Annotated in this window: 57 protein-coding genes and 5 tRNA genes (1 of these 62 running past the window's edge); 26 read left to right on the plus strand and 36 right to left on the minus strand. The window is 60.6% G+C overall.

Features of this window, described 5'->3' with window-relative positions; all coding sequences use genetic code 11:
* Positions 1–109: 109 nt before the first annotated feature.
* From DYL61_RS05665 to DYL61_RS05680, 4 genes are all read right to left on the minus strand, one after another.
* Positions 110–415, minus strand: a complete 306-nt coding sequence (locus tag DYL61_RS05665; RefSeq protein WP_105697428.1) for a DUF6388 family protein — start codon at positions 413–415, stop codon at positions 110–112.
* 165 nt (positions 416–580) lie between these two features.
* Positions 581–653: transfer RNA gene (locus DYL61_RS05670), tRNA-Thr, on the minus strand.
* A 48-nt stretch (positions 654–701) separates the two neighbouring features.
* A complete protein-coding gene (locus DYL61_RS05675) occupies positions 702–2102 on the minus strand; it encodes an O-antigen ligase family protein (RefSeq protein WP_135307555.1) in 1401 nt (466 codons plus the stop codon).
* Between the two features lie 35 nt (positions 2103–2137).
* Positions 2138–2554, minus strand: a complete 417-nt coding sequence (locus DYL61_RS05680; RefSeq protein WP_135307654.1) for a pilin — start codon at positions 2552–2554, stop codon at positions 2138–2140.
* 202 nt (positions 2555–2756) lie between these two features.
* On the opposite strand from DYL61_RS05680, the gene DYL61_RS05685 reads away from it, so the two are divergent.
* The 4 genes from DYL61_RS05685 to yacG are packed head-to-tail and all read left to right on the plus strand — an operon-like array spanning position 2757 to position 5645.
* Positions 2757–3965, plus strand: coding sequence for a type II secretion system F family protein (locus tag DYL61_RS05685; RefSeq protein WP_135307556.1), 1209 nt, complete (start codon positions 2757–2759; stop codon positions 3963–3965).
* Positions 3962–4828, plus strand: a complete 867-nt coding sequence (locus DYL61_RS05690; RefSeq protein WP_135307557.1) for a prepilin peptidase — start codon at positions 3962–3964, stop codon at positions 4826–4828. Before DYL61_RS05685 ends, DYL61_RS05690 begins: the two co-directional genes overlap by 4 nt.
* Entirely contained in the window at positions 4825–5448 is a 624-nt protein-coding gene (coaE, locus tag DYL61_RS05695) for a dephospho-CoA kinase (protein WP_105697432.1), read from the plus strand. The genes DYL61_RS05690 and coaE overlap by 4 nt, the downstream gene beginning before the upstream one ends.
* The gene (yacG, locus tag DYL61_RS05700; protein ID WP_004372356.1) at positions 5445–5645 is read left to right on the plus strand and encodes a DNA gyrase inhibitor YacG; all 201 of its coding nucleotides are present in this window, start codon (positions 5445–5447) and stop codon (positions 5643–5645) included. Before coaE ends, yacG begins: the two co-directional genes overlap by 4 nt.
* Here yacG and DYL61_RS05705 read toward each other — a convergent pair.
* Both DYL61_RS05705 and DYL61_RS05710 read right to left on the minus strand, forming a co-directional pair.
* Positions 5642–5857 carry a hypothetical protein gene (locus DYL61_RS05705; RefSeq protein ID WP_025856597.1) on the minus strand — a complete coding sequence of 72 codons (216 nt, stop codon included), beginning with the start codon at positions 5855–5857 and terminating at the stop codon, positions 5642–5644. The two genes, yacG and DYL61_RS05705, sit on opposite strands and share 4 nt — an antisense overlap.
* A gap of 66 nt (positions 5858–5923) precedes the next feature.
* Positions 5924–6613: an energy-coupling factor ABC transporter permease gene (locus DYL61_RS05710; protein ID WP_135307558.1), complete on the minus strand. Its 690-nt coding sequence runs from the start codon at positions 6611–6613 to the stop codon at positions 5924–5926.
* 102 nt (positions 6614–6715) lie between these two features.
* Between DYL61_RS05710 and DYL61_RS05715 the strand changes: the two genes are divergently transcribed.
* The 3 genes from DYL61_RS05715 to DYL61_RS05725 are packed head-to-tail and all read left to right on the plus strand — an operon-like array spanning position 6716 to position 8932.
* Complete coding sequence (locus DYL61_RS05715) at positions 6716–7345, plus strand: DUF1780 domain-containing protein (RefSeq protein ID WP_105697434.1); 630 nt, start codon at positions 6716–6718, stop codon at positions 7343–7345.
* A gap of 54 nt (positions 7346–7399) precedes the next feature.
* The gene (locus tag DYL61_RS05720) at positions 7400–7573 is read left to right on the plus strand and encodes a DUF3094 family protein (RefSeq protein ID WP_064450648.1); all 174 of its coding nucleotides are present in this window, start codon (positions 7400–7402) and stop codon (positions 7571–7573) included.
* A gap of 60 nt (positions 7574–7633) precedes the next feature.
* Positions 7634–8932, plus strand: coding sequence for an NAD(P)/FAD-dependent oxidoreductase (locus DYL61_RS05725; RefSeq protein ID WP_135307559.1), 1299 nt, complete (start codon positions 7634–7636; stop codon positions 8930–8932).
* A gap of 194 nt (positions 8933–9126) precedes the next feature.
* On the opposite strand, the gene DYL61_RS05730 is transcribed toward DYL61_RS05725, so the two are convergent.
* The 7 genes from DYL61_RS05730 to rluD form a co-directional block, all read right to left on the minus strand.
* Positions 9127–9203: transfer RNA gene (locus DYL61_RS05730), tRNA-Pro, on the minus strand.
* A 94-nt stretch (positions 9204–9297) separates the two neighbouring features.
* Positions 9298–9373 (minus strand) — tRNA-Lys (locus tag DYL61_RS05735).
* A 5-nt stretch (positions 9374–9378) separates the two neighbouring features.
* Positions 9379–9455: transfer RNA gene (locus DYL61_RS05740), tRNA-Pro, on the minus strand.
* 9 nt (positions 9456–9464) lie between these two features.
* Positions 9465–9540: transfer RNA gene (locus DYL61_RS05745), tRNA-Asn, on the minus strand.
* A 304-nt stretch (positions 9541–9844) separates the two neighbouring features.
* On the minus strand, positions 9845–12409 hold the full coding sequence (gene clpB / locus DYL61_RS05750) for an ATP-dependent chaperone ClpB (RefSeq protein WP_135307560.1): 2565 nt from the start codon (positions 12407–12409) through the stop codon (positions 9845–9847).
* Between the two features lie 130 nt (positions 12410–12539).
* A complete protein-coding gene (pgeF, locus tag DYL61_RS05755; protein WP_135307561.1) occupies positions 12540–13265 on the minus strand; it encodes a peptidoglycan editing factor PgeF in 726 nt (241 codons plus the stop codon).
* Positions 13262–14224, minus strand: coding sequence for a 23S rRNA pseudouridine(1911/1915/1917) synthase RluD (gene rluD / locus DYL61_RS05760; RefSeq protein ID WP_105697438.1), 963 nt, complete (start codon positions 14222–14224; stop codon positions 13262–13264). Before rluD ends, pgeF begins: the two co-directional genes overlap by 4 nt.
* Positions 14225–14373: 149 nt before the next feature.
* On the opposite strand from rluD, the gene DYL61_RS05765 reads away from it, so the two are divergent.
* The gene (locus DYL61_RS05765) at positions 14374–15399 is read left to right on the plus strand and encodes an outer membrane protein assembly factor BamD (RefSeq protein WP_135307562.1); all 1026 of its coding nucleotides are present in this window, start codon (positions 14374–14376) and stop codon (positions 15397–15399) included.
* 128 nt (positions 15400–15527) lie between these two features.
* Positions 15528–15761 (plus strand): PP0621 family protein, encoded by a 234-nt coding sequence (locus tag DYL61_RS05770; RefSeq protein WP_105697440.1) that lies wholly within the window; start codon positions 15528–15530, stop codon positions 15759–15761.
* On the opposite strand, the gene thiO is transcribed toward DYL61_RS05770, so the two are convergent.
* From thiO to pilV, 5 genes are all read right to left on the minus strand, one after another.
* Positions 15748–16857, minus strand: a complete 1110-nt coding sequence (gene thiO, locus DYL61_RS05775; RefSeq protein WP_135307563.1) for a glycine oxidase ThiO — start codon at positions 16855–16857, stop codon at positions 15748–15750. The two genes, DYL61_RS05770 and thiO, sit on opposite strands and share 14 nt — an antisense overlap.
* A gap of 62 nt (positions 16858–16919) precedes the next feature.
* Positions 16920–17321, minus strand: coding sequence for a type IV pilin protein (locus DYL61_RS05780; protein ID WP_135307564.1), 402 nt, complete (start codon positions 17319–17321; stop codon positions 16920–16922).
* A 12-nt stretch (positions 17322–17333) separates the two neighbouring features.
* Positions 17334–17825, minus strand: coding sequence for a pilus assembly PilX family protein (locus tag DYL61_RS05785; RefSeq protein ID WP_135307565.1), 492 nt, complete (start codon positions 17823–17825; stop codon positions 17334–17336).
* 46 nt (positions 17826–17871) lie between these two features.
* On the minus strand, positions 17872–18576 hold the full coding sequence (locus DYL61_RS05790; RefSeq protein ID WP_135307566.1) for a PilW family protein: 705 nt from the start codon (positions 18574–18576) through the stop codon (positions 17872–17874).
* A complete protein-coding gene (gene pilV / locus DYL61_RS05795; RefSeq protein WP_135307567.1) occupies positions 18573–19031 on the minus strand; it encodes a type IV pilus modification protein PilV in 459 nt (152 codons plus the stop codon). Before pilV ends, DYL61_RS05790 begins: the two co-directional genes overlap by 4 nt.
* A gap of 194 nt (positions 19032–19225) precedes the next feature.
* Between pilV and DYL61_RS05800 the strand changes: the two genes are divergently transcribed.
* The gene (locus tag DYL61_RS05800; RefSeq protein ID WP_135307568.1) at positions 19226–19807 is read left to right on the plus strand and encodes a GspH/FimT family pseudopilin; all 582 of its coding nucleotides are present in this window, start codon (positions 19226–19228) and stop codon (positions 19805–19807) included.
* Here the strand turns inward: DYL61_RS05800 and ispH are convergent.
* The 6 genes from ispH to murJ all read right to left on the minus strand — a co-directional run bounded on the left by ispH (position 19761) and on the right by murJ (position 27291).
* The gene (gene ispH, locus DYL61_RS05805; protein ID WP_135307569.1) at positions 19761–20708 is read right to left on the minus strand and encodes a 4-hydroxy-3-methylbut-2-enyl diphosphate reductase; all 948 of its coding nucleotides are present in this window, start codon (positions 20706–20708) and stop codon (positions 19761–19763) included. The genes DYL61_RS05800 and ispH overlap by 47 nt on opposite strands.
* A gap of 193 nt (positions 20709–20901) precedes the next feature.
* Positions 20902–21339, minus strand: coding sequence for an FKBP-type peptidyl-prolyl cis-trans isomerase (locus DYL61_RS05810; RefSeq protein ID WP_193559428.1), 438 nt, complete (start codon positions 21337–21339; stop codon positions 20902–20904).
* A 7-nt stretch (positions 21340–21346) separates the two neighbouring features.
* On the minus strand, positions 21347–21856 hold the full coding sequence (gene lspA / locus DYL61_RS05815) for a signal peptidase II (RefSeq protein ID WP_135307571.1): 510 nt from the start codon (positions 21854–21856) through the stop codon (positions 21347–21349).
* Positions 21849–24680, minus strand: coding sequence for an isoleucine--tRNA ligase (ileS, locus tag DYL61_RS05820; RefSeq protein ID WP_135307572.1), 2832 nt, complete (start codon positions 24678–24680; stop codon positions 21849–21851). The genes lspA and ileS overlap by 8 nt, the downstream gene beginning before the upstream one ends.
* 14 nt (positions 24681–24694) lie before the next feature.
* Positions 24695–25633 (minus strand): bifunctional riboflavin kinase/FAD synthetase, encoded by a 939-nt coding sequence (gene ribF, locus DYL61_RS05825; protein ID WP_167496637.1) that lies wholly within the window; start codon positions 25631–25633, stop codon positions 24695–24697.
* A gap of 119 nt (positions 25634–25752) precedes the next feature.
* Positions 25753–27291 carry a murein biosynthesis integral membrane protein MurJ gene (murJ, locus tag DYL61_RS05830; RefSeq protein WP_135307573.1) on the minus strand — a complete coding sequence of 513 codons (1539 nt, stop codon included), beginning with the start codon at positions 27289–27291 and terminating at the stop codon, positions 25753–25755.
* 256 nt (positions 27292–27547) lie between these two features.
* Between murJ and rpsT the strand changes: the two genes are divergently transcribed.
* The gene (rpsT, locus tag DYL61_RS05835; RefSeq protein WP_016976313.1) at positions 27548–27826 is read left to right on the plus strand and encodes a 30S ribosomal protein S20; all 279 of its coding nucleotides are present in this window, start codon (positions 27548–27550) and stop codon (positions 27824–27826) included.
* 297 nt (positions 27827–28123) lie between these two features.
* Here rpsT and DYL61_RS05840 read toward each other — a convergent pair whose 3' ends face one another.
* Positions 28124–28609 (minus strand): FKBP-type peptidyl-prolyl cis-trans isomerase, encoded by a 486-nt coding sequence (locus DYL61_RS05840; protein ID WP_135307574.1) that lies wholly within the window; start codon positions 28607–28609, stop codon positions 28124–28126.
* Here DYL61_RS05840 and DYL61_RS05845 point away from each other — a divergent pair.
* From DYL61_RS05845 to DYL61_RS05855, 3 genes are all read left to right on the plus strand, one after another.
* Complete coding sequence (locus DYL61_RS05845) at positions 28608–28898, plus strand: DUF3565 domain-containing protein (protein WP_105697451.1); 291 nt, start codon at positions 28608–28610, stop codon at positions 28896–28898. The genes DYL61_RS05840 and DYL61_RS05845 overlap by 2 nt on opposite strands.
* 79 nt (positions 28899–28977) lie before the next feature.
* A complete protein-coding gene (gene pta / locus DYL61_RS05850) occupies positions 28978–31077 on the plus strand; it encodes a phosphate acetyltransferase (RefSeq protein WP_135307575.1) in 2100 nt (699 codons plus the stop codon).
* On the plus strand, positions 31078–31977 hold the full coding sequence (locus DYL61_RS05855) for an acyltransferase (protein ID WP_135307576.1): 900 nt from the start codon (positions 31078–31080) through the stop codon (positions 31975–31977).
* Positions 31978–32089: 112 nt separating this feature from the next.
* Here DYL61_RS05855 and cysN read toward each other — a convergent pair whose 3' ends face one another.
* The 3 genes from cysN to DYL61_RS05870 all read right to left on the minus strand — a co-directional run bounded on the left by cysN (position 32090) and on the right by DYL61_RS05870 (position 35931).
* Positions 32090–33988, minus strand: coding sequence for a sulfate adenylyltransferase subunit CysN (cysN, locus tag DYL61_RS05860; RefSeq protein WP_135307577.1), 1899 nt, complete (start codon positions 33986–33988; stop codon positions 32090–32092).
* A gap of 9 nt (positions 33989–33997) precedes the next feature.
* Positions 33998–34915 (minus strand): sulfate adenylyltransferase subunit CysD, encoded by a 918-nt coding sequence (gene cysD / locus DYL61_RS05865; RefSeq protein ID WP_005784641.1) that lies wholly within the window; start codon positions 34913–34915, stop codon positions 33998–34000.
* Between the two features lie 257 nt (positions 34916–35172).
* The gene (locus DYL61_RS05870) at positions 35173–35931 is read right to left on the minus strand and encodes a Nif3-like dinuclear metal center hexameric protein (RefSeq protein WP_135307578.1); all 759 of its coding nucleotides are present in this window, start codon (positions 35929–35931) and stop codon (positions 35173–35175) included.
* 102 nt (positions 35932–36033) lie between these two features.
* Between DYL61_RS05870 and algW the strand changes: the two genes are divergently transcribed.
* Both algW and DYL61_RS05880 read left to right on the plus strand, forming a co-directional pair.
* Positions 36034–37188 (plus strand): Do family serine endopeptidase AlgW, encoded by a 1155-nt coding sequence (gene algW / locus DYL61_RS05875; protein ID WP_135307579.1) that lies wholly within the window; start codon positions 36034–36036, stop codon positions 37186–37188.
* A gap of 111 nt (positions 37189–37299) precedes the next feature.
* Complete coding sequence (locus DYL61_RS05880) at positions 37300–39393, plus strand: TonB-dependent siderophore receptor (protein WP_135307580.1); 2094 nt, start codon at positions 37300–37302, stop codon at positions 39391–39393.
* Positions 39394–39537: 144 nt separating this feature from the next.
* On the opposite strand, the gene hemH is transcribed toward DYL61_RS05880, so the two are convergent.
* Together hemH and DYL61_RS05890 are read right to left on the minus strand one after the other, a co-directional pair.
* On the minus strand, positions 39538–40557 hold the full coding sequence (gene hemH / locus DYL61_RS05885; protein ID WP_135307581.1) for a ferrochelatase: 1020 nt from the start codon (positions 40555–40557) through the stop codon (positions 39538–39540).
* A 14-nt stretch (positions 40558–40571) separates the two neighbouring features.
* Positions 40572–41471, minus strand: a complete 900-nt coding sequence (locus DYL61_RS05890; protein WP_135307582.1) for a TIGR01777 family oxidoreductase — start codon at positions 41469–41471, stop codon at positions 40572–40574.
* A gap of 213 nt (positions 41472–41684) precedes the next feature.
* Here DYL61_RS05890 and DYL61_RS05895 point away from each other — a divergent pair, with 213 nt between their 5' ends.
* From DYL61_RS05895 to DYL61_RS05940, 10 genes are all read left to right on the plus strand, one after another.
* Complete coding sequence (locus tag DYL61_RS05895; protein WP_135307583.1) at positions 41685–42668, plus strand: NAD(P)/FAD-dependent oxidoreductase; 984 nt, start codon at positions 41685–41687, stop codon at positions 42666–42668.
* A gap of 101 nt (positions 42669–42769) precedes the next feature.
* Positions 42770–43729, plus strand: a complete 960-nt coding sequence (locus tag DYL61_RS05900) for a YbgA family protein (protein WP_135307584.1) — start codon at positions 42770–42772, stop codon at positions 43727–43729.
* Between the two features lie 3 nt (positions 43730–43732).
* Positions 43733–44650 (plus strand): MerR family transcriptional regulator, encoded by a 918-nt coding sequence (locus DYL61_RS05905; RefSeq protein ID WP_135307585.1) that lies wholly within the window; start codon positions 43733–43735, stop codon positions 44648–44650.
* Positions 44651–46096 (plus strand): deoxyribodipyrimidine photo-lyase, encoded by a 1446-nt coding sequence (gene phrB / locus DYL61_RS05910; RefSeq protein WP_135307586.1) that lies wholly within the window; start codon positions 44651–44653, stop codon positions 46094–46096.
* A complete protein-coding gene (locus DYL61_RS05915; protein ID WP_135307587.1) occupies positions 46089–46871 on the plus strand; it encodes an SDR family NAD(P)-dependent oxidoreductase in 783 nt (260 codons plus the stop codon). Before phrB ends, DYL61_RS05915 begins: the two co-directional genes overlap by 8 nt.
* Positions 46868–48115 carry an NAD(P)/FAD-dependent oxidoreductase gene (locus tag DYL61_RS05920; RefSeq protein WP_135307588.1) on the plus strand — a complete coding sequence of 416 codons (1248 nt, stop codon included), beginning with the start codon at positions 46868–46870 and terminating at the stop codon, positions 48113–48115. Before DYL61_RS05915 ends, DYL61_RS05920 begins: the two co-directional genes overlap by 4 nt.
* Positions 48112–48921: a DUF1365 domain-containing protein gene (locus DYL61_RS05925; RefSeq protein WP_135307589.1), complete on the plus strand. Its 810-nt coding sequence runs from the start codon at positions 48112–48114 to the stop codon at positions 48919–48921. Before DYL61_RS05920 ends, DYL61_RS05925 begins: the two co-directional genes overlap by 4 nt.
* Positions 48908–50179, plus strand: coding sequence for an SAM-dependent methyltransferase (locus DYL61_RS05930; protein ID WP_135307590.1), 1272 nt, complete (start codon positions 48908–48910; stop codon positions 50177–50179). Before DYL61_RS05925 ends, DYL61_RS05930 begins: the two co-directional genes overlap by 14 nt.
* A complete protein-coding gene (locus tag DYL61_RS05935) occupies positions 50172–50663 on the plus strand; it encodes a DUF2878 domain-containing protein (protein ID WP_135307591.1) in 492 nt (163 codons plus the stop codon). The genes DYL61_RS05930 and DYL61_RS05935 overlap by 8 nt, the downstream gene beginning before the upstream one ends.
* A 53-nt stretch (positions 50664–50716) precedes the next feature.
* On the plus strand, positions 50717–51022 hold the full coding sequence (locus DYL61_RS05940) for a YkgJ family cysteine cluster protein (protein ID WP_056859129.1): 306 nt from the start codon (positions 50717–50719) through the stop codon (positions 51020–51022).
* 127 nt (positions 51023–51149) lie between these two features.
* On the opposite strand, the gene DYL61_RS05945 is transcribed toward DYL61_RS05940, so the two are convergent.
* From DYL61_RS05945 to hemA, 6 genes are all read right to left on the minus strand, one after another.
* Positions 51150–51668: an acyloxyacyl hydrolase gene (locus DYL61_RS05945; RefSeq protein WP_105697470.1), complete on the minus strand. Its 519-nt coding sequence runs from the start codon at positions 51666–51668 to the stop codon at positions 51150–51152.
* A gap of 112 nt (positions 51669–51780) precedes the next feature.
* On the minus strand, positions 51781–52575 hold the full coding sequence (murI, locus tag DYL61_RS05950; protein ID WP_135307592.1) for a glutamate racemase: 795 nt from the start codon (positions 52573–52575) through the stop codon (positions 51781–51783).
* Positions 52568–53323: a molybdopterin-synthase adenylyltransferase MoeB gene (locus DYL61_RS05955; protein WP_135307593.1), complete on the minus strand. Its 756-nt coding sequence runs from the start codon at positions 53321–53323 to the stop codon at positions 52568–52570. The genes murI and DYL61_RS05955 overlap by 8 nt, the downstream gene beginning before the upstream one ends.
* Positions 53317–54147: a peptide chain release factor N(5)-glutamine methyltransferase gene (prmC, locus tag DYL61_RS05960; protein ID WP_135307594.1), complete on the minus strand. Its 831-nt coding sequence runs from the start codon at positions 54145–54147 to the stop codon at positions 53317–53319. The genes DYL61_RS05955 and prmC overlap by 7 nt, the downstream gene beginning before the upstream one ends.
* Positions 54148–55230, minus strand: a complete 1083-nt coding sequence (gene prfA, locus DYL61_RS05965) for a peptide chain release factor 1 (protein WP_135307595.1) — start codon at positions 55228–55230, stop codon at positions 54148–54150. It abuts the gene before it with no gap.
* On the minus strand, positions 55227–56093 hold the 3' portion of the coding sequence (gene hemA, locus DYL61_RS05970) for a glutamyl-tRNA reductase (protein WP_105697475.1). The gene runs 423 nt beyond the window's last position; the window shows 867 of its 1290 coding nt (coding positions 424–1290); its start codon lies beyond the right edge, outside the window; it ends in the stop codon at positions 55227–55229. The genes prfA and hemA overlap by 4 nt, the downstream gene beginning before the upstream one ends.

The raw sequence follows: 56093 nt of genomic DNA on the forward strand, positions 1-56093 counted from the left end.
GGGGGGCGAAGCCGCCCTAAAACCAGGCGCCGTGGTGTGTCAGTTGGACCGAGGTGTATGGATTTGGGGCGGCTCCGCCCCCCAGCGCGGGGCAAGCCCGCTCACTACATCAGACGACGAGATCATTCATCTCGCAATATTCGTCCCACTCGACACCCAGCACCTCGGCTGCCTCTTTGTGCAAGGCCAGGCGTGCGGCTTCGAATTCTTCCGCTGTCGAGGTGTACTTGAGGGTCAGCTCCCAAGGCTGGTAGCCCTGGCTCTCGGCCTCGTCCTCAAATGCCCACTGGATCTGGTCACGCTGATCATCAGCGCTCAGGTCTTTGATCTCTTCTTTAAGCTGCGGCGATTCCTCGAGGTATTTTTCGAGGGCTGCTTGATGCCGAACTTCCTGGGTCATTTCAGTCGTGGTCATGTTGTTCTCTTTGGATCGAGGAATGGGGATGCATCTGGGACATCAGGTTGCGCAGATACAAAAGAGCAGGCACGAATGCCGGCACGTCTGGCCTTCAGAACCATTCTTGGGATCATCTGAAAACATTGCCTTTGAAGCATTGCCTTTGAAACAGTGCTGCCTTTTTGCCCGAGACAGGAATCGAACCTGCGACCTTCGCGTTACGAGTGCGCTGCTCTACCAACTGAGCTACACGGGCGGTGGGCTAAAGCTAGCACCGCATGGGGCGTCCGGCAACTTGCGGGCTTTAGCGGGCAATCACGCCCTGGGCCCAAAAGCGCGGCTGCAGCAAGTTGTCATGGGTGTCGAGGTACTGCTGCTGGGCTTGCGCGATATGTGGGACATCACGAACTGCGATAACGATCAGCAGACCAACGGCTATCACACTCAACGTTTTCCATGCGCCCCAAGCCAACGGCAGCGCAGCCGACGCCGGGGTTCGCCCTACATGCAGTGCCATCAGCCAGCCCACAACCAACGCCAACCACACCTGGGAATTGGGCATCACAATGACGCCGTCGACCATCGCTTGCACCAGCGCACCGATCAACGCCGCGAACAAGCATAACCGCAGCAGGTCCACGCGCTCACTGGACACCGCCCCGTCGCGCAGCTCTCCGACCGTGGCCCAGCCACCCCGCCACGCCAAAACCGCCACGCACAACGCCGAAGGCACGCCCCATTCGCTGGCCCATTGCAGGATGGCTTGATGCGGGTGAGCGGCAATCTTGTTGGCAATATCGGCAAAGTGCATAGGCCCGAAGCCCAGCCAAGGGCGCTCGACGATCATGTGCCACGCCTGCCACCAGATCGGCCCACGGCCCGACAATGAAGTGGTGAGGCGATCGCTGGCAGCGCTGACAACCTCAATGCCCAGATGGTCCGCCAACACGGTAAACATGAGCCAATACAGCATCAGCCCACCGCCTAACGCCGCCAGTTGCCAACCCACCCAACGCCGGCCCCAGGGCCCAATGACCGCCAGTATCACGCCCGCGATGCCCATTCCGAGCCAGGTACCGCGCGTGCCGCCGCTGATGGCGATCAACCACCAGACACACAGCAGCGTGAACACCAAGCCCTTGAAGGGGCGGGAAACAGTCGGGATCAATAAAGGCAGTGCCAACAACGGCAGGGTGAATGTCTGGAACTGGCCGTAAAACCGTTTATTGGAAAAACTCGATAACAATAGGTCGGTGTCCAGCGTCGGCTCGCCACTGCTGAACGCAAGCCCCGCCGCGTACAGATATTGCGTCGATTTGATCAGGCACAGCGCCGTCACGACTAGGATCAGGGTCCGGTCCAGACGTTCACCGCCACGACGCCGAAACAAGGCGAAGGCCACCGCGATGGCTCCACAACTGATAAACAGCGCCACTTCGGTGAAGGCCCAGAGCGGCTGGTGCGCCAATAACGAGGACACCAGCCCCAGCACGATGATCAGCACCAGACCCAGGGCGGTAGCCCGGTCCACCAAGCGCTCGACAGGAGCAACCGACAGCCCATACAGCACCGCGCAAAGCCCAATGGCAATCTGCATCACTCGCTGCACGTCGTGCCCGCTGAACGGTGCACATACGCCAATGACCAGCAAACAAGCCGTTACTGCCAGGAAAATACTGCCGCGCTGCTGTACGGTTAACGCCATCGACCACCTCTGCGTCCATGTGAAAGGTGTAGCAGTTATGCCCCGTCGACGCCGCATCCCTTGGCGACATATTTTTCTTCAGCTGTCGTGGTGCATTTCCAGCCGGTGGTGGCGCTGCGCGTCAGGGTGATGATCTTGTTCAGCACCGGCGCGGGAGCGTCGAGGATTTCGCAACTGATGGTGCCCGCGCCGGTGGCCACGTCGCCGGTGACGTCGATAGCGCAATTGGCGGTGGTCTTGCTGGTGCCGCCGATCAATTCCAGGGTCGGCACCGTGCCTTGGTTGATGGTGGACTCATACCCGGCCTTCAACGCCGTGATTTCAGCCAGGCCGGCGGTGAACTTGGCCTTGGCCTGGTGTGTGGTGTACATCGGCAGGCCGATGGTGGCCAAGATGCCGATGATTGCCACGACGATCAACAGCTCGATCAGGGTAAAACCTTTTTGACGTATCACATTCACTCTCCAGGATAGAACTCATGACAAGGCGCATCCTGCGCCCCGTGTTGTGCCGCGGCGCCAGTGTACTCATCCGCACGCAGCCAGGCGCCTGCAAGACGCACATTCTGACATTTTAACCACCGCCATCGGCCTGCCCGAATCCGTCACCTGACTAAGCTATAAATCTTCGACGATCTCTGTGCAGAACCACGACATGGACAACGCTTCAACGATCTACGCCTGGGAAGGCATCAACCGCAACGGGCGCCGAGTGGCAGGGCAAATCAGGGGGCACAACCCCGCCTTGATCAAGGCACAACTGCGCCAGCAAGGCATCAGCCCCGACCGGGTTCGCAAGCAGTATCCCGCGCTGCCGAGCCTCACCCGCCCGATCAAAACGACGGATATCACGCTGTTCACTCGACAATTGGCCACACTGTTGCGGGCCGGGGTGCCGCTGTTGCAGGCCTTCGACATTATCAGCGAAGGTGTCGACAGCCGCCCGCTCCGTGAGCTGGTGCAAGGGCTGAAACAAGAGATCGCCAGCGGTCTTGCCCTGGCAGACGCGCTGCGCAAACACTCGCGGCATTTCGATGAGCTGTATTGCAACCTGGTGGCCGCCGGCGAACAGTCCGGAGCGCTTGAAACGCTGCTGGAGCGTGTGGCAATCCACAGGGAAAAGAGCGAACAGCTCAAGGCCAGGATCAAGAAGGCCATGACTTACCCGATTGCGGTCCTGTTGGTTGCAGGCATTGTCACCAGCATTCTCTTGATCCATGTCGTACCGCAATTTCAGAGCCTGTTTGACGGGGTCGACAGCACACTGCCCGAGTTCACCCTGCACGTCATCGCCTTGTCGGCGTTCATGCAAAAGGCCTGGTGGGTGTTGGGGTTTGGCCTGGGCATAGGTGCCATGGGGCTGCGGCAGGCCTACAAGACTCACCCCCGCTTTCGCCATTGGCTGGATGCAGGTTTGTTGAAAGCGCCCCTGGCAGGCAAACTGCTGAGACATTCTTGCGTGGCCCGCTTCGCCCGCACGCTGTCCACGACTTTCGCCGCCGGTGTGCCGCTGGTGCAGGCGTTGGACTCGGCGGCGGGGGCCGCGGGCAACGCACCGTTCAAACAGGCAATCGAGCATATGCGTCACGATGTATCTACCGGCATGCCGTTGAATCAATCCATGGCCAGCAGTGGCCTGTTCCCGGGCATGGCGATCCAGATGACGGCGATTGGTGAGGAGTCAGGCACCCTTGACCGCATGCTGGAAAAAGTCGCCAACCATTTCGAGACCGATGTGGATAACCAGGTCGACAACCTCACCAGTCTGATGGAACCACTGATCATGGTGGTGTTGGGGGGTATTGTCGGCGCATTGGTGATCGCCATGTACCTGCCGGTATTTCAGTTGGGGAGTGCATTGTGAGCCTGCTGTTGAGTGAACATCCGCAGGCGTTTGTCTGGCTGGCGTTGGTGCTGGGGTTGATCGTCGGCAGCTTCCTCAATGTGCTGGTGTGGCGCCTGCCAAAGATGCTCGAACGCGAATGGCGCGCCCAGGCCCATGAAGTGCTCGGCTTACCGGCAGAACCCGCCGGGCCGACCTACAACCTGATGCACCCCAACTCCCGCTGTCCGCACTGCAATCATCCGATCCGTCCCTGGGAAAATATCCCGCTGCTCAGTTATCTGGTGCTTCGGGGCCGCTGCGCCCATTGCAAGGGGCCGATCAGCGCCCGCTATCCGCTCACGGAACTGGCCTGTGGGCTGATCACTGCGTTCGTGGCCTGGCACTTCGGGTTCGGCTGGCAAGCGGGAGCAGTCATACTGCTGAGTTGGGGCTTGCTGGCGATGAGCTTGATCGATGCCGATCACCAATTGCTACCCGATGTGCTGGTGCTGCCTTTGCTGTGGCTGGGGCTGATCGTCAATGGATTCGGCTTGCTGACCACATTGCCTGACGCCCTGTGGGGCGCGGTGATCGGCTATATGAGCCTGTGGAGCGTGTTCTGGTTGTTCAAATTGCTCACCGGCAAGGACGGCATGGGCCACGGCGACTTCAAGCTGATGGCATTACTGGGGGCATGGGGCGGCTGGCAGATTCTGCCGATGACACTGCTGATGGCGTCGCTGGTGGGCGTGATTGTCGGGTTGGTCCTGATGCGTGTGCGCAAGACCCACGCATCGACACCCATGCCATTTGGTCCGTATCTGGCCATTGCCGGCTGGATTGCATTGCTCTGGGGTGGTCAAATAACCGACTTCTATTTGCAGTCTGTCGGTTTCAGATGACCACTTCTGTTGCAACACCCTGGATTCTTGGCCTCACCGGCGGCATCGGCAGCGGTAAAAGCGCGGCGGCCCAGCACTTTATCGACCTGGGCATCGACCTGGTGGACGCCGATCATGCTGCCCGCTGGGTGGTGGAGCCTGGCCGGCCGGCCCTGGCCCGTATTGCCGAACACTTTGGCGATGGCGTGCTACAGCCCGACGGCCAGCTCGACCGCGCCGCGTTGCGTAAACTGATCTTTGAGGTCCCCGATGAGCGCCGCTGGCTGGAAGCCCTGCTGCACCCGCTGATTGGCGAGGAGATTCGCAGCCACCTGGCGCGGGCGCGCTCGCCTTACGCGATCCTGGTGTCACCGCTGCTGATCGAGTCCGGCCAGTACAGCATGACCCAGCGCATTCTGGTGATCGACGTGCCGCAATCCTTGCAGATTCAGCGTACCCTGCAGCGCGACGGCATCAACGAGCAGCAGGTGCAGGCGATTCTCAAGGCCCAGTCCAGCCGCGAAGACCGTCTGAAACATGCCGATGATGTGCTGGTCAATGACAGAGACCTCGCCTGGTTGCACAGCGAGGTCGAGCGACTGCACCACTTTTACCTTACTTTGCGTGGAGGCCGATCATGAGCCAACCCTTGACCGTCGACTGCCCAACCTGCGGTGCACCCGTGGAATGGAAAGCGACCAACCTCAACCGGCCGTTCTGCTCGGACCGTTGCAAACTCATCGACCTGGGCGCCTGGGCGGCGGAAGAACACAAGATTCCGGTGGCCCCGGATGCCGAAGACGAACTATTTTCCGAAGACCTGACGCCGCGCCATTAAGGCCGCATAAAGGCGTATTCCTGCTGGTCGTCGAGGTTCTCTGCAAGGTATTGCAGCTCGTCGGCCAGGTCTTCAAAGGTGCGCACGCCCTTGCTTTGCTGCACCACGGCGCTGAGCATGGCGCGCAAGGTCAAACCCGGGTCGAAACCGATTTCCTGCGCTGCGTCCTGGCTTCTGCGTAACTCCTGCCGTGCCCACTCGTACACACTCATGATGCCGCGCTCCTGGAAAATTTCGCAGAGCATGGACCTGCACGCCCGCCCGGGATTTGATCTGGATCAACGCTGCGAATCGTCGTCCTTCCAGGGCGCCGACAGATATCGGGTACGGTTGAACGTCTCCAGCCATTCCGGGCAAAACACCACCAGGGCACTGATCACCATGCCGTTGATAAAGGCTTCCGGGAAGATGATCAGCCATAGGTAGCCGACAAAATCTTCCAGCCACTCCGGCATAGCAAAGCGCCCGTCGAACCACAGCAGTCCCAGCCCAAATAACAGGCACAGCAGCGCAGACAATGCCGCGGCAAAAAAACCGGAACAGAAGATATAGATGAACGGATTGCGCGGTTGCGCACGCTCCACCACCAGCGCACAGGCTTCGGTCACCAGCACCGGCAGCCCAATCAGCAACAGGCCGTTGACGCCGAGCGCGGCCAAGTCCTGGCGACCCAACAGCATCAAACCCAACTGGGCAGCGAAGCCCCCGACAATTGCCAGGGGCCAGTCCAACAGCAGGGTTACGGCGGTCATGCCGATAAAGTGATAGGAAACCCCGGTATCAAAATCTCGCCGCACCAGCCATAGCATGAACAACGCGAATACCGTGCCGAACAATAAATGCTGGCGACGCCGGTCGGCGAACAACTCCACCCACGGCGAACGCAGGGTCGCCCACAGCACCAGCGGCACATACAACAGCCATCCGATGCCGAGGGTTGACGGCGCCAGCACTGCGGCACTGATCACGGTGGCACTCTCCCTGTTGGTTGATCAATCGGACAGCCAGTCTACACCGACCTTTCTCAACGGAACTTCCTACGGTCATGATTTGAACGCTAAGCTGGTGACATGGATGACTCAGATTACCTGCGCCTACTCACCGTAGCGGCCGAACAAGCCAACGCGTTCCTGTCCAATGCCCGCAAATGGGAGCGCGAGCGTTGGGTCTGCCAGCGCCTGCTGCAAGGCTTGAATGTGCCCTACCGTGCCGAAGAGTTTCACGCCGCCGGGCAAGAGCCGCCGGACGTGCTGTTTCGCGATGCCAGTTTCGAGGTGTTTTTCGTGCTGGATGAAGGCCGGCGCCTGAACGACGAATGGCGCGATGAGCTGATGCGCCGACGCAGCGCTTTTTCCCTGAGCCAACTGGTGCGGCGCGAAGCCAAGCCGCGACGCATCCCGGCCCATGAATTCCTGCTGCGCCTGGCCCCCACATTGCGCAAAAAAGCGCACAACTATAAAGAGCGCGGGATGGACCTGGGCGAACTGGACCTCGTCGCGTTCACCAGCCTCAAGCGCGAAGTGCTCGACCTCAACAGTCATTTTCCACCCCCGACGGAATACCTGCGCCAAGGCTGGCGCTCGCTGTCACTGGTGGGGCCGACCTTTGCACGGGTGCTGTTCGCCCATCCGGATGCGCCGGATTTCTTGCGCAACAACCTGGGCCGCAGCATAGTATTCGACGTGGGCATCAGCCTCTGATCCCCCGGACTGTAACGTGGCGCCCTTTTGCAACGTCTACCTGACGAGGCCTTTATGACCAGCCGCCTGAACCCCGATGACCAACAGCATGTCGAAGAGTACCTGCAACTCTCCCAAAACCGAGTCGAGCGCAAGCCTTTCCGGCCGTGGCTGCTCCTTGGCGTGGTGCTTGTTGCCGTGATCGGCCTTGGTCTGCTGAGCCGCCTTTTGAGTTACCTGACGCTATGAGCTGCCTGGCGCTCGCGAGGGTAACTGCTCCGATTTCTTTTAGCCTTGCGAGATATCCCCATGACCCATCGTATTATTATCGTCGGCGGCGGCGCCGGCGGCCTGGAGTTGGCTACCCGCCTGGGTAAGACTCTGGGCAAGCGCGGCACTGCCAGCATCACGCTGGTGGACGCCAACCTGACCCATATCTGGAAGCCCCTGCTGCACGAAGTGGCCGCCGGTTCGCTGAACTCTTCGGAAGACGAACTCAATTATGTCGCCCAAGCCAAATGGAACCACTTCGAGTTCCAACTGGGGCGCATGAGCGGGCTCGACCGTGAACAGAAGAAAATCCAACTGGCTGCCACCCTCGATGAAGAAGGCCGCGAACTGGTGCCCGCGCGCGTGCTGGGCTACGACAGCCTGGTGATCGCAGTCGGCAGTACTACCAACGACTTCGGCACCGAGGGCGCGGCGCAACACTGTCTGTTCCTCGATACGCGCAAACAGGCCGAGCGCTTCCACCAGCAGTTGCTCAACCACTACCTGCGCGCCCACGCCGGGCAGACCGATGTAGAAGAAAAGATCAGCGTCGCCATCGTCGGCGCAGGTGCCACCGGCGTTGAGCTGGCGGCAGAGCTGCATAACGCCGCCCATGAGCTCGCAGCTTACGGCCTGGACCGCATCAAGCCGGAAAACATGCACATCACCCTGATTGAGGCCGGCCCACGGGTGCTCCCTGCCCTGCCGGAACGTATCGGCGGGCCTGTGCATAAAACCCTGGAGAAACTTGGGGTGACGGTACTGACCAACTCGGCCGTCAGCGAAGTGACAGCCGACGCGTTGATCACCAGCAGTGGCCAGGTGATTCCCGCCAGCCTCAAGGTATGGGCCGCCGGGATCCGTGCACCGGGCTTCCTCAAGGACATCGACGGCCTGGAAACCAACCGCATCAACCAATTGCAGGTGTTGCCGACGCTGCAAACCACCCGCGATGAAAACATCTTCGCCTTTGGCGACTGCGCCGCCTGCCCGCAACCGGGCACCGACCGCAACGTGCCGCCACGGGCCCAGGCGGCTCACCAGCAGGCTTCGTTGTTGGCAAAATCGTTGAAGCTGCGTATCGAGGGCAAGGACCTGCCGAGCTACAAGTACACCGACTATGGCTCGCTGATTTCGTTGTCGCGTTTTTCCGCTGTGGGTAACTTAATGGGTAACCTGACCGGCAGCGTGATGCTGGAGGGATGGCTGGCGCGGATGTTTTATGTGTCGTTGTACCGCATGCACCAGATGGCGCTGTATGGGTTTTTCCGTACGGCCATGCTGATGCTGGGCAGCAAGATTGGGCGCGGGACTGAGCCGCGTCTCAAGCTGCACTAACAGCATCGTCCCTGGAGAAACTCAATCAATGTGGGAGGGGGCTTGCTCCCGATAGCGGTGGGTCAGTGGAATCATATACCACTGATACACCGTCATCGGGGGCAAGCCCCCTCCCACATTTGATCTCCAGTGGATTGGGAGTTTTTCACAGACAAAAAAAATCCCCGTATCTTTCGATACGAGGATTTTTAATATGGTCGGGGTAGGGGGATTCGAACTCCCGACATCCTGCTCCCAAAGCAGGCGCGCTACCGGACTGCGCTATACCCCGGTAAAAAAAAGGCGACCTTTCAGTCGCCTTCTTCGATCAGCGCTTTTGGCCTCTGATCTTAAGATTCGATTCCAGCCTGAACTGGTCTCAAAAATGGTGGGTCGTGTGGGATTCGAACCTACGACCAATTGGTTAAAAGCCAACTGCTCTACCAACTGAGCTAACGACCCAAATATGGTCGGGGTAGGGGGATTCGAACTCCCGACATCCTGCTCCCAAAGCAGGCGCGCTACCGGACTGCGCTATACCCCGATTTGAAATTGGCTCCGTGACCAGGACTCGAACCTGGGACCCAATGATTAACAGTCATTTGCTCTACCGACTGAGCTATCACGGAACTACATATTTCAAATGTACAACTTCTACTGCGATGCAACCTTCTCTTCGAGTCTTCCGTATCGCTACGTTGTCATGTCTGAGGCGCGCTATTCTACAATCTTAAAAACCCCTGTCAACCCTTTAAATTGCTTTTAAGACAATGATTTGCGCTTGTTTCTGATTTCTTCTTGGGGAGAAGAAACCCGTGGGCTGACGTTGTTGCGGGGCGCACTTTACAAGCCTTTTCCTTACAGTTCAACGCCCTATCGAAAAAAAAAGGCCCCGCAATGCGGGGCCTTCTTTTATTGCGCCTCTGGCAGGCCTTAGTGGAAGACGATTTCGTCGTTCTCCACCGTCGCTTCGACGCTGGTGCCCGGCATAAAGCTGCCCGACAGGATCAACTGCGCCAGCGGGTTCTCGATCCAGCGCTGGATCGCACGTTTCAGAGGCCGTGCGCCATACACTGGGTCGTAACCGACCGCGATCAGCTTGTCCAACGCCTCGCTGCTCAACACCAGGTCCAGCTCGCGCTCGGCCAGGCGGCCACGCAGGCGACCCAACTGGATCTCGGTGATGCCCGCGATCTGATCCCGTGCCAGAGGCTCGAAGATCACCACTTCGTCGACCCGGTTGATGAACTCCGGACGGAAGTGACTGGTCAGCGCATCCATTACAGCAGCGCGCTGGCCTTCACGGTCCCCTACCAGCTCCTGGATCTGTGCGGAGCCCAGGTTGGAGGTCATCACGATCACCGTGTTGCGGAAGTCCACGGTACGCCCGTGGCTGTCCGTCAGGCGGCCATCTTCCAGCACTTGCAACAGGATGTTGAACACATCCGGGTGCGCCTTCTCGACCTCATCCAACAGGATCACCGAGTAAGGCTTACGCCGCACGGCTTCGGTCAGGTAACCGCCCTCTTCGTAGCCCACATAGCCTGGTGGTGCACCGATCAGGCGTGCCACCGAGTGTTTCTCCATGAACTCGGACATATCGATCCGCACCATGGCCTCTTCAGTATCAAAGAGGAACTCGGCCAAGGCCTTGCACAGCTCGGTCTTACCTACACCGGTCGGGCCGAGGAACATAAACGAGCCGCTTGGACGGTTCGGGTCGGACAAACCGGCCCGCGAACGCCGTACCGCGTTGGACACCGCCACCACGGCCTCTTCCTGACCGATCACACGTTCGTGCAACAGGCTTTCCATTTTCAGCAGTTTGTCGCGCTCACCTTCGAGCATTTTCGACACCGGAATGCCGGTCCACTTCGAGACGACTTCGGCGATTTCCTCCTCGGTCACCTTGCTGCGCAGCAATTGGTTCTCGGGTTTGCCATGCTGGTCGACCATTTGCAGGCTGCGCTCCAGGTCCGGGATCACCCCGTACTGCAACTCGGCCATGCGGTTCAGGTCGCCTTTACGGCGTGCCGCTTCCAATTCCTGGCGAGACTGCTCGATCTTTTGCTGGATCTGCGCAGAGCCCTGCACTTCGGCTTTTTCCGAGGTCCAGATTTCTTCCAGGTCCGAATACTCGCGTTCCAAGCGGACGATTTCTTCCTGGAGTTTTTCCAGGCGTTTCTTCGCCGCGTCGTCTTCTTCTTTCTTCAGGGCCTGGGATTCAACTTTCAGTTGGATCAGGCGCCGATCCAGACGGTCGAGCACTTCCGGCTTGGAGTCGATCTCCATGCGAATGCGGCTGGCTGCCTCGTCGATCAGGTCGATGGCCTTGTCGGGCAACTGCCGGTCGGTGATATAGCGATGGCTCAATTTGGCCGCAGCAATGATCGCGCCGTCAGTGATCGCCACCTTATGGTGGACCTCATAACGCTCTTTCAGGCCACGCAGGATCGCGATGGTGTCTTCTTCGCTCGGTTCTTCCACCAGCACTTTCTGGAAGCGACGTTCAAGGGCCGCGTCCTTTTCAATGTACTGGCGATACTCGTTGAGCGTAGTGGCACCGACGCAGTGCAATTCACCCCGCGCCAATGCTGGCTTGAGCATGTTGCCCGCATCCATGGAGCCTTCGCCTTTACCGGCGCCGACCATGGTGTGCAGCTCGTCGATAAACAGAATGATCTGCCCTTCCTGCTTCGACAGTTCGGTCAGCAGGGATTTCAGACGCTCTTCGAACTCACCACGGAACTTGGCACCGGCGATCAACGCCCCCATGTCCAAGGACAGCAGGCGCTTGCCTTTAAGGCCGTCCGGCACTTCACCATTGATGATGCGCTGGGCCAAGCCTTCGGCAATCGCGGTTTTACCCACGCCAGGCTCACCGATCAGCACCGGGTTGTTCTTGGTGCGACGTTGCAATACCTGGATGGTGCGACGAATTTCGTCGTCACGGCCGATCACCGGGTCAAGTTTGCCGTCTTCGGCGCGCTTGGTCAGGTCGACGGTGTACTTATCCAGGGCTTGGCGCGACTCCTCATGGTTGGGGTCGTTCACCGCATCGCCGCCACGCAGGTTGTTGATGGCGTTCTCCAGGGCTTTCTTGCTCACGCCCTGGCCCAGCAACAACTTGCCGAGCTTGCTGTTTTCGTCCATCGCGGCGAGCAGCACCAGTTCGCTGGAGATGAACTGGTCGCCCTTTTGCTGGGCCAGACGGTCTGCTTGGTTGAGCAGGCGCGCCAGGTCCTGGGACATATTCACGTCGCCGGTCGGATTTTGGATTTTCGGCAGTTGGTCGAGCTCTTTGCTCAACTCCTTGCGCAGGCTATTGACGTCAAAGCCCACCTGCATCAGCAAGGGCTTGATAGAACCACCTTGCTGTTCCAGGAGTGCCTGCATCAAGTGCGCAGGCTCAATGGCCGGGTGGTCGAGGCCCACCGCCAATGATTGGGAGTCAGATAACGCCAACTGCAATTTGCTGGTTAAACGATCAATACGCATTAGTCACCTTCCTTTTGAGCAGGCCGGAGCTATAAAACTTCCTGAATAGAGAAACCTGCCAGATACCCTTATAGATGGGGTGGATTCTGGGAGTTTCAAGCGTCGGACAGTTGACGCAGGTCAGAAGAGTCTAGCGCTCAAGCCAGATAAGGGAGGCGAACCGACCCGTGCGAGGGCTGCGGCGGTAAGAAAAGAAGCGCGGGTCGGTCACGGTGCAGAAACCGCCACCATACACCGCGGTGACACCCCGTGCGGCCAGGCGCAGACGCGCCAGCTTATAGATGTCAGCCATGAACTTGCCGGGATTGCGGCTTGGCACGAAGGCTTCGGCGCTGGCCGGCAGTTGCTGCATAAAGGCTTCACGCACTTCCGGGCCGACTTCAAAGGCTTGCGGGCCAATGGCCGGGCCCAGCCACACCAGAACATCGGCAGGCTCGGCGTCCAGGCTTTCATAAGCGGCTTCCAGCACGCCAGCCGCCAACCCACGCCAACCGGCATGAGCGGCGGCGACGCGGGTGCCGGCACGGTTACAAAACAGTGCTGGCAAGCAATCGGCGGTCATGGACGTACAGGCGATGCCGGGGGTACTGGTCCAACTGCCATCGGCTTCGGCCGTTCGGCCTGGATCAGCCTCGACCACGGTCACACCGTGGACCTGGCGCAACCAGGCCGGTTGAATAGTGAAAGCATCACTAAGACGGCGGCGATTCTCAAGGACAGCCTCCAGGCTGTCCTCGACATGATCGCCCAGGTTGAGGCTGTCGAACGGCGCCAGGCTGACGCCGCCCGCACGGGTGGTGACGCAGGCTTTGACCTGAGCCGGCGCAGGCCAGTCAGGAATCAGCCAGTCACTCATCCGATAAACGCCTCGCGATCCTGCTTGAGCAGCGACAACAACCAGACCAGATCGTCCGGCAGTGGCGATTCCCAGCTCATCCGCTTACCGCTCGTCGGATGATCCAGTTCCAGGAAACGTGCATGCAGTGCCTGGCGCGGGAAATTCTTCAGCGATTCAACCATGGTCGCGCTAGCCGCCGGCGGAATGCGGAAGCGTCCACCGTAGGCCGGATCGCCGACCAACGGGAAGTTGATGTGGGCCATGTGCACGCGAATCTGGTGGGTACGGCCGGTTTCCAGCTTGACCCGCACGTGGGTGTGGGAGCGGAAACGCTCGAGCACACGGTAGTGGCTCACCGCCTGCTTGCCGCCTTCCATCACCGCCATACGCTGGCGTTGCTGGCCGTGGCGACCGATTGGGGCGTTGATCTTGCCACCCGCCACCACGACGCCGATCACGATGCACTCGTAGATCCGGCTGACGCTGCGGCTCTGCAGTTGTGTGACCAACTGCGTCTGCGCCTGAATGGTCTTGGCCACCACCATCAAGCCGGTGGTGTCCTTATCCAGACGGTGCACGATGCCGCAGCGCGGCACATTGATGATGTCCGGCACGTGGTGCAGCAAGGCATTGAGCAAGGTGCCATCAGCGTGCCCGGCCGCCGGGTGAACCACCAGGCCTGCGGGTTTGTTGATGACCAGGATGTCGTCGTCTTCATAGACGATGTCCAGCTCGATGTCCTGGGCGACCCATTCTCCCTGGGCTTCCTGCTCGGCAGTCAGCTCAAGAATCGCACCACCATGGACTATGTCTCGCGGGCGGATAACCGCTCCATCCACAGTCAGGCGGCCGTCTTTGATCCAGGCGGAAAGGCGCGAGCGCGAGTGCTCAGCGAATAATTGTGCGGCGACTTGATCGAGGCGTTGGCCGCCCAATTCGGACGGCACCTCTGCGCGAAGTTCAATTTTATCGGACATGCTCAGACTAGGCGTGGCACAGCCTTTGGTTTCGGCTGCGCGCTTGTGGTTAAATACGGCGTCTTTTGCCCCGTGGCTTTCAACGGGGCGCTCATCATAACAGGACGGCCCCGCCCAAGACAGCGGCCGTCATAGGGACGCAAGCCGCCATGCAAGTGAAACACCTGCTGCTGATCGCCATCCTCGCCATGACTGCTGCTTGCTCGTCAACAAAGGAAGTCGTCGACGAAAACCTGAGCGAAGTCGAGTTGTACCAACAGGCTCAGAAAGACTTGGACAATAATAGCTTCACCAGCGCCACAGCGAAGCTGAAGGCCCTGGAGTCGCGTTATCCGTTCGGCCGCTACGCCGACCAGGCCCAACTTGAGTTGATCTACGCCAACTACAAGAACGCCGAGCCGGAAGCCGCCAAGTCTGCCGCCGAGCGTTTTATCCGCCTGCACCCGCAACACCCGAACGTGGACTACGCCTACTATATGAAGGGCCTGACCTCGTTCGACCAGGACGTTGGCCTGCTGGCGCGCTTCCTGCCGCTGGACATGACCAAGCGTGACCCGGGTGCTGCCCGCGACTCCTACAACGAGTTCGCCCAGCTGACCAGCCGCTACCCCAACAGCCGCTACGCGCCGGACGCCAAGCAGCGCATGATCTACCTGCGCAACCTGCTGGCCTCCTACGAGATCCACGTGGCTGACTACTACCTGACCCGTCAGGCCTACGTCGCCGCCGCCAACCGTGGCCGCTATGTAGTTGAAAACTTCCAGGAAACCCCTTCCGTGGGTGACGGCCTGGCCGTGATGACCGAGGCTTACCAGCGTCTGCACCTGGACGAGCTGGCCGCCACCAGCCTGGAAACCCTGAAACTCAACTACCCGGATCACCCAAGCCTGAAAGACGGCCAGTTCGTACCTCAGGTCGCCGAAGCGGACAACCGCTCGTGGCTGAGCAAGTACACCTTGGGCCTGATCGAATCCCGTCCACCGCTGCCGCCGGGTGAAACCCGCGCGAACCAGGACGTGATCAAGCAGTTCCAGGACGCGAAAGACGCCATCCCTTCGGACCTCAAGCCGCACGACGAGAACGGCGACGTGATCGAAGAAGAAGAGCCGCAAGCCCTGGGCAACAACCAGGACCGCTCGTGGTTCAGCTACATGACCTTCGGTGTGTTCGACTGATATCTGTCGGTGCAACGCAAAAAGGGAGCCCCTCGGGGCTCCCTTTTTTGTGGGCAAGCATTATTGCGCTGTGCGCCTGCAATGTCCTTGGCTAAACTGGCGCATTCCTTGTCGAGAAGCTCACCCTCATGGTTCGTCTACTGTTCTGGATTGCTGTTATTGCCGCTGCGGTATGGTTTTGGCGCAAATTCAAAAGCCCGGCCGCCAAGCAGCAACGCACCAGCGAGCCCGGCGCCGCGTTGATGGTGCGTTGCGCCCACTGCGGCGTGCATCTGCCGCAGGATCGCGCCTTGAGCTCACGCCAGGAGTGGTACTGCACCCAGGCGCACCTGGAGCAGGGGCCGAAGTCTATCCAGCGTTGATCCGACCTTCGGGCGCATAAGGTGTAGGGTCGATAATCGGCGCCTGCCCCAGCAATAGGTCTGCAAACAGCTGGCAGGACGCTGGCGCAAGCACCAGGCCATTGCGGTAATGCCCGCAATTGAGCCAAAGGCCTTTATAACCGGGTACTTCGCCAATATAGGGAATGCCCTCCGGTGAGCCCGGCCGCAAACCAGCCCAATGCCCCACCACTTCGGCATCAGCCAGGGCGGGAATCAACTCTACCGCCGAGGCCTTGAGGCTTTCCAGCGCAGATTCGGTAGGCGTCTTGTCGAAGCCCTCATGTTCCAGGGTGCTACCGATCAGGATGTGTCCGTCACGCCGGGGAATCGCATAACGTCCCTTCGCCAGCACCATGCTCGACAAAAAGTCTGAAGCGCATTTGTACAGGATCATCTGGCCTTTAACCGGCTCCACCGGCAGTGCCAGGCCCAACGTACCGAGCAACTCACCACTCCAGGCCCCCGCCGCCAACACGACCTGATCACCGCGGATCGATCCTTGCGACGTATTCACCCCCACCACACGGTCGCCCTCCAGGACGAACCCGGTCACTTGGCACTGCTCGTGAATCGTCACGCCTGGCAACGCCAACAGTGCCGCCTTGAGGGATTTGACCAGACGAGGATTGCGCACATTGGCCACATTGGCCATGTAGATCGCTTGGGAGTAACCGCCGCCCAGCACCGGCACCGCGTCATGGGCGGCCGAGACATCCACCTTGCTCAGCGGCCGGCCTTCACGGGCAGCCCAGGCCAGTGCTTCGGCTTCATCATCCAGGTCCAGCCAATACAGCCCGGTAGTGTGAACCTCGGGATCGACACCCGTGGCCGCAAACAAGCGCGCCGCCAATTGCGGGTAAAAATCCTGGGACCAATGGGCCAACGCAGTGACCGCCGGGCTGTAGCGCCACGGATACAGCGGCGAAACAATGCCACCGCCAGCCCAGGATGACTCCTGCCCCAGCCCTGCGCGCTCCAGCAAGGCAACTGTCTGCCCCCGAGAGGCCAGGTTGAACGCCGTCAACAAGCCGATGACCCCGCCACCGACAATCACTACCTGCTGTTGCTCTGCCATCATTTGATCCAGCCGAAAAATAGGAACAAGCGCACCCGGCGCCCAGTCGTCCAGCACTCTCATCATTGCCCCCAGCACAGCTTGCGCGACACGTCAGGTGCAGCACCTGGGTTGGCCCGCGCGCCGGCGCTGGTGAGGCTGAATTCGCCGCAAGGATCACCGGCCATCACCGACTCGACGACCGGCGAGGCCAGCAGATGAAAATCCTGGGGGTTCAATGCTGCGGTGATTCTATAGCGATCATTGCCCGCGCTGACGCCGCCTGCATCAATAAAAGTGCCGTTCCTCGTATAAAAGCGCTCCAGCACCTGAGCCTGCTCGGTCAGCAGCCCGACAATTTCCGTGCGATAGACCTTTTTCATGTGAGCGATGTATCCGGGGTAAGCGATCCCGGCCAACAGCGCAATAATCGCCACGGCGATCAGTAACTCGATCAGGGTAAAGCCCTGGCATTCCTTGCCCATTCCCATTGCTCCTTATTGAAGTTGTCGCCATGCCACGCGTCGAAACCGCACGCCGCCCTCTGCCTCCACCTGCGCGTACAGACTTTCCAAGACCGTACGCGACTGACCACTCAGCCCCACCGACGTCACCCGGTACAACATGGCCGGGGTTTGAACGGGTGAATTGACCAGCCCCAAGGCTGGCCCCAGAGACTGAATAGCGTAGAGACCGCCCTTAAGCCCAACCCATGCAATACCTGAAACTGGATTCACCCCGGCGCCCATCACCGTAAATGCCTCAGCCGGCGGCGCGCAGGCAATCATCGACGGGCACAATGGCAACGCTGCAGATGTACGCCGCACACTCGTCTCCCCCTGCCTCAGACCGCTCTCGGCACTTTGAAATGACTGGTTCCCATGCCAGAGGCTGCCGGCCATTTTTTGCTGGGTAAAAGCACCTTGCATTGATGACAGCCCCATCAGCGATAACAACAGTAAGAACACAAGGCTGATCAGCAGGACCATGCCCGCCTGCCCCATGGAATCTGTCTTGATAACTACCATGGCCGCCCTACCCCAAACGGTTTCGCAACGCCGCGACGACGCTGTAGGTTTGGTCCCTGACCCGCCTGTCCGGATCCTGCAAGGTCATCTTGATACGCACAGTGCGTATCAAAGCCCCATCGGCCGGGCTGGTGTCGTAGCGCACCACGGCGGCTGATGTCGACGTGGCCGCCACGCCAAAACTGATATCGAACGCCTGCACGTTATCCAGCAACACCGTTTTGGCGGGAGTGGCAGGCGTACTGAGCTTCAACTGGCCCGATTCGAAGGTGTAAGTCAGCTGGCGTATTGCAAAACGTAGCTGCCCAGGGGCTGGCACAGGTGAATGCCCAGCGTAGGCCTGGGCGACTCTCAAGCAGTCGGACAGCACTGTCCAATCAGGCCTGCCCCCGCCGTCGGCGTCAGCCGTTACCAACGTCAATGCTTTTGAACTGCCTCCATCGCTCCAGCTCACGGGCTGGTCAAATACCACGGGGGCATTGTCGATAAAGGCCGTCGCCTGGCAGCCAAACATGCCAGCCTGGCGGATATCCCGGATCATCTTGCCAAGGGCAAAGCGCGCATCATCCTGCAGCGCCATTGCCGCCTGCTGGCTTAAATGGGTCGCTCGCGAGCTGATCGTCACTTGACTGACCCCGAGCATCAGCACCAGGCCAAGAGCCATGGCGAGCAACAACTCCAGCAGACTGAAACCTCGCGCATCGCACCTCATTGCACCGCCTCCAAGCGACTGCTCAACGTGAAGGTCTCCCTGGCGCCCCGGCGGTCACTCCAACTGATACTGACGGTCGCCTCGCCTGCACTGATTTGCACCGAACCCCTGGCGCTCTCCCCGGCAAAACCGAGGATATTGGCCTCGAAGTCGTGCAAGTCCAGGTCACGCACGCTGGCGTTTGCCGAGCTTGCCGGGGCGCGGTCGGCTCGGCCCCAAGCGTAATCCGCCCCCGCATTGGCACGAATCCGGTCCAGCATGTCGTAGGCGATAAAACTCGCCTGGCTGGCCATCCTGGAACTGTCGGTGTAAGTGAGCGCATTGAGCTGAATCACCGCTGCGCCCATCAGGCCAACGGCAAGAATCAGCACGGCCACCAGCACTTCGATCAGCGTCATGCCGGTTTGGCCCCGAGACAAAGCAATGGGAGAACATGTAGTGAGACAAGCCAGCATTACCGTCGTCATCCGTGTCGAAGGCCAAAGAAAAAGCAGGAAAATCCTGCTGTGCGGCCCAAGACTAGCGTCGGTTTTTCACCTGCGCTGCTCCCGGAACAAAGGGAAATACTTTGGACATAAAGGCCATCATTCAACGCCACGGGCCGGGCGCTATACCTATGTCTGTGCCGGGATCTATGGAGGGATGGCCCATGAAACAACTCGGTTTTACCCTGATCGAACTCTTGCTCGGGCTCATCGTGAGCGGCCTGTTGGCGAGCCTGGCAGTGCCCAGTTTCATGAGCCTGCTGGACTCACAACAACGACAAAATGCAGCGCACTCGCTTGCGCAAGGCCTACGTTTGGCGCGCATGGAGGCCATCACCCGCAATCGGCCGGTGGTCATTTATGCATTGGGGGAGGATTGGAGCCAGGGCTGGCGCGTCGTCCTGGATTTGAGCGGGCGTGGCCATCTGGATGATGACAACCCCGTGCTGCTGGAGCGGCAAGCCAGTGGCCGCGTTTCGATTGTCGGCAACGGGCCAGTCAAGAGCCAGGTTCGCTTCAGCGGCTTGGGTGAACCAGTGTTTTCAGGCGGGGGATTCCGAGCCGGCACCGTGCATATATGCGCCACGGAACACGCTCAAAGCCTGCATCAGGTGGTGCTGGCGCCCAGCGGGCGCATCAGCCTGCGCAGCGACAAGGCCGAGCAGGCACTGTGCCGGGGTCAACCCGGCACCCTGGCACTCAGAGCAGTGAGCGAACCCGCAGTTCCTTGGGCATCGAGAAGGTGATGTTCTCTTCACGACCGGCCAGCTCTTCGGCCCCCGTGGCGCCCCAGGCGTGCAGTTGCTGGATCACGCCACGCACCAGGACTTCTGGAGCCGAGGCGCCGGCGGTGATACCGATACGCTCGACACCATCGAACCAGCTGCGCTGCATATCTTCAGCGCCGTCGATCAGGTACGCCGGTGTGGCCATGCGTTCAGCCAGCTCACGCAAACGGTTGGAGTTGGAGCTGTTGGGGCTGCCGACCACCAGAACCACATCGCATTCATCGGCCAGTTGCTTGACCGCATCCTGGCGGTTTTGCGTGGCGTAGCAGATATCATCCTTGCGCGGCCCGCCGATGGCCGGGAAACGCGTGCGCAGCGCATCGATCACGCGGCTGGTGTCGTCCATGGACAAGGTGGTCTGGGTCACGAATGCCAGGCGCTCGGGGTTGTGCACCTGCAGGTTGGCGACGTCTTTTTCATCTTCCACCAGGTAGATCGCGCCGCCATTGCTGGCGTCGTATTGGCCCATGGTGCCTTCGACTTCCGGGTGCCCGGCGTGGCCGATCAGGATGCACTCGCGGCCGTCACGGCTATAGCGCGCGACTTCGATATGCACCTTGGTCACCAACGGGCAGGTCGCGTCGAAGACTTTCAGGCCACGGCCTGCCGCTTCGGTACGCACTGCCTGGGAAACACCGTGGGCGCTGAAGATAACGATGACGTCGTCCGGCACCTGGTCGAGTTCTTCGACAAAGATAGCGCCGCGAGCGCGCAGGTCTTCGACCACGAACTTGTTGTGGACAACTTCATGGCGCACGTAAATCGGCGGCCCGAAGACTTCCAGGGCGCGGTTGACGATTTCGATCGCCCGGTCCACACCGGCGCAGAAGCCACGGGGGTTGGCGAGTTTGATTTGCATGCTGTGCCTCGTGTCTTGCAGCAATTTGGGTCAGGTGTGACGCTAACCCAACTGAAAATGAAGATCAAAGGTGGGAGGGGGCTTGCCCCCGATAGCGGTGGATCAGTCAAAAAATTGATGACTGATCCACCGCTATCGGGGGCAAGCCCCCTCCCACATAAGCCACACCAGCCATTAATTCGTGGTGTGCTGATCAGATTGCTTTAACGTCAATGATTTCAACGTCAAAGGTCAAGGTTTTACCGGCCAACGGGTGGTTGAAGTCGATGGTCACTTGGGTGTCATCGAAGGTTTTCACCACGCCTGGCAGCTCGGTATTCGCCGCATCATTGAAGATCACCAACAGGCCTTCCGACAGGTCCATGCCTTCGAACTGCGAACGCGGGATGATCTGCACGTTTTGCGGGTTGGGCTGGCCAAAGGCGTTTTCCGGCAGGATCTGCAGGGTGCGCTTGTCGCCGGCCTTGAAGCCGAACAGGGCCGCTTCGAAACCCGGCAGCAGGTTGCCGTCGCCCACTTTAAACGTGGCCGGGGCTTTGTCGAACGTGCTGTCGACCGTGTCGCCATTCTCCAGGCGCAGTGCGAAATGCAAGGTGACTTCCGTGTTCTGGCCGATGCGTTGCTCAGCCAATACCTGATCAGTCATTGACGGTCTCTCCGGTTTTCTTACTTTTGAACATATCCAACGCCAGCATGATTGCACCGACGGTGATGGCGCTGTCGGCAAAGTTGAACGCCGGGAAGTACCAGCGGTTCTGCCAATGCACCAGAATAAAGTCGATCACATGGCCCAGGGCAATGCGGTCGTACAGGTTGCCCAACGCGCCGCCCAACACCAGTGCCAAGGCGATCGCCAGCCAGGTGTCATCGCGACCCAAACGCTTGAGCCACACCACCAGCACCGCACTGACCACCACGGCGATCAGGGCAAACAACCAGCGTTGCCAGCCGCCACTGTCAGCCAAAAAGCTGAAAGCGGCGCCAGTGTTGTAGGCCAGGGTCCAGCTGAAGTAATCCGGGATCACCACGATCTGCTGGAACATCTGCAGGGAGCCTTCGAAATGAGCCTTGCTGACCTGGTCGATGACCAGGACCAGCAAACTCAGTACGAGCCAGCCCAGACGTCCGAAACGACTGGCTTTAGGCATAGTGGCGAACCTCACCGCTACCGCTGATGTTGTCGACGCAACGACCGCAGATTTCCGGATGCTCAGGGTTCACACCGACATCTTCACGGCAGTGCCAGCAACGGGCGCACTTGGCGAAAGCCGACTTGACCACCTTGAGTTTCAGGCCTGGGACTTCGGTCGCGACCGCATCTGCCGGGGCTTGGGCGAATGGCGCCAGGCTCGCGGTGGAAGTGATCAGCACGAAGCGCAGTTCGTTGCTCAGCTTGGCCAGGTCCGCGGTCAGGCCGTCCTCGGCGAACAGGGTGACTTCGGCTTGCAGGTTGCCACCGACGGCCTTGGCCGCACGCTGTACTTCCAGCTCCTTGTTCACCGCAACCTTCACGGCCATCACACCTTCCCAATACGCACGGCCCAGTTCGAAGTCGGCCGGCAGTTCGGTCAGGCCTTCGTACCAGGTGTTGAGCATCACGGACTCGTTACGCTCGCCCGGCAGGTACTCCCACAGTTCGTCGGCGGTAAAGGCCAGGATCGGTGCGATCCAGCGCACCAGCGCCTCAGAGATGTGGTACAGCGCGGTCTGCGCCGAGCGGCGTGCCTTGCTGTTTGCGCCGGTGGTGTACTGGCGGTCCTTGATGATGTCGAGGTAGAAGCCGCCCAATTCCTGCACGCAGAAGTTGTGGATCTTCGAGTAAACGTTCCAGAAGCGGTATTCGCCGTAGTTTTCCTGCAACTCACGTTGCAGCAACAGGGTACGGTCCACGGCCCAACGATCCAGCGCCAGCATGTCTTCGGCCGGCAGGATGTCGGTGGCCGGGTTGAAGCCGGTCAGGTTCGACAGCAGGAAGCGCGCGGTATTACGGATACGACGGTAGGCGTCGGCGCTGCGGGCCAGGATCTGGTCCGAGACGGCGATTTCACCCGAGTAGTCAGTCGACGCCACCCACAGACGCATGATGTCGGCGCCCAGGGTGTCGTTGATCTTTTTCGGCTCGATCACGTTTTTCAGCGACTTGGACATCTTGCGACCCGTCTCGTCGACGGTGAAGCCGTGGGTCAGCAGTTCGCGGTAAGGGGCGTGATTGTCGATGGCGCAACCGGTCAGCAGGGACGAGTGGAACCAGCCACGGTGTTGGTCCGAACCTTCCAGGTACAGGTCGGCACGCGGGCCGCTCTCGTGGCCCATCGGATGCGAACCGCGCAGGACGTGCCAATGCGTGGTGCCGGAGTCGAACCATACATCGAGGGTGTCGCTGATCTTGTCGTACTGCGGCGCTTCGTCGCCCAGCAGTTCGGCGGCGTCCAGCTTGAACCAGGCTTCGATACCTTCCTGCTCAACGCGCTGGGCCACGATTTCCATCAGCTCGACGGTACGTGGGTGCAGCTCGCCGCTTTCCTTGTTCAGGAAGAACGGGATCGGCACGCCCCAGTTACGCTGGCGGGAGATGCACCAGTCCGGGCGGTTGGCGATCATCGAGTGCAGGCGCGCCTGGCCCCAGGCCGGGACGAACTTGGTGTCTTCGATGGCCTTGAGCGAGCGAACACGCAGGGTGTCGCCGCTGGTTGGCTCTTTGTCCATGCCGATAAACCACTGCGCGGTGGCGCGGTAGATCAGCGGGGTCTTGTGGCGCCAGCAGTGCATGTAGCTGTGCTTGATGGTTTCGGTGTGCAGCAGCGAACCGACTTCCTTCAATTTGTCGATGATCGGTTCGTTGGCCTTGAAGATGAACTGGCCGCCGAAGAACTCCAGCGACGGCGCGTAAACGCCATTGCTCTGCACCGGATTGAGGATGTCATCGTTGACCATGCCGTAGGCTTTGCAGGTCACGAAGTCGTCCACGCCGTAGGCGGGCGCGGAGTGAACCACGCCAGTGCCCGAGCCCAGCTCGACGTAATCAGCCAGGTACACCGGCGACAGACGGTCATAGAACGGGTGACGGAAGTTGATCAGCTCCAGCGCCTTACCGGTACTGGTGGCGATCACCGAACCTTGCAGCTCATAGCGCGCCAGGCAGGCTTCAACCATTTCCTCGGCCAGCACCAGCAGGCGATCACCCACGTCCACCAGGGCGTAGGTGAATTCCGGGTGCACGTTGAGCGCCTGGTTGGCGGGGATGGTCCACGGGGTGGTGGTCCAGATCACGATGGCGGCGGGCTTGGCCAGCGATGCCAGGCCAAACGCCTCGGCCAGCTTGGCGTCGTCGGCAATCGGGAAGGCCACGTCGATGGTCGAGGACTTCTTGTCTTCGTACTCGACTTCCGCTTCAGCCAGGGCCGAACCGCAGTCGAAGCACCAGTTCACCGGCTTGAGGCCCTTGAACACGAAACCGCCCTTGACGATTTCGGCCAAGGCGCGGATTTCACCGGCCTCGTTCTTGAAGTTCATGGTTTTGTAGGGGTTGTCCCACTCACCCAGCACACCCAGGCGGATGAATTCGGACTTCTGCCCTTCGATCTGCTCGGTGGCGTAGGCACGGCACAGTTCGCGGGTTTTGTCCGCGCCCAGGTTCTTGCCGTAGGTCACTTCGACTTTGTGTTCGATTGGCAGGCCGTGGCAGTCCCAACCCGGCACGTACGGTGCGTCGAAGCCCGACAGGGTTTTCGAGCGCAGGATCATGTCCTTGAGAATCTTGTTCAGCGCATGACCGATGTGAATGGTGCCGTTGGCATAAGGAGGGCCGTCGTGCAGGACGAATTTCGGACGATCCTTGCCAATTTCGCGCAACTTTCCGTACAGGCCAATACTGTCCCAGCGCTGCAGGATCTGCGGTTCGCGCTGTGGCAGGCCGGCCTTCATTGGGAAGGCGGTGTCCGGAAGGTTTAGCGTGGCTTTATAGTCGGTCATTTAAGGCTCTTCGGTTAGCGATGGGCGCTAGGTGCGGCTAGTGCACGGGCGGCGGCGACATCCGCATTGATCGCCGTTTTCAACGCCTCAAGGGAGGCGAAACGCTGCTCTTCACGCAGCTTCTGGTGGAAAACCACCGTCAAACGCCGGTCATATAGATCACCGGCAAAATCCAAAAGGTGAACTTCCAGGTGGGCCTTGCCATCACCTGCAACCGTGGGCCTGACGCCTATGTTGGCGACTCCCGGCCACGATTGGCCGTCAATATCGACGCTGACCAGGTAAACCCCGGTGAGCGGCACACGACGGCGCTTGAGTTGCACGTTGGCGGTCGGCGTGCCCAATTGGCGCGCCAGCTTCTGGCCGTGCAATACCCGCCCGGCGATGCGGAACGGGCGACCGAGCAAGCGCTCGGCCAACGCGAAGTCGGCAGCAGCCAGGGCGTTACGCACCTGGGTACTGCTCACACGCAGGCCGTCCAGTTCGACGGTTTGCGCGGCTTCGACGGTAAACCCCTGGTTGACGCCGGCGTGTTGCAGGAAATCGAAATCGCCTACGCGGTCGCAACCAAAGCGGAAGTCGTCACCGACCTCCAAATGCTGTACGCCCAGGCCATCCACCAGGATCCGGTCGACGAACTCGGCGGCGCTGAGGCTTTGCAAACGCTGGTTGAAAGCCAGGCAGAGAACGCGGTCCACGCCTTCTTCGGCCAGCAGTTGCAGCTTGTCCCGCAGGCGGGCCAGGCGCGCCGGCGCGGTCTCGGGGGTGAAGTATTCCCGCGGCTGTGGCTCAAAAATCACCACGCAGCTGGGCACGCCCAACTCGACCGCACGCTCGCGCAGCCGGGCCAGGATAGCCTGGTGGCCACGGTGAACACCGTCAAAGTTGCCAATAGTGGCGACGCAGCCCCGATGCTGGGGGCGCAGGTTGTGGAGACCTCGAACCAGCTGCATAACGCGCTTCTTGCTCATAAAGTGGTCGATTATAACCACACCCGGCCCCGGACGACAGGCAACAGAACAGGCCAAATGGGTCGAATCGATAAAACAACGGTTTTATCGCTGGAATGTCTCTATCCCAACGACTTGCGATTGAAATCCCGTAGACGGAAGCCTTGCAGCAGCAACATCCCGAAGTACACCACCACGCCAGCCACGACCAATACCCCCAAACGCATGAAGCGCTCCAGCATATGGCCCTCGTCCCAGGCGGGCATAAAGTGCATCAGGCCCAGCAACACTGCCGACATCGCACCCACTGCCACCAGCAGCTTGAGGGCAAACAGCCCCCAGCCCGGCTGCGGCTGGAACATCTGCTGCTTGCGCAGTTGATAAAACAGCAGGCCGGCGTTGATGCACGCACCCGCACTGATCGCCAGCGCCAGGCCGGCATGGGCCAGCGGGCCGATAAACACCAGGTTGAGCAGTTGCGTGACGATCAGCGTGAATATTGCGATTTTCACCGGCGTACGGATGTTTTGCTGCGCATAGAAGCCTGGGGCCAGCACCTTGATCACGATGATACCCAGCAGGCCAACGGAATACGCAATCAACGCACGCTGGGTCATGGAGGCGTCAAATGCACTGAATTGGCCGTATTGGAACAGCGATACCGTCAGCGGCTCGGCCAGAATCCCCAAAGCCAGGGAACACGGCAACACTAGCACAAAGCACAGGCGCAGGCCCCAATCGAGGATGCGCGAGTATTCCTGGCGGTCCTTGCTGGCGTAGGTGCGCGACAGCGTTGGCAGCAAAATCGTGCCCAGCGCCACGCCCAGCACGCCGGACGGCAACTCCATCAGACGGTCGGCGTAGTACATCCACGACACCGAGCCCGAGACCAGCAGCGAGGCAAATGCCGTATTGATGATCAGGGAAATCTGGCTCACCGACACGCCAAGGATCGCCGGCAACATATTGCGCATCACGCGCCATACGCCGGTGTCCTTGAGGTTCAGGCGTGGCAGTACGAGCATGCCGATTTTTTTCAGGTGCGGCAGTTGGTAGAGCAGTTGCGCCAGGCCACCGGCCAGCACGGCCCAGCCCAAAGCCATGACTGGTGGATCGAAATAAGGCGTCAGGAACAGCGCGAAGATGATCATGCTGACGTTAAGCAGGGTCGGCACGAACGCCGGCACCGAGAAACGGTTCCAGGTATTGAGGATCGCCCCGGCCAGCGACGACAGCGAGATCAGCAATATATAAGGAAAGGTCACCCGCAACAGGTCGGTGGTCAGCGCGAATTTTTCCGGGGTATTGGCAAAACCGGGCGCCGTGGCCCAGATCACCCAGGGGGCGGCGAGCATGCCGAGGATGGTCACCCCCATCAACACCAGGGTCAGCAGGCCCGAAACATAGGCAATAAAGGTGCGGGTCGCCTCCTCGCCCTGCTGGGTCTTGTATTCGGCCAGGATCGGGACAAACGCCTGGGAAAATGCACCTTCCGCGAAGATCCGTCGCAGCAGGTTGGGCAATTTAAAGGCAATAAAGAAGGCATCCGTGGCCATGCTGGCGCCAAAAATGCGCGCCAACAGGGTGTCGCGCACGAACCCCAAAACCCGGGAGATCATCGTGATAGAGCTGACGGCAGCCAACGATTTGAGGAGGTTCATTGAAAGAGTTTGCGCCTATTAGATAAACAGCAGGCGAACAACGCGCCTACTTATGCGATACTGCGCGCCTGCAAAACAGCACAGAGCCAAAGCTCGCGAGTTTACAGGTCAAGCGCCGGAAATAAATCACCCGCCTCTTCAGATCGACCACTCAGCAGTTCGCATCAGCCGCCCTTGACAACACATCAAGTCATCGGCATGATTCGCGGCCTATTTTGTTTGCTATTTCCTAAAAAGTCTTTCGAGGAGCTCGACGGTGGCCAACACACCTTCCGCCAAAAAACGTGCAAAACAGGCTGAGAAGCGTCGCAGCCACAACGCCAGCCTGCGTTCCATGGTTCGTACCTACATCAAGAATGTAGTTAAAGCCATCGACACCAAAGACGCTGAAAAAGCACAAGCTGCTTACGTTCTGGCTGTGCCTGTTATCGACCGTATGGCCGATAAAGGCATCATCCACAAGAACAAGGCCGCTCGTCATAAGAGCCGTCTGAATGGCCACATCAAGGCTCTGAGCGTCGCTGCTGCAGCCTAAGTGGTAACAACTGCAACACAACCCAGGTTGTGAAACAGTTAAGAAATGCCCCGGATCGAAAGGTCCGGGGCATTTTTGTTTGTTCACGAAATCACCACAACTCTCCTTGTGGGAGGGGGCTTGCCCCCGATAGCGGTGGGTCAGCTACAAATGCAGTGACTGACACACTGCCATCGGGGGCAAGCCCCCTCCCACACAAGCCCCCTCCCACATTTAGACCCCATACTTTTTTGGGGCACAAAAAAAACGCCCCGAACCAGTCGGGGCGTTTTTGCAACCAGTTGATCAATGCATCAATCAGTGCTGGTGACCGCCTTCACCGTGAACGTGGCCGTGAGCCACTTCTTCTTGGGAAGCGTCGCGGATGGCCACGATCTTCACTTTGAAGTTCAGGCGCTGGCCAGCCAGTGGGTGGTTGCCGTCGACGGTTACGTCGTCGCCGTCCAGGTCGCGGATGGTCACGATCTGCATTTGGCCGTCCGGCGCGGAAGCGTGGAACTGCATGCCCACTTCCAGCTCGTCAACGCCTTCGAACATGCTGCGGCTCAGGGTGCTGACCAGTTCGGCCGAGTACTCGCCGTAGGCATCTTCTGGTTCTACGGCAACGGTCAGCTCATCACCGACGCTCTTGCCTTCCAGGGCCTTTTCCAGGCCTGGGATGATGTTACCTGCACCTTGCAGGTAGACCAGCGGCGCGCCGCCGGCGGAGCTGTCGATGACCTCACCAGCGTCGTTGGTCAGGGTATAGTCGATGGAGACAGCCTTGTTAGCGGCGATCGTCATGGGGCGAGACCTTTTGCATAAGAATGAAGAACGGACAAGTCTAAACAAGGATTTGCCCGAAAGCGAACACAACCCGGACAGACGGGGTCACACACGCGACTCGACGATCACCGGTTTCCATCAGGACGACGACCAACACTGGGTCGCCGAGCTGTCCTGCGGCCACACCCAGCACCTGCGCCATCAGCCGCCATGGCAGTCCCGCGCCTGGGTACTCGACCCCGCGCAACGCCTGGAAAAAATAGGCCAGCCCTTTGCCTGCGGCTGGTGTGCGCAAGCACTCGAATAACGATAACCTTGGCGCCTGATTCGCGGTAGACGCTCAGCCATAGAGCGCCACCCAAGCCATGCACCTCCAGAGAATTCGCATGCAGACTTTTTTTATCGCGCCCACCGATTTTGGTGTGGGTCTGACCTCCATCAGCCTTGGGCTGGTGCGCACCCTTGAACGGGCCGGGCTCAAAGTCGGTTTCTTCAAACCCATTGCCCAGCCGCATCCTGGCGACACTGGCCCCGAACGCTCCACCGAACTGGTGGCACGCACCCACGGCCTCAAGCCGCCACAGCCCCTGGGCCTGGCCCACGTAGAGCGCATGCTCGGCGACGGCCAGCTCGATGAGCTGCTGGAAGAAATCATCACGTTGTATCAGCAGGCCGCTGTGGGCAAGGACGTATTGATCGTCGAAGGCATGGTGCCGACCCGCAACGCCAGCTATGCCGCACGGGTCAATCTGCACCTGGCCAAGAGCCTGGACGCAGAAGTAATCCTGGTCTCGGCGCCGGAAAACGAAGTGCTCACCGAGCTTTCGGGCCGCGTGGAATTGCAGGCCCAGCTATTTGGCGGCCCGAAAGATCCAAAAGTCCTCGGCGTGATCCTTAACAAGGTGCGCACCGACGAAAGCATGGAGGCTTTCTCCGCACGCCTCAAAGAGCATTCGCCATTGTTGCGCAGTGGCGATTTCCGCCTGCTCGGCTGCATTCCCTACCAACCCGAACTGAACGCCCCGCGCACCCGCGACGTGGCCGACCTGATGGGCGCGCAGGTGCTTAACGCGGGCGACTACGAAACCCGGCGCATGACCAAGATCATCATCTGCGCCCGCACCATGCGTAATACCGTGGAGCTGCTCAAGCCCGGCGTGCTGGTGGTCACCCCCGGCGACCGCGATGACATCATCCTCGCCGTCAGCCTGGCCGCGATCAATGGCGTGCCCTTGGCCGGCCTGCTGCTGACCAGCGACACCCTGCCCGACCCGCGCATCATGGATCTGTGCCGTGGCGCCTTCCAGGCCGGGCTGCCGGTGCTGTCGGTGAGCACCGGCTCGTTTGATACCGCCAACCAACTCAACAGCCTGAACAAAGAGATCCCCATCGATGACCGCGAGCGCGCGGAGATCATCACCGACTTCGTTGCCAGCCACCTCGATGCGCGCTGGCTGCACCAACGCTGCGGCACGCCACGGGAGATGCGCCTGTCGCCGGCGGTGTTCCGCTATCAGTTGATCCAGCGCGCCCAGGCCGCCAACAAGCGCATCGTGTTGCCCGAAGGCAGCGAGCCGCTGACCGTGCAAGCCGCCGCCATCTGCCAGGCCCGCGGCATCGCCCGCTGTGTATTGCTGGCCAAACCTGAGGATGTCGAAGCCGTCGCCCGCGCCCAGGGCATCGAATTGCCCGAGGGCCTGGAGATTCTCGACCCGGACCTGATTCGCCAGCGCTATGTCGAGCCGATGGTGGCCCTGCGCAAGAGCAAGAGCCTCAATGCGCCGATGGCCGAGCAGCAACTGGAAGACACCGTGGTGATCGCCACCATGATGCTCGCGCTGGATGAAGTGGACGGTCTGGTCTCAGGCGTTATCCACTCCACCGCCAACACCATCCGCCCTGCCCTACAACTGATCAAGACCGCGCCGGGCTGCACCCTGGTGTCGTCGGTGTTCTTTATGCTGTTCCCCGAGCAGGTGCTGGTGTACGGCGATTGCGTGATGAACCCGCACCCCAGCGCTGCGGAATTGGCAGAGATTGCCCTGCAAAGCGCCGACTCGGCGGCCGCGTTCGGTATTACGCCGCGCGTGGCGATGATCAGCTATTCCAGCGGCGACTCGGCCAGCGGTGAAGAAGTGGAGAAAGTCCGCGAAGCCACCCTGCTTGCCCACGAACAGCAAAGCTCGCTGCTGATCGACGGCCCGCTGCAATACGACGCCGCCGCCAACGAAACCGTGGCTCGCCAACTGGCCCCCAACAGCCAGGTCGCCGGCAGGGCCACGGTGTTCGTGTTCCCCGACCTCAACACCGGCAACACCACTCACAAGGCCGTGCAACGCAGTGCCGATTGCGTCAGCCTCGGGCCGATGCTCCAGGGCCTGCGCAAACCGGTGAACGACCTGCCACGCGGCGCCCAGGTGGACGACATTGTGTACACCATCGCGCTCACCGCGATCCAAGCCGCCAACCGACCGATGGATATCTAAATGCTGGATTTTCTACCTGCTGCCGTGCGCGGCGTGATCGCATCGCTATTGTTGGCGCTGAACACGATCCTGTTGTGCTCGTTCCTGTTTATCGTGGCGCTGTTCAAGGCGCTGCCGTTTGCCAAGCGTTTCAGCGAATGGCTGATGAACCACACCCACGAGGCCTGGGTCACCAACAACAAGGGCTGGATGAACCTGGTGCGCCGCACCCGCTGGCACATCACCGGCCTCGAAGGGTTGGACTACCAGCACTCGTACCTGGTGACCAGCAACCACCAGAGTTGGGTCGACATCATGGTGTTGCAGTACGTGCTTAACCGCCGGATTCGCCCGCTCAAGTTCTTCCTCAAGCAGGAACTGATCTGGGTGCCGGTGATTGGTTTGGCGTGGTGGGCCCTGGGCTTCCCCTTCATGAAGCGCTACACCAAGGCGTACCTGGAGAAGCACCCTGAGAAGAAAGGCAAAGACCTGGAAACCACCCGCCGGACCTGTGCGAAGTTTCGCGACAACCCGGTGGGGATTTTCAACTTTGCCGAAGGTACGCGGTTTACGCCGGGCAAGCATGCGCAGCAGAAGTCGCCGTTCCGTTATCTGCTCAAGCCTAAGGCCGGCGGTATCGCGTTCGTGCTGGATGCGATGGGGGAGCAGTTGAAGTCATTGGTCAATGTGACCATTCACTACCCGGCCGGGCGGCCTGGGTATTGGGATTTGCTGTGCGGGAATGTGCAGGACGTGGTGGTGCAGTTTGAAGAGGTGCAAATCCCGGCTGAATTCATTGGCAAGAATTATGAGCAGGATGGGGAGTACCGGACGGCGTTCCAGGGTTGGATCAACCGGCTGTGGGAGGAGAAAGATCAGCTACTGGAAAAGCTGCACACTGAGTTCCCAGGCAAAAAGTGATCAAAATGTGGGAGGGGGCTTGCCCCCGATAGCAGTGGGTCAGTAAAAGATGTACTGACTGACACACTGCCATCGGGGGCAAGCCCCCTCCCACATTTGATTGCGACCGGCTTTAGATCGCGCCGCGCTGACGCAACAGCTCCAGCACTTGCTTGACGCTTTCTTCCAGCGACAGGGCCTGGGTGTCGATGACCAGGTCGGCATTCAACGGCACGTCGTACGGGAAGGATTCGCCAGGGATGTTATCCCCACCGGCCGCGTACAAACCTTGCGGATCACGCTCGGCGCATACCAGCGGCGAGGCTTGCACGTAGACCGTCAGCAGACGGTCGCCGCCGATCAACGCCTTGGCCTGTTCACGGCCTTCGGCATCCGGCGCAACGAACGCCGCCAGGGTCAGCAAGCCCGCTTCGTTGAATTGGCGCGCCACGTGAGCGGCACGACGCCAGTTCTCGGTGCGACCGGCACGGTCCTGCGGCAACCCTTTGTTCAGGTCGTGACGCAGATTCTGGCCATCCAGCACGAACACCGCACGGCCCATGTCGAACAGCTTGCGCTCAACCGCATAGGCCAGGGTGCTCTTGCCAGCGCCCGACAGGCCGCTGAACAACACGGTGGCCGGCTGCTGGCCAAAACGCTGGGCGCGTTCTTCGGTGGCCACGTGGGCCAACTTGCCGTGCTGCGCCGAGCTGCCGTGGGTTACCGGTGGCGCGATGATCATGCCAGCGGCCACGGTGCCATTGGTCAAACGGTCGATGACGATAAACGCACCGGTGGTGCGGTTGCTGTCGTAGCCGTCCAACGCGATAGCGGCGTCGAGGCTGACTTTCACGCGGCCAATCTCGTTCAACTGCAGCGAACTCGCCGGGCCTTCGGCCAGGGTGTTCACGTCCACGCGGTGCACGATGCTGGTGATGGAACCCGGCACGTAGCTGGTGGCGCGCTTGATGTCGTATTTCTTGCCCGGCAGCATCGGTTCTTCGGCCATCCACACCAGCATAGCGTCGAAGGCGTCGGTCACTTGCGGCACGTTATCGGCGTGTACCAGCAGGTCGCCACGGGAGATGTCGATCTCGTCTTCCATGGTCAGGGTCACGGCCTGGCCAGGGCCGGCGTTCTCCAGCTCACCTTCGAAGGTGACGATGGATTTGACGCGGCTGCTCTTGCCCGACGGCAGCACCACGACTTCGTCGCCCTTGTGCACGACGCCACTGGCCAGGGTGCCGGCGAAACCACGGAAGTTCAGGTTCGGACGGTTGACGTACTGCACCGGGAAACGCAGGTCGGTGTAGTTGCGGTCATTGGCGATCTCGACGGTTTCGAGGATCTCCATCAGCGACTGGCCGGTGTACCAGGGCGAACGCTCGCTCTTGTTCACCACGTTGTCGCCTTTGAGCGCGGACATTGGCACGAAGGCCAGGGTGCTCGGCTTGAACGAAATACCTTCGGCGAACTTCAGGTAATCGGCCTTGATCGACTCGAATACGCTTTGGTCGAAGCCGTTGATGTCCATCTTGTTGATGGCCACCACGATGTGCTTGATGCCCAGCAACGAGGCAATGTAGCTGTGGCGACGGGTCTGGGTCTGCACGCCGTAGCGGGCGTCGATCAGGATGATCGCCAGGTCACAGGTGGACGCACCGGTGGCCATGTTGCGGGTGTACTGCTCATGGCCGGGGGTGTCGGCGATGATGAATTTGCGCTTGGCGGTAGAGAAGTAGCGGTAGGCGACATCGATGGTGATGCCTTGCTCCCGCTCTGCCTGCAGGCCGTCGACCAGCAACGCCAGGTCGATGTCGTCGCCGGTGGTGCCGGACTTCTTCGAATCGCGGGTGATGGCTTCCAGGTGATCTTCGTAGATCATCTTGGAGTCGTGCAGCAGGCGCCCGATCAGGGTGCTCTTGCCGTCGTCGACGTTGCCACAGGTCAGGAAGCGCAACATTTCCTTGCGCTCGTGCTGGCCCAGGTAGGCGAGGATGTCCTCGCTGATCAAATCAGATGCGTGCGACATGACAACCCCTTAGAAATAACCCTGACGTTTTTTATCTTCCATCGAGCCTGCACCATCGTGGTCGATGACACGGCCCTGGCGCTCGGAAGTTCGCGTGAGGAGCATTTCCTGAATGATGTCCGTCAGCGTCTCGGCTTCGGACTCCACCGCGCCCGTCAACGGGTAGCAGCCAAGGGTACGGAAACGTACTTTCTTTTTGACGATGCGGGCTTTGTCTTCGTCGGACAGGTGCTCGAGGATGCGGTCGTCGTCGATCATGATCAACGTGCCGTTCTTCTCGATCACTTCGCGTTCGGCGGCGAAGTACAGCGGAACGATCGGGATGCCTTCGAGGTAGATGTACTGCCAGATGTCCAGCTCAGTCCAGTTGGACAGCGGGAACACACGGATCGACTCACCCTTGTTGACGTTGCCGTTGTAGACGTTCCACAGCTCCGGGCGCTGGTTCTTCGGGTCCCAGCGGTGTTTGCTGTCGCGGAACGAGTACACGCGCTCTTTGGCGCGGGATTTCTCTTCATCGCGACGGGCACCGCCGAACGCGGCGTCGAAACCATGCTTATCGAGGGCCTGCTTGAGGCCTTCGGTCTTCATGATGTCGGTGTGCTTGGCGCTGCCGTGGGTGAACGGGTTGATGCCCTGCGCCACACCGTCCGGGTTGACGTGGGTGATCAGGTCCAGGCCCAGTTCTTCGACCATCTTGTCGCGGAACTTGTACATTTCCTGGAATTTCCAGCGGGTGTCGACGTGCATCACCGGGAACGGCAGTTTGCCCGGGAAGAAGGCCTTGCGTGCCAGGTGCAGCATCACGGCGGAGTCTTTACCGATCGAGTAGAGCATCACCGGGTTATCGAACTCGGCGGCGACCTCGCGGATGATGTGGATGCTTTCCGCCTCCAGCTGTTTCAGATGCGTCAGTTTGTCGACCATGGTTACTCACGGAAAAACGATCTTATGGACGGCCAGCGGGCCGTGTTCGAGCGGGGCATGCTAGCACAGCACCTGCTTCTATTCAGGGAGCTGGCTAGATCGAAACGGTATATGAATATACCCCTGAGTTTGGGGTGAAACACGTTCAAGTGTGGGAGGGGGCTTGCCCCCGATAGCTGTGGATCAGTCACTGATGGGTTGAATGACACACCGTAATCGGGGGCAAGCCCCCTCCCACATTTGCTACTCGGAGCTTGTTAAATCGGGTTTGGGCAATCGATAAACAGATGCTCAAGGGCAAAACGCCGCGCAAGGTAATCACCCAAGGCCTGCACACCGTAGCGCTCGGTGGCGTGGTGACCGGCGGCGATGAAGCTGATGTCGTTTTCACGGGCGCTGTGGAAGGTTTGCTCGGACGCTTCGCCACTCAGGAACAAGTCCACGCCAGCGGCAATCCCGTGGTCGATGTAGCCCTGGCCACCGCCGGTGCACCAGCCGACGCGGCGGATCATTTCGCTGCCTTCGATCAGCAGTGGCTCGCGGCCCATGACTTCCTGCACACGACGGGCGAAGTCGCGGGGTGACAAGGGCTCGGCGAGGGAGCCGACCAGGCCGACGATCTTCGGGTTGCTCGGGTCCAGCGGGCCTTCCACGGTGATGTCCAATTGGCGTGCGAGCTGCACGTTGTTGCCGACATCGGGGTGCAGGTCCAACGGCAAGTGATACGCCAGCAGGCTGATGTCGTGCTTGAGCAGGGTTTTCAGGCGACGCTGCTTCATGCCGGTGATGCAGGGGTTTTCGCCCTTCCAGAAGTAGCCGTGGTGCACCAGGATCAAATCGGCCTGGGCCTCGACGGCGGCGTCCAGCAGCGCTTGGCTGGCGGTCACGCCGCTGACGATGCGCATCACCTGTGGACGCCCCTCCACTTGCAGGCCGTTGGGGCAGTAATCGGCAATTTTTGCGCTGCCGAGGTAGCGGTCCGCTTCCTCGACGAGGGTAGTAAGGGGGACGGCCATAAAAGACTCCTAAATATCCCGTTCGAAGGCGCTCGCAGCCTCGTATAATGCGCGACATTATGGGCGCTCTCCCGCCCCCTGCAACCTGTCAGGACTTACTTGATGCTCAAGGCGCTGCGTTTTTTTGGATGGCCATTGTTGGCTGGCGTGCTGATCGCGATGTTGATTATTCAACGTTTCCCCGGGCTGGTGGGTCTGCCCAGCCTGGATGTAAACCTGCAACAAGCCCCGCAAACCAACGCGGTGGTGCAAGGCCCGGTGACCTACGCGGACGCAGTGGTCATCGCCGCCCCTGCCGTGGTCAACCTGTACACCACCAAGGTCATCAACAAACCGGCGCATCCACTGTTTGAAGACCCGCAGTTCCGCCGCTATTTCGGCGACAACGGGCCCAAGCAGCGCCGCATGGAATCCAGTCTGGGTTCCGGGGTGATCATGAGCCCCGAGGGCTACATCCTCACCAACAACCACGTGACCACCGGCGCCGACCAGATTGTGGTGGCCCTGCGTGACGGTCGCGAAACCCTCGCCCGTGTAGTCGGCAGCGACCCGGAAACCGACCTCGCGGTGCTCAAGATCGACCTGAAAAGCCTGCCATCGATCACCATCGGCCGTTCCGAAGGGCTGCGCGTCGGTGATGTGGCATTGGCCATCGGCAACCCGTTTGGCGTAGGCCAGACGGTGACCATGGGCATCATCAGCGCCACCGGGCGTAACCAGCTCGGCCTTAACAGCTATGAAGATTTCATCCAGACCGATGCCGCGATCAACCCCGGCAACTCCGGTGGTGCGCTGGTGGATGCCAACGGCAACCTGACCGGGATCAACACCGCGATTTTCTCCAAGTCCGGCGGCTCCCAGGGCATTGGCTTTGCGATCCCGGTAAAGCTGGCGATGGAAGTGATGAAGTCGATCATCGAACACGGCCAGGTGATTCGCGGCTGGCTGGGGATTGAAGTACAGCCGTTGACCAAGGATCTCGCCGAGTCGTTTGGCCTGACCGGACGCCCAGGCATCGTGGTGGCCGGGATCTTCCGCGACGGCCCGGCGCAGAAAGCTGGCCTGCAACTGGGCGACGTGATCCTGAGCATCGACGGCGAGCCCGCTGGCGATGGTCGCAAGTCGATGAACCAGGTGGCGCGGATCAAGCCAACCGACAAGGTGACGATCCTGGTCATGCGTAACGGCAAAGAGATCAAGCTGTCGGCGGAAATTGGCCTGCGCCCACCACCGGCGCCGGTGAAAGAAGAGGAATAAGCGCTTCGTTCGGGTGCCCGTTCGCGGGCACCTGTAAGGCAATGTTTCAAAGCAATCCATTCTCATTAGACATGTTATATTGTTTCAATATTGCACTTGGAACGCTCTATCATGCCGTCTCGAAGAATCGCCCCCCTGGCTGGCCTGGCCTTGGGTTTATTGCTGGACCCCGCCCTCGCCGAAGAAAACACCGTAGAACTCGACACCATCAGCGTCACCACCGACGCCTATGAATCTGCCTCCGGCCCGGTCAAGGGCTACCGCGCCACTCGTTCTGCCAGCGCGACCAAGACTGACACCGCCCTGCGCGATATCCCACAGTCCATCAGCGTGATTCCTGCCACAGTCCTCAAGGATCTGGGCAGCACCAACGTGGAACGCGCCCTGGAATTTGCGGGCGGCGTGTCCAAGCAAAACAACTTCGGCGGCCTGACCCTGTACGAATACAGCGTGCGCGGCTTCACCACGTCGGAGTTCTATCAGGACGGTTTCAGCGCCAACCGTGGCTACCCGAGTACGCCAGACGCGGCGAATATCGAGCGCATCGAAGTACTCAAAGGCCCCGCCGCCAGCCTGTATGGCCGTGGCGATCCCGGCGGCACGGTGAATATCGTCACCAAGAAGCCCCAGCCCGACGCCTTCACCACCGTGCAAACCAGCGCCGGCAGTTGGGACCGCTATCGCACCGCCCTGGACGTGAACACCCCGCTGGACAGCGAAGGCAACGTACTGTCGCGGGTCAACCTGGCGGTGGAAGACAACCATAGCTTTCGCGATCACGTGCAGAGCAAGCGCGTGTTCGTCGCGCCTTCGTTCAGCTGGCAACTGGACCCGGACACCCACCTGCTGGTGGAAAGCGAATTCGTGCGTCACCGCTCCACCTTCGACCGTGGCATCGTCGATGCCCCCGGCGTCTCGCGCAGAACCTTCCTTGGCGAGCCCAACGACGGCGATATCCGCAACCATAACAACCGCCTCCAGGCCACCCTCGAACATCACCTCAACGATGCCTGGAAACTGCGCCTGGCCAGCCACTACAAACAAGGCAGCCTGTGGGGCGACGCCTCGGAAAACCGCGCACTGAACGCCGACGGCCACACCCTCAACCGTCGCTACCGCGAACGCTCCATGGGTTGGCACGACAGCATCACCCAGCTGGAACTGCGCGGCCTGTTCGACATCGGCAGTTGGCAGCACGAATTGCTGATCGGCACCGAATACGAGGACTACCGCAAGAAGGAGCGCGTGACCGCCATCGCCGGCAGCCCCTACGCCATCGATATCTATAACCCGGTCTACGGCCAACCCAAACCCAACGGCTTGCGCTCCGGCACTGATTTCTTCGAACAGACCAAAAGCCACGCGCTGAACCTGCAAGACCAGATCATCTTCACCGACCGCCTGCGCGGCATGCTGGGTGTACGCTTCGAGCATTTCGACCAAAGCATCGAGGACTACACCGGCGCGCCCAAGAGCCACCAGACCCACGACGCCTTCACCCAACGCGCCGGCCTGCTCTACCAACTCACACCGCAAGTCGGCGTGTTTGCCAACGCCTCCACTTCGTTCAAGCCCAACAGCGGCCTCGACGCCAACAGCAAAGCCTTCAAACCGGAAGAAGGCGTGGGTTATGAAGTGGGGATCAAGACCGAACTGTTCGACGACCGCCTCAGCGCCACCCTCGCTGCATTCCATATCGAGAAAGAAAACGTGCTCACGCTCGACCCGGCCACCAACCTCAACCGTGCCATGGGCAAGGCACGCAGCCAGGGTTTTGACCTGCAACTGACGGGGCAAGTGAACGAGGCCGTACGGGTGATCGGGGCGTTTGCCTACATCGATGCTGAAGTCACCAAGGGCGATACCACACTTCCTGCGGGCAGCCGGATTCTCGGCGTGGCCAAGCGCAGTGGCAGTCTGTTGGGGGTGTATGAGTTTCAGGATGGGGCGTTGCGTGGGTCTGATCTAGGTGCAGCGTTTACGTATGTGGGGGACCGCTCCGGGGAAGCAGGAACGCGCTTCGAGCTACCGGCCTACCATACCGTGGATTTGTTGGCGCATTACAAAGCCACGGAAAACGTCACCGTCGGGCTGAACCTGAACAACCTGTTCGATGAAAAGTATTACGAGCGGTCTTACAGCAGTTATTGGATAAACCCCGGCGAGCCGCGAAACCTCACGGTCAGCCTGACCCTAAACCTGTAAACACGGTCAAAAAAAATGTGGGAGGGGCGGTGCGACGGTTCGACTTGCCCCCGATGGCGGTGTGTCAGTCAGTTTATCTGTAGCTGACCCACTGCAATCGGGGGCAAGTCGAACCGTCGCACCGCCCCTCCCACATTTTGATCTTCACTGAATCGAGGCTTTTTCACACAAGGTATTGAGCGCCACCGCCCACTGCGGCTCATCATTCAAACACGGCACCAGCACCAACTCCTCGCCCCCCGCTTCACGGAATTGCTCCGACCCGCGATCACCGATCTCTTCCAGCGTCTCGATGCAATCGGCGACAAACGCCGGGCACATCACCAGCAACTTCTTCACACCTTGCTGAGCGAGCGCTTCCAGGCGTGCTTCGGTATAGGGTTCGATCCACTTCGCCCGGCCCAGGCGCGATTGGAACGCCACCGACCACTTGTCCTCCGGCAAGCCCATGCGCGCGGCAAAGTCACGCGCCACGCTGAAACACTGGCCGCGATAACACGTGGCGCGCACTTCGGGCGATGCGTTCACACAGCAATCCGTCGCACCGTCAAACGTGTGCCCAGGGTTGAGCTTTTGCAGGTGGCGTTCCGGCAGGCCATGGAAGCTGAACAGGAGGTGATCGTAGTCCTGCTGCAAATGCGGTTTGGCGCTGGCCACCAGGGCGTCGAGGTATTCGGGTTGATCGTAGAACGGTTGCAGGGTGGCAAATTGCAGGTCGAGCTTGTTGTCGCGCACGACCCGCCGTGCTTCTTCCACGACGGTGGTCACAGTGCTGTCGGCAAACTGCGGATACAACGGCGCCAACGTGACCTTGCGAATACCCTGGGCGGCGAGACGGGTCAGCACGCTTTCAATGGACGGCTCGCCGTAGCGCATTGCCAATTCCACCGGGCCGTGTTTCCACTGCGACATCATTTGCTGTTGCAGACGGCGGCTGAGCACCACCAACGGTGAGCCTTCATCCCACCAGATGGACGCATAGGCATGGGCCGACTGCTCGGGACGCTTGATCAAAATCAGCGACACCAGCAAACGCCGCACCGGCCATGGCAGGTCGATCACATAAGGGTCCATCAGGAACTGATTGAGGTAGCTGCGCACATCGGCCACCGAAGTGGACGCCGGTGAACCCAGGTTGACCAGTAACAACGCGTGATCCGTCATGCAACATCCTATCTCTAGAGGCGGCTGGACAAATCGTCCAGAGCCGCACGCAACTCAGTGAACTGGAAAGTGAAACCCGCAGCCAGCAACCGCTCCGGCTGCGCCTTCTGCCCGCCCAATAGCAAGCCGGACAACTCACCCAGCCCCACCTTCAACACAAAGGCCGGCAGCGGCATGAACGCCGGGCGGTGCAGCACCTGGCCCAACGTCTTGGCAAACTCGCGATTACGCACCGGGTGCGGCGCGCAGGCATTATAAGGACCGCTGGCGTTTGGCTGGTGCAGAAGAAAATCAATCAGGGCGATTTGATCCTTGATATGCACCCACGGCATCCACTGCCGACCATTGCCGATAGGCCCGCCTAGCGCCAGTTTGAACGGCAGCAACAGCCGCGACAAAAAGCCGCCCTCCGCTGCCAATACCAGGCCGGTACGCACCAGCACCACGCGGATGCCCAGCGCTTCGGCGCGCTGGGCGGTTTCTTCCCAGGCGATGCACAGTTGGCTGGGGAAGTCGTCCTGCACCGGGCCGCTGGCTTCGGTCAATTCACGCTCGCCGCCGTCGCCGTACCAACCCACCGCCGAACCGGAAATCAACACCGCGGGTTTACGCTCCAAACCGTCGAGCCACGCCAACAGGGTTTCGGTGAGGCTGATGCGACTGCTCCACAACAATGCCTTGCGCTTGTGGGTCCAGGGGCGGTCTGCAATGGGGGCGCCCGCCAGGTTAATGACCGCGTCCACCGAGCCGATAACCTGTTGTAGGCGGTCGACTCCTGACACCTGAGCGCCGCATACCTTGGCGACCTGTTCCGGGTGACGGGTCCACACGGTCAGGCGATGGCCCTGCGCGAGCCAGTGTTGGCACAGTTGACGGCCGATCAAGCCCGTACCGCCGGTCAGCAAAATATGCATGGGACGTTCCTCATGTAACGTTCGCCGCCCGTCACTGGTCTATTTTATAAACAGGGACAAATTTTGTTACTCGGCGTCACGTTGGTTTGGACCTCTGCCTTAACCATAGGTCACGCCGTTAGAACAGGTAAGCCAAAACTTATACCAAAAAACAACATTGTACAGCTATTGGTGTCCGCGTAGTCTGTACTCAACGGATAAACGAGGCGTCCCATGACTGTTCCCATCGCGATCATCGGCACCGGCATCGCCGGTCTCTCCGCCGCCCGAGCGTTACGAGACGCGGGGCATGTTGTACAACTCTTCGATAAAAGCCGCGGCAGTGGTGGCCGCATGTCCAGCAAGCGCAGCGATGCCGGCTCCCTGGACATGGGCGCGCAGTACTTCACCGCCCGCGACCGGCGCTTCGTCAACGAAGTGCAACGCTGGCAAAGCAACGGTTGGGCCGAGCAATGGAAGCCCCAGTTGTACAACTTCAAGTCCGGCCAGCTTACGCCCTCCCCCGATGAACAAATCCGCTGGGTCGGCACCCCGCGCATGAGCGCCATCACTCGCGCCCTGCTGGATGACCTGCCGGTGCAGTTCGGTTGCCGTATCACCGAGGTGTTCCAAGGCACCCACCACTGGAACCTGCTGGACGCCGACGGCGAAAACCATGGCCCATTCAGCCACGTCATCATCGCCACCCCGGCGCCCCAAGCCACCGCGCTGCTGGCTGCCGCGCCCAAGCTGGCGAGTGCCGCCGCCGGCGTGAAGATGGACCCCACCTGGGCCATCGCCCTGGCGTTTGATAAACCCCTGGATACGCCGATGGAAGGCTGCTTCGTACAAGACAGCCCCCTCGACTGGCTCGCACGCAATCGCAGCAAACCGGGGCGCGACACCACCCTCGACACCTGGGTGCTGCATGCCACCAGCGCGTGGAGCAAGGCCCACCTGGACCTGCCCAAAGAAGCGGTGATCGAACACCTGCACGGCGCATTTGCCGAGTTGCTGCACAGCGCCATGCCCGCGCCGTCGTTCAGCCTGGCGCACCGCTGGCTGTATGCACGACCGTCCGCCAGTCACGAATTCGCCGTGCTGGCTGATGCGGATCTGGGCCTGTATGTGTGTGGCGACTGGTGCTTGTCGGGCCGCGTGGAAGGCGCATGGCTCAGTGGCCAGGAGGCCGCGCGACGCTTGATTGAGCACCTTTAAAAAACCTGTACAAAAAAATTGACTTGTACAGTATCAAACCTATGATGAGATTAGTTGTACAAACTTACGTGTTTGTATAGGAATCTCACAGAGGTTGGCTTATGCCTGGCATCACCAAGCCAAAAATCGCAGTCAGCGCCTGCCTGCTCGGCGAGAACGTGCGCTTCAACGGCGGCCATAAACAATCGTTGCTGTGCAGCCAGACCCTCGCCGACTACTTCGAATTTGTGCCGCTGTGCCCGGAAGTCGCCATTGGCCTGGGCATTCCCCGCGAACCGATCCGCCTGGTGGGCGACCCCGCCCACCCGCAAGCCGTCGGCACCGTGCACCGCGAACTTAACGTCACCCAGCCGCTGGACGACTACGGCCAGCAAATGGCCGAGGAACACACCGACCTGTGCGGCTACATCTTTATGCAGAAGTCACCGTCCTGCGGGCTGGAGCGGGTCAAGGTGTACCGCGACAACGGCACCCCGGTAGACGGCGGCGGGCGCGGTATTTATGCCCAGGCCTTTTGCGCGCGCCACCCCAACCTGCCGGTGGAAGAAGATGGTCGACTGCATGACCCGGTACTGCGGGAAAACTTCCTGACCCGCGTGTTCGTCTACGCCGACTGGCAGCGGTTAATGGCCGAGGGGCTGAGCCGTTATTGCTTGCTGGCCTTTCACTCGCGCTACAAATACCTGCTGATGGCCCACAGCCCCGCGCACTACAAAAGCCTCGGCCACTTGCTGGGCAGTATGGGCAAGGGCATCGACCTCAACGACTTGGCCTCCCGCTACTTCAGCGAACTGATGACCGGCCTGAGCAAATGCGCCACCCGTGGCACCCACACCAACGTGCTGCAACACATCAGCGGCTACCTCAAGCAAGTCATCAGCGCCGATGACAAACAGGAAATGCAGACCGTCATCGGCCAGTACCGCCACGGCATCGTGCCGTTGGTGGTGCCGCTGACCTTGCTCAAACACCACTTTCGCCAACACCCGGACCGCTACATCGCGCAGCAGGCCTACCTGCAACCGCACCCGGAAAATCTCAGCCTGCGAAATGCGATCTAATTCATGAAAGCTGCCCTGCAAGAAGACCTCACCCAAGCCATCGAAGACGGCTGGCTGCCCATCCGCGAAGTGGCGCGCCAGACGGGCGTCAACGCCGTGACCCTGCGCGCCTGGGAACGTCGCTATGGCCTGATCGTGCCCCAGCGCACGCCCAAGGGCCATCGCCTGTTCAACGCCGAACATGTACAACGCATCCACACCATTCTCACTTGGCTCAATCGCGGCGTGCCGGTGAGCCAGGTCAAAAGCCTGATCGACTCCGCCCTGAGCGTCCCCGATGTCGTTGAGAGTGAATGGCACAGCCTGCGCCAGAACCTGGTGCAGGCCATCAGCGAACTGAACGAGCGACGGGTCGACGACACCTTCAACCAGGCCATGGCCCTGTACCCGCCGCGCACCTTGTGCGAGCAACTGCTGTTGCCGTTGCTGCGGGAGTTGGAGCAGCGCTGGCAAGGCCAGTTCGGCGCGCAGATGGAACGGGTGTTTTTCCTGTCATGGCTGCGCAGTAAATTCGGCGCACGCATCTATCACAACAATCGCCAATTGCAGGGTGCGCCGCTGTTGCTGGTGAATCAGTCCGACCTGCCAATGGAGCCGCACCTGTGGCTCAGCGCGTGGCTGGCCAGCAGCGCCGATAGCCCGGTGGAAGTCTTCGACTGGCCACTGCCGGCCGGTGAATTGGCCCTGGCGGTGGAACACCTGAAACCACGCGCCGTGCTGTTGTATTCCAGCAAGGCGCTCCACCTGTCGGCATTCGCAAAACTTCTGGGCGGCGTCAGTTGCCCAAAGTTGATCGTCGGACCAACGGTATGCATCCACCAGGCCGAGTTGGCCGTATTAACCCGTGACACTCCTGAATTGTTCGTGGCCGAAGATCCACTGTCGGCCCACCAGCTACTGATCCAGCGTGGACTTGTTTAAATGCATTTGATCTGGCTGCGCACCGACTTGCGCCTGCACGACAACACCGCCCTCGCCGCCGCCTGCCAGCGCGGCCCGACTGTGGCAGTGTTCCTGCTCACGCCCGAACAGTGGCTGGCCCATGATGATGCGCCGTGCAAAGTGGATTTCTGGCTGCGCAACCTTAAAGAACTGAGCACTGCACTCGGCAAGCTGAATATCCCGTTGCAGATCCACTCTGCGCCGACCTGGGACCAGGCACCCGCCGTCTTGAGCCAGCTGTGCCGTGAGTTGTCAGTGGAGTCGGTGCACGTCAACGAGGAATACGGCATCCACGAAAGCCGACGCGATGCGGCGGTGTCCAAGGCGCTGGACGCCGACGGCGTGAGCTTCCACAGCTACCTGGACCAATTGTTTTTCCAACCCGGCAGCGTGCTGACCAAGACCGGCACGTATTTCCAGGTGTTCAGCCAGTTCCGCAAGGTCTGCTACACGCGCTTGCACAGCAGCCTGCCGCGCCTGGTGGCGACGCCTAAAGCCCAGGCCAAACTCCCGCTCAAAAGCGATCCGGTCCCACACACGGTTGACGGTTTCGAGCCACCCAGCGATACGCTGCGCGCCCTCTGGCCAGCCGGCGAAGAGGAAGCCCGTCGTCGCCTCGATGGGTTTGCCGACCAGCAGATCAGCTACTACAAGGATGAGCGCGACTTCCCCGCCAAACCCGGCACCAGTCAGCTTTCGGCCTACCTGGCTGCCGGCGTGGTATCGCCGCGCCAGTGCCTGCATGCCGCACTGCAAACCAACCAGGGGGAGTTTGAAAGCGGCGACATGGGCGCCATCACTTGGATCAACGAGCTGCTCTGGCGCGAGTTCTACAAACACATTCTGGTGGGTTACCCACGAGTTTCTCGCCACCGTGCATTTCGCCCCGAAACCGAGGCAGTCGCCTGGCGCAATGCGCCAAAGGAGCTTGCCGCCTGGCAAGAGGCGCGCACCGGCCTGCCGATCATTGACGCGGCCATGCGCCAACTGCTCGAAACCGGCTGGATGCATAACCGCCTGCGCATGGTGGTGGCGATGTTCCTCACCAAAAACCTGCTGATCGACTGGCGTGAAGGCGAGCGTTTCTTTATGCGCCACCTGATCGACGGTGACCTGGCCGCCAACAACGGCGGCTGGCAGTGGAGTTCTTCCACCGGCACCGACTCGGCACCCTACTTCCGGATTTTCAGCCCGCTGAGCCAGTCCGAGAAATTCGACAGCGAAGGGGTGTTTATCAAGCACTGGCTACCGGAACTGGCGGCACTCAATAAAAAAGAAGTGCACAACCCCGAAACGGTTGGCGGCCTGTTCGGCGTGGCCGATTACCCGCGCGCCATCGTTGACCTGAAAAAATCCCGCGAGCGTGCGTTGGCGGCTTTCCGCAGCCTGCCCTCACGCCAAGCCATGGGAGGCGACAATGAGTGACGTAGCCCCTCGTCGTTATTGGCTGACCGGCGCCAGCAGTGGCATCGGTGCGGCACTGGCGATCGAACTGCTCGAGAGCGGCGCTCACGTCGCCGTCAGCTCGCGCACCAAAGCGCCGCTGGAGACCCTCGCCGAACACTATCCAGGGCAAGTGCTGGTAGTGACGGGCGACTTGACCGACAGCCAGACCGTACGCGAAATCGGCGAACACATCGGCGCGGCCTGGGGCGCGGTGGACACGGTGATCCTCAATGCCGGCACCTGTGAATACGTGGATGCGCGGCAGTTCGATGCCTCCATCATCGAGCACGTGGTGCGCACCAACTTGCTGGCCAGCAGTTACTGCATCGAAGCCGCCCTGCCGCTGTTGCGGGCAGGGCAAACGCCGCACCTGGTGGGCGTTGCCAGCGCCGTGACCTACCTGCCGATGCCACGCGCCGAAGCGTATGGCGCGTCCAAGGCTGGTTTGCGTTACCTGTTCGAATCGTTGCGCATCAGCCTGTCGCCGGAAAATATCGACGTCACCGTGGTCAGCCCAGGCTTTGTCGATACGCCGCTGACCGAGCGTAACGACTTCCCCATGCCCCTGAGCTGGCCGGCGGACAAAGCCGCGCGGCACATCTTCGCCAAGCTGGAAAAACGCCCGCTGGAAATCGCCTTTCCGGCGCTGTTTATCGCCACGTTGTGGCCACTGTCGAAATTGCCCAACCGCGCCCAACTGGCCATTGGCAAACGCATGCTGCGCAGCCCACCGCCGAAGAAGGACACGCCGTGAAGATCGCCATTATCGGCAGCGGTATCGCCGGGTTGACCAGCGCCTACCTGCTTAGCCGCCGGCATGAAATCACGCTGTTCGAGGCGGGCGACCGTATTGGTGGGCATACCCACACGGTCAACGTCACCGTCGAAGGTGAACGCTACGCGGTGGACACCGGTTTTATCGTGTTCAACGACTGGACCTATCCCAACTTTATTCGCTTGCTGGAGCAGATCGGGGTCACGTTCAAACCCACCGAAATGAGCTTTTCGGTATGCGATGAACGCACGGGGCTCGAGTACAACGGCAACAACCTCAACAGCCTGTTTGCCCAGCGCCGCAATATTCTGTCGCCAGGGTTTTGGGGCATGTTGCGCGATATCCTGCGCTTCAATCGCCAGGCGCCGCTGGACCTGCAAGAGCAACGGATCAGCGCCGAGATGACCCTGGGTGAATACCTGGAGACCGGGGGTTATGGCCCGCGGTTTGTGCTGCATTACATCGTGCCGATGGGCTCGGCGATCTGGTCGATGTCCCAAGCCGAGATGCTCGCGTTCCCACTGCAATTCTTTGTGCGGTTTTTCAAGAACCACGGCTTACTCTCGGTGAACAACCGCCCGCAGTGGTGTGTGATCGAAGGCGGTTCCAGTCGCTATATCGAACCGCTGACCCGCCGCTTTCGCGAGCATATTCGCCTCGATTGCCCGGTCCATCTGGTTGAGCGCGACGCCGAAGGCGTTGTTATCCACAGCGCCAGGGGCACCGAAGCATTCGACAAGGTGGTTTTCGCCTGCCACAGCGACCAGGCCCTGGCCTTGCTGGGTGACCCGAGTCAGGCAGAGCAAGAGATCCTCGGCGCCCTGCCCTACGCCGACAATGACGTGGTGCTGCACACCGACACCCGCCTGCTGCCCGAGCGCAAACTGGCCTGGGCCAGTTGGAACTACCGGCTCAGCGGCAATACGCAGAGCCAGGCGGCGGTGACCTATGACATGAACATCCTGCAAGGCATCGACAGCCCCACCACGTTTTGCGTGAGCCTCAACCAGACGTCGATGATCAACCCGCTGAAAGTCCTCGCCCGCTACACCTACGCGCACCCGCAATACAGCCTGGCCGCGGTGGCGGCACAAGCGCGTCGGGATGAAATCTCCGGCGTACGCCATACCTTCTATTGCGGCGCCTACTGGGCCAACGGTTTTCACGAGGACGGCGTGGTCAGTGCGCTGCACGTGGCGCAAGCCTTCGGAGAAACCCTGTGAACAGCGCCCTGTACAGCGGCTGGATCGCCCATCGCCGGTTTGCGCCCAAGGCCCACGCCTTTCGCTACCGCATCGGCCTGCTGTACCTGGATTTAAGCGAAGAACACGACGTGCTGGGGCTGTCGCCCTTGGCCGGGCGCAGCCGGTTTGCGCCCTTCGGTTTTCGCCAGCAGGACTACCTGCGTGAATTGACGCGTAACGGCATGAGCTTGAGCGATGCCGTACGCCAGGAAGTCGGCAAGGCACTGGGGCGTACACCCCGGGGCGTTATCTGCCTACTGACCCAGGCCCGCAGTTGGGGCCTGGCTTTTAACCCTGTGAGTTTCTTCTACTGTTTCGAGGCCGACGGACAATTGGCCGCGATCCTGTGCGAAGTGACCAACACCCCATGGCGCGAGCGCTATCACTACGTGCTACCGGCCCAGTCCCTGGGCGCGGATGAGCATCAGCATTTCGCCGTGGCCAAGGCATTCCATGTGTCGCCGTTCCTGCCCCGCGACCTGGAATACCGCATGAGCTTCAGCCCACCCACCGCCAGACTCGGCGTGCATATGGCCGACTGGCAGGGCCCGCTGAAAGTCTTCGATGCCACCTTGAACCTGCAAAAACAACCCCTGACCCGCGCCAGCCTGCATCGCTACCTGTGGCGCTTTCCCTGGATGACCGCCAAGACCTGCTTGGCAATCTACTGGCAGGCCCTGCGCCTGTTGCTCAAACGCACGCCGATTTTTCCCCATCAGACCGCCGATGGCGCCGCTCGCACCGCAGTCGGGTATACCAAGGATCGCCGCCATGAAAACCCCTAGTTTATCGGTCAAGGCCAATCGCCTTAACATCAACGGCATGACCAGTGCACTGCTGCGCAAGGCCGTGCTGCGTCAACTCAGCCAACTGCGCCATGGCCAGTTGGTGGTGATCGAGGACGGAGAGCGCCGGGTCTTCGGCGCACGGGAAGCGCACCTGCTGGGGGAAATCCAGATCCTTGATCCGGCGGTGTGGGGCCTGGTGGCCGCCAGCGGTTCCATCGGCGCGGGCGAGGCGTTTATCCACGGTTATTGGAGCAGTCCGGACCTGACCGCGGTGGTGCGTGTGATGGTCAGCAACCTGGACGTGCTCGACGCCATGGAAGGCGGCCTCGCGCGCCTGGCCCGGCCGCTCACCCAGGGCCTGCATTGGCTCAACCGCAACACGCGCAAAGGCTCACAGAAAAACATCGCCGCCCACTATGACCTGGGCAACGACCTGTTCGAGCAATTTCTCGACCCGACCATGATGTATTCGGCGGCGCAATTCCTGACCACCGATGACACGCTGGAACAGGCGCAACTGAACAAGCTGGAGCGCATCTGCCAGAAACTGGCGCTCACCCCCGACGACCACCTGCTGGAAATCGGCACCGGCTGGGGCAGCATGGCGCTGTATGCCGCGCAGCACTATGGGTGCAAGGTCACCACCACGACCTTGTCCAAAGAACAGTTCGCCTATACCGAGAAACGCGTTGAAGCCTTGGGCTTGCAGAGCCAGGTCACCTTGCTGTTACAGGACTACCGCGACCTCAGCGGCCAGTACGACAAGCTGGTGTCCATCGAGATGATCGAAGCCGTGGGCCATCGCTTCTTGCCGACCTACTTCAAGCAATGCGCGCACCTGCTCAAGGACAATGGCCTGATGTTGCTGCAAGCCATCACCATTCGCGATCAACGTTATGAACAGGCCAAGCACAACGTCGACTTTATCCAGCGCTATATCTTCCCCGGCGGCGCGTTGCCCTGTGTGCAAAAAATGCTGGAGATCGTCAGCCGCGACACCGACATGAACCTGCTGCACATGGAGGATTTCGGCCTGCACTACGCGCGCACCCTGCGCCTGTGGCACGAGAACTTCCGGCGCGCCCATGGCCGTCTTGGGGAGTTGGGCTACGATGAGTACTTCCTACGGTTGTGGGAGTTTTACCTGTGCTACTGCGAAGGTGGATTCATGGAACGCACCATTGGTACCGCGCAACTGCTGCTGGCCAAACCCGCCGCGCTCAACCCTCCTTTACTCGGGCGCTTCAGTGCTTAAATCGCTGGCCAATGCCGTGCTGTTCCAGTGCGGCTGGTGGGCCTGTGTGCTCGGTGGCAATAGCCGATGGCTGCTGGTGGGGTTGGCCGTGCTGGCCGTGCACCTGCTGTGGATAAGTGCCTGGTCCAGGGAAGGCCAAGTGATCCTCGCCGTGACGCTGTTGGGGACCGTGGTCGATACGTCATTACGTACCTTCGGCGTGTTCCATTTCAGCATGCCAGGCCCGCTGATTCCGTTTTGGCTGATCCTGCTGTGGGCATTGTTGGCGACCACGTTGCGCCACTGCCTGGCCTGGAGCGCGCGGCCCTGGTGGCGATCCAGCCTATTGGGCGCGGTGGGCGGGCCGTTGTCGTATTACGCGGGCAGCCAGTTGGCCGGGGTGAGTTTCGGCTACGGCACGCCGGCGACCCTGATCGGTCTGGCGTTGCTCTGGGCGATACTGTTTCCCCTGCTGCATTGGATCGCCGAGCAATTGGGGCATTGACGTCCGTCAGCGCTTTATCCGCTTGCCACCGGCTTGCCTTACACTGCGCGCCTATGACCAACATCCCCCACACCCAAATCACCGAACCCGCCGTCACCTGCTCAACGTGCGCTGCCTGCTGCTGCCAGTTGGAAGTGATGTTGATCACCGACACCGGCGTGCCCGAACGCTACATCGACACCGACGATTGGGGCGGCGAAGTGATGCTGCGTCTGGACGATGGCTGGTGCGCCGCGCTGGATCGGGACACGATGATGTGCACGATCTACGAGCGACGGCCGCTGATCTGCCGGGAGTTCGAGATGGGGGCGCCGGAGTGTTTGGAGGAGCGGCAGGGGATTGCAACGGCGTATCGCTGATCGTCAGATGAGTGGAGATTCTAATGTGGGAGGGGGCTTGCCCCCGATTGCAGTGTGTCAGTCTCAGATGTGCTGACTGAAACACCGCCATCGGGGGCAAGCCCCCTCCCACATTGGATTTGCGATGTTATAAGGGCAGTGTGTAATGCAGCGAATAGCTCTCTACCCCATCGTTATTGCTGCTAATACCCGCATTGGAATAGTGCGTCGCCCGAATCCCCACTTCATGCCCACCGGCAAAGCGCAGACCAAAGCCCAAGCGGTCTTCGAACTGAAAGGCCTGGCCGATGTTGTTGTCCTCGACTTTGGTACGCGAGAACACCGCCACACCAATCCCCGCCTCGATGTACGGCTTGACCTTCTCCCCGGCAAACTCATACACAAACACCGGCGAGAACGACAGGCTGCTCACGCTGGAGCGCTTGTCACCGTCCCAATAGGTGTAGGCGCCGCTCCAATAGCCGGTCAGGCGACCGGTATCGCTCTGCCACCAGCTTTTATCCCAATCCGACGTCAGCCCCAGTCGATAGGTCATGGTCGAATCACTGGTGCTCCCCACCCCCAATTCCAGGCCAGCGGCCTGGGCTGAAACAGAGTGTCCTACCACTGCGGCCGCAATCGCAGCCAAACAGAACAAGCGCTTCATAAGAAACATCCTTTCCGAACGAAGTTATATGGTTTTGTACAAGCTAACTCGGTATAGAAGCTGGCGAATAGTCGGAAGTTCCAGCTTATTCCCCCGGTATTTCACGAATTTTTCACGCGTCGAAGCTTCGCACAACGCCGGGATGTTTCCATAGTGTCGGTAGGATATTTCTTAGGTGATACACATCGCCGCTGGTCCAGAACCGCGCAGGCTCAGGATTGCCATCGGCCAGCAGGTCGCGCTCGCCCAGCAAACGCTTGAGCTGGCGGGCCACGGCGGCGCCGGTGTCGATAAGGATAATGCTGGGGGGCAGCATCTGCGCCAGAAGCGGCTTGAGGAAGGGATAGTGGGTACAACCGAGGATGATGGTGTCGCACCCGGCGCTGAGCAGCGGGTCGATATAACCCTGCAACCGTTGGCGCAGGGCCGGGCTGTTCAGGTCACCGGTTTCTATCAACTCAACCAGGCCTGGGCAGGGTTGGGTGATCACGCGTACATCCGTGGCGAAACGGTCGAGCAGGGCCGCGAACTTAGCGCTTTGCAAGGTGCCGGTGGTGGCGAGTACGCCCACTACGCCGCTACGGGTCGCGGCAGCCGCAGGTTTGACGGCGGGCTCCATGCCTACCAGCGGCCAGGTCGGGTAGTCCTGCCGCAGATCGGCAACAGCGGCAACGGTGGCCGTGTTGCAGGCGATCACAAACGCCTTGGCGCCGTTGTCACGGAAAAACTCGGCAACCCGTCGCGAACGCTCAAGAATAAAGGCCGGGCTTTTTTCGCCGTAGGGAATATGCCCGCAATCGGCCACGTACAGCAGTGACTCATGGGGCAGCAACTGCTGGATTTCGTCCAGCACCGTCAACCCGCCGATGCCGGAGTCGAACACACCGATAGGTGCGTCCTTAACCATGTTGCGTACCGCACACGCTGCAACCGGGATCGCGCTTGACGCGCAATTCACGGAAACGGGTGCCCAGGGCATCGATCAGCAGCAAGCGACCCACCAGCGGCTCGCCGAAACCAGCCAGCAACTTCAAGGCTTCCAGCGCTTGCAGGCTCCCCACCAACCCCACCAATGGACCGACTACGCCCGCTTCGCTGCAGGTGAGTTCGGTATCGCTGCCATGACCGTACAGACAGTGGTAGCACGGGCTTTCGGCGCGGCGCGGGTCAAACACCGACAGTTGGCCTTCCAGGCGAATCGCCGCACCGCTGATCAAAGGCTTGCCGGCGGCCACACAGGCCGCGTTGACCGCTTCGCGAGTGGAGAAGTTGTCGCTGCAATCGAGCACCACGTCCACCGCTTGCACCGCCGCCGCCAGTGAGTCGGCATCCAGCGCAGTGCGATGGGCAATCAGCGTGATCTCGGGATTGATCGCCGTCAGGCGACGCAGGGCCGAATCGACCTTGGTCTGCCCCACGCTGTCGGTGTCATGGATGATCTGGCGTTGCAGGTTGGTCAGGTCGACGGTATCGAAGTCCGCCAAATGCAACTCACCCACACCGGCAGCAGCCAGATACAGCGCAACCGGTGCGCCCAAGCCGCCCAGGCCGACGATCAGGGCGCGGCCATTTTTCAGGCGCAATTGGCCGTCGATATCGACCTGTTGCAACAGGATCTGTCGGCTATAGCGCAACAGCTCCTGATCGGTCAGCACGGGCGGCGCCCCAGCGTGATGCGTTCGTGATTGCCGAGGTCGATACGACTGTGGACCTCTTCGAAACCTTTGCTCAGCAACAGATCACGCACCGCCGGGGCCTGGTCGTAACCGTGTTCGAGCAACAGCCAGCCACCGGCATTCAGGTGGGCCGGGGCTTGCTGGATGATCAGGCGCAAATCGTCCAGGCCGTCATGCCCCGCCACCAACGCGCTGGCCGGTTCGAAGCGCACATCCCCGGCCACCAGGTGTGGGTCGTTGGCGGCGATATACGGCGGATTGCTGATGATCAGGTCGTAGGTATGGCCTTGCAGCGCACTGAACCAATGGCTGTTCAGCACGGTGGCGTTGTTCAGGTGCAGACGCTGGCGGTTGCGCTCGGCCAGGGCCACGGCTTCCAGCACACGGTCGACGGCGGTGACCTGCCACGTGGGGCGTTCGCTGGCCAGGGCCAGGGCGATGGCGCCGCTGCCGGTGCCCAGGTCCAGCACTTGGGTGGGCGTGGCGGGCAACAACGCCAACGCGGCTTCCACCAGCAGTTCGGTGTCCGGGCGCGGAATCAGCGTATGAGGCGCCACTTCCAGGTCGAGCTTCCAGAAGCCTTGCTGACCGAGGATATACGCCACCGGCTCACCGCCACGACGGCGTTGCAGGTAGCCGGCAAAGGTGAGTGCAGCTTCGCTGCTGACGATTTTCTCGGGCCAGGTGTGCAGGTAGCTGCGGGACTTGCCCAAGGCCGCTGCCAGCAACAACTCGGCATCCAGGCGCGCGGTGGGCGAGTCGGGCAGGTCGGCGGCGCGCAGCAGGCTGGCGATGATGGTCATTTATTCACCTATCGCCGCCAGTTGATCCGCCTGGTATTCGGCGAGCAACGGCTCGATCACCGCGTCAACGCCACCGGCGAGAATCTCGTCGAGGGAATAGAGGGTGAGGTTGACCCGGTGGTCGGTCACCCGGCCCTGGGCGAAGTTATAAGTACGAATACGCTCGGAACGGTCGCCCGAGCCCACCAGCAACTTGCGCTCGCTGGCAATCGCATTGGCGGCGGCGCTGGTTTGCTGGTCGTTAAGCTTGGCCGACAACCACGACATGGCCCGCGCACGGTTCTTGTGCTGGGAACGTTCTTCCTGGCACTCCACCACGATGCCCGATGGCAAGTGGGTGATGCGGATAGCGGAGTCGGTCTTGTTCACGTGCTGGCCACCGGCGCCCGACGAACGGTACGTGTCGATGCGCAAGTCCGCCGGGTTGATCTCGATGGCTTCCTGCTCGTCCGGCTCGGGCAGCACGGCCACGGTGCACGCGGAGGTGTGGATACGGCCCTGGGATTCAGTGGCCGGCACGCGCTGTACGCGGTGGGCGCCGGATTCGAACTTCAGCTTGCCGTAGACGTTGTCGCCTTCGACCCGCGCGATGACTTCTTTATAGCCGCCATGTTCGCCTTCGTTCTCCGACAGGATCTCGACCCGCCAACCGCGACGCTCGGCGTAACGCGAATACATGCGGAACAGGTCGCCGGAGAAAATCGCCGCCTCGTCGCCGCCGGTGCCGGCGCGGATTTCGAGGAACACGTTGCGCCCGTCGTTCGGGTCTTTGGGCAACAGCATGCGTTGCAGGTCACCTTCCAGCTCGGCCAGTTTTTCCTTGGCTTCGCGGACTTCTTCCACGGCCATTTCACGCATGTCCGGGTCGCTGTCCTTGAGCAGGGCCTGGGCGCCTTCAAGGTCGGCCTGCACTTTCAGCAGGTGTTTATAGGTGGCCACCACCGGCTCAACTTCGGCGTATTCCTTGGAATAGGCGCGGAACTTGGTCTGATCGGCAATGACTTCGCCATCGCCGAGCAAGGCGGTCAGTTCTTCGAAACGGTCCTGGAGCACGTCCAGTTTATTGAGCAGTGACGCTTTCATTGCGGTTTTTTATCCGAAGAGCTGTCTGACGCGCCCTCACCGAGGGCAAAGAGTTCTTGGGCCATGGCCAGCGCATCGAGGCGGCCTTCGGCGGTCAATTTTTTCAGCTGTACGCTGGGGGCGTGGAGCAACTTGTTGGTGAGGCCACGGGCCAATTGCATCAGCACTTCTTCGGCGCTGCTGCCGTTGGCCAGCAAACGCTGGGCCTTGCTCAGTTCCTCGTCACGCAGGCGTTCGCCTTGCTGACGATACGCCTTGAGCACGTCCACCGCTGCCAGCTCGCGCAGGCGCACCATGAAATCTTCGGCGCCGGTACTGACCATTTCCTCGGCGGCCTGAGCAGCGCCCTGGCGACTCTTGAGGTTTTCGGCGACGACTTCGTGCAAATCATCGACGCTATAGAGGTAAACGTCGTCCAACTCGCCGACTTCTGGCTCGATATCCCGTGGGACGGCAATATCCACCATGAAGATCGGCTTGTGCTTGCGCAGCTTCAGCGCGCTTTCCACCGCGCCTTTGCCCAGGATCGGCAATTGGCTGGCGGTGGAACTGATGACGATATCACTGCGCACCAACTCGGCCGGAATATCGGCCAACAACACGGCGTGCGCGCCAAATTCTTCAGCGAGGATACTCGCGCGTTCAAGCGTGCGATTGGCCACGACGATGCGCTTAACACCCAGGTCATGCAGGTGGCGGGCGACCAGGGTGATGGTCTCGCCGGCGCCAATCAACAGGGCCTGGCTGCGTTGCAAGTCGCTGAAAATCTGTTTGGCCAGGCTGACAGCGGCAAATGCCACCGACACCGGGTTTTCACCAATGGCCGTATCGGTACGCACCTGCTTGGCAGAATTGAACGTGGC

This window comes from Pseudomonas nabeulensis (assembly GCF_004682045.1).
Lineage (GTDB): Bacteria > Pseudomonadota > Gammaproteobacteria > Pseudomonadales > Pseudomonadaceae > Aquipseudomonas > Aquipseudomonas nabeulensis.

What these genes read in the sequence shown, in the direction of transcription:
- DYL61_RS05770 (WP_105697440.1), top strand. Translation starts at nt 15,528, where the DNA reads ATGGTTCGTCTACTGTTCTGGATTGCTGTTATTGCCGCTGCGGTATGG.
- pgeF (WP_135307561.1), bottom strand. Translation starts at nt 13,265, where the DNA reads ATGAGTGACTGGCTGATTCCTGACTGGCCTGCGCCGGCTCAGGTCAAA.
- DYL61_RS05915 (WP_135307587.1), top strand. Translation starts at nt 46,089, where the DNA reads ATGAGTGACGTAGCCCCTCGTCGTTATTGGCTGACCGGCGCCAGCAGT.
- yacG (WP_004372356.1), top strand. Translation starts at nt 5,445, where the DNA reads ATGAGCCAACCCTTGACCGTCGACTGCCCAACCTGCGGTGCACCCGTG.
- phrB (WP_135307586.1), top strand. Translation starts at nt 44,651, where the DNA reads ATGCATTTGATCTGGCTGCGCACCGACTTGCGCCTGCACGACAACACC.
- DYL61_RS05790 (WP_135307566.1), bottom strand. Translation starts at nt 18,576, where the DNA reads ATGAGGTGCGATGCGCGAGGTTTCAGTCTGCTGGAGTTGTTGCTCGCC.
- DYL61_RS05855 (WP_135307576.1), top strand. Translation starts at nt 31,078, where the DNA reads ATGCTGGATTTTCTACCTGCTGCCGTGCGCGGCGTGATCGCATCGCTA.
- algW (WP_135307579.1), top strand. Translation starts at nt 36,034, where the DNA reads ATGCTCAAGGCGCTGCGTTTTTTTGGATGGCCATTGTTGGCTGGCGTG.
- DYL61_RS05870 (WP_135307578.1), bottom strand. Translation starts at nt 35,931, where the DNA reads ATGGCCGTCCCCCTTACTACCCTCGTCGAGGAAGCGGACCGCTACCTC.
- DYL61_RS05725 (WP_135307559.1), top strand. Translation starts at nt 7,634, where the DNA reads ATGACCCATCGTATTATTATCGTCGGCGGCGGCGCCGGCGGCCTGGAG.
- DYL61_RS05675 (WP_135307555.1), bottom strand. Translation starts at nt 2,102, where the DNA reads ATGGCGTTAACCGTACAGCAGCGCGGCAGTATTTTCCTGGCAGTAACG.
- DYL61_RS05840 (WP_135307574.1), bottom strand. Translation starts at nt 28,609, where the DNA reads ATGACGATCGCCGCTAACAAGGCTGTCTCCATCGACTATACCCTGACC.
- DYL61_RS05800 (WP_135307568.1), top strand. Translation starts at nt 19,226, where the DNA reads ATGAAACAACTCGGTTTTACCCTGATCGAACTCTTGCTCGGGCTCATC.
- rluD (WP_105697438.1), bottom strand. Translation starts at nt 14,224, where the DNA reads ATGTCCGATAAAATTGAACTTCGCGCAGAGGTGCCGTCCGAATTGGGC.
- DYL61_RS05685 (WP_135307556.1), top strand. Translation starts at nt 2,757, where the DNA reads ATGGACAACGCTTCAACGATCTACGCCTGGGAAGGCATCAACCGCAAC.
- DYL61_RS05895 (WP_135307583.1), top strand. Translation starts at nt 41,685, where the DNA reads ATGACTGTTCCCATCGCGATCATCGGCACCGGCATCGCCGGTCTCTCC.
- cysN (WP_135307577.1), bottom strand. Translation starts at nt 33,988, where the DNA reads ATGTCGCACGCATCTGATTTGATCAGCGAGGACATCCTCGCCTACCTG.
- cysD (WP_005784641.1), bottom strand. Translation starts at nt 34,915, where the DNA reads ATGGTCGACAAACTGACGCATCTGAAACAGCTGGAGGCGGAAAGCATC.
- DYL61_RS05900 (WP_135307584.1), top strand. Translation starts at nt 42,770, where the DNA reads ATGCCTGGCATCACCAAGCCAAAAATCGCAGTCAGCGCCTGCCTGCTC.
- DYL61_RS05945 (WP_105697470.1), bottom strand. Translation starts at nt 51,668, where the DNA reads ATGAAGCGCTTGTTCTGTTTGGCTGCGATTGCGGCCGCAGTGGTAGGA.
- ribF (WP_167496637.1), bottom strand. Translation starts at nt 25,633, where the DNA reads ATGCAGCTGGTTCGAGGTCTCCACAACCTGCGCCCCCAGCATCGGGGC.
- DYL61_RS05930 (WP_135307590.1), top strand. Translation starts at nt 48,908, where the DNA reads ATGAAAACCCCTAGTTTATCGGTCAAGGCCAATCGCCTTAACATCAAC.
- DYL61_RS05905 (WP_135307585.1), top strand. Translation starts at nt 43,733, where the DNA reads ATGAAAGCTGCCCTGCAAGAAGACCTCACCCAAGCCATCGAAGACGGC.
- murJ (WP_135307573.1), bottom strand. Translation starts at nt 27,291, where the DNA reads ATGAACCTCCTCAAATCGTTGGCTGCCGTCAGCTCTATCACGATGATC.
- clpB (WP_135307560.1), bottom strand. Translation starts at nt 12,409, where the DNA reads ATGCGTATTGATCGTTTAACCAGCAAATTGCAGTTGGCGTTATCTGAC.
- coaE (WP_105697432.1), top strand. Translation starts at nt 4,825, where the DNA reads ATGACCACTTCTGTTGCAACACCCTGGATTCTTGGCCTCACCGGCGGC.
- pilV (WP_135307567.1), bottom strand. Translation starts at nt 19,031, where the DNA reads ATGCTGGCTTGTCTCACTACATGTTCTCCCATTGCTTTGTCTCGGGGC.
- pta (WP_135307575.1), top strand. Translation starts at nt 28,978, where the DNA reads ATGCAGACTTTTTTTATCGCGCCCACCGATTTTGGTGTGGGTCTGACC.
- DYL61_RS05785 (WP_135307565.1), bottom strand. Translation starts at nt 17,825, where the DNA reads ATGGTCCTGCTGATCAGCCTTGTGTTCTTACTGTTGTTATCGCTGATG.
- ispH (WP_135307569.1), bottom strand. Translation starts at nt 20,708, where the DNA reads ATGCAAATCAAACTCGCCAACCCCCGTGGCTTCTGCGCCGGTGTGGAC.
- DYL61_RS05765 (WP_135307562.1), top strand. Translation starts at nt 14,374, where the DNA reads ATGCAAGTGAAACACCTGCTGCTGATCGCCATCCTCGCCATGACTGCT.
- DYL61_RS05890 (WP_135307582.1), bottom strand. Translation starts at nt 41,471, where the DNA reads ATGCATATTTTGCTGACCGGCGGTACGGGCTTGATCGGCCGTCAACTG.
- murI (WP_135307592.1), bottom strand. Translation starts at nt 52,575, where the DNA reads ATGGTTAAGGACGCACCTATCGGTGTGTTCGACTCCGGCATCGGCGGG.
- DYL61_RS05940 (WP_056859129.1), top strand. Translation starts at nt 50,717, where the DNA reads ATGACCAACATCCCCCACACCCAAATCACCGAACCCGCCGTCACCTGC.
- hemH (WP_135307581.1), bottom strand. Translation starts at nt 40,557, where the DNA reads ATGACGGATCACGCGTTGTTACTGGTCAACCTGGGTTCACCGGCGTCC.
- DYL61_RS05880 (WP_135307580.1), top strand. Translation starts at nt 37,300, where the DNA reads ATGCCGTCTCGAAGAATCGCCCCCCTGGCTGGCCTGGCCTTGGGTTTA.
- lspA (WP_135307571.1), bottom strand. Translation starts at nt 21,856, where the DNA reads ATGCCTAAAGCCAGTCGTTTCGGACGTCTGGGCTGGCTCGTACTGAGT.
- prmC (WP_135307594.1), bottom strand. Translation starts at nt 54,147, where the DNA reads ATGACCATCATCGCCAGCCTGCTGCGCGCCGCCGACCTGCCCGACTCG.
- DYL61_RS05665 (WP_105697428.1), bottom strand. Translation starts at nt 415, where the DNA reads ATGACCACGACTGAAATGACCCAGGAAGTTCGGCATCAAGCAGCCCTC.
- DYL61_RS05705 (WP_025856597.1), bottom strand. Translation starts at nt 5,857, where the DNA reads ATGAGTGTGTACGAGTGGGCACGGCAGGAGTTACGCAGAAGCCAGGAC.
- ileS (WP_135307572.1), bottom strand. Translation starts at nt 24,680, where the DNA reads ATGACCGACTATAAAGCCACGCTAAACCTTCCGGACACCGCCTTCCCA.
- DYL61_RS05780 (WP_135307564.1), bottom strand. Translation starts at nt 17,321, where the DNA reads ATGGGCAAGGAATGCCAGGGCTTTACCCTGATCGAGTTACTGATCGCC.
- DYL61_RS05845 (WP_105697451.1), top strand. Translation starts at nt 28,608, where the DNA reads ATGGGGCGAGACCTTTTGCATAAGAATGAAGAACGGACAAGTCTAAAC.
- thiO (WP_135307563.1), bottom strand. Translation starts at nt 16,857, where the DNA reads ATGGCAGAGCAACAGCAGGTAGTGATTGTCGGTGGCGGGGTCATCGGC.
- prfA (WP_135307595.1), bottom strand. Translation starts at nt 55,230, where the DNA reads ATGAAAGCGTCACTGCTCAATAAACTGGACGTGCTCCAGGACCGTTTC.
- DYL61_RS05720 (WP_064450648.1), top strand. Translation starts at nt 7,400, where the DNA reads ATGACCAGCCGCCTGAACCCCGATGACCAACAGCATGTCGAAGAGTAC.
- DYL61_RS05715 (WP_105697434.1), top strand. Translation starts at nt 6,716, where the DNA reads ATGGATGACTCAGATTACCTGCGCCTACTCACCGTAGCGGCCGAACAA.